At 65.0% G+C, this 57,671-nt stretch carries 48 protein-coding genes and 2 tRNA genes (1 of these 50 running past the window's edge); 24 read left to right on the top strand and 26 right to left on the bottom strand.

Annotated elements, in window-relative coordinates; translation table 11 throughout:
- Positions 1-496: 496 nt before the first annotated feature.
- Both AC1MLZ_RS03815 and AC1MLZ_RS03820 read right to left on the bottom strand, forming a co-directional pair.
- Positions 497-670, bottom strand: a complete 174-nt coding sequence (locus AC1MLZ_RS03815; protein ID WP_480961459.1) for a hypothetical protein — start codon at positions 668-670, stop codon at positions 497-499.
- A gap of 22 nt (positions 671-692) precedes the next feature.
- The gene (locus AC1MLZ_RS03820; RefSeq protein ID WP_480960530.1) at positions 693-3,554 is read right to left on the bottom strand and encodes a glycoside hydrolase family 127 protein; all 2,862 of its coding nucleotides are present in this window, start codon (positions 3,552-3,554) and stop codon (positions 693-695) included.
- 131 nt (positions 3,555-3,685) lie between these two features.
- Between AC1MLZ_RS03820 and AC1MLZ_RS03825 the strand changes: the two genes are divergently transcribed.
- Both AC1MLZ_RS03825 and AC1MLZ_RS03830 read left to right on the top strand, forming a co-directional pair.
- Entirely contained in the window at positions 3,686-6,079 is a 2,394-nt protein-coding gene (locus tag AC1MLZ_RS03825; RefSeq protein ID WP_480960531.1) for a beta-L-arabinofuranosidase domain-containing protein, read from the top strand.
- Positions 6,076-7,623: a family 43 glycosylhydrolase gene (locus tag AC1MLZ_RS03830; RefSeq protein WP_480960532.1), complete on the top strand. Its 1,548-nt coding sequence runs from the start codon at positions 6,076-6,078 to the stop codon at positions 7,621-7,623. Before AC1MLZ_RS03825 ends, AC1MLZ_RS03830 begins: the two co-directional genes overlap by 4 nt.
- A 17-nt stretch (positions 7,624-7,640) precedes the next feature.
- Here the strand turns inward: AC1MLZ_RS03830 and AC1MLZ_RS03835 are convergent, their stop codons facing one another.
- The gene (locus tag AC1MLZ_RS03835) at positions 7,641-8,570 is read right to left on the bottom strand and encodes a glycoside hydrolase (RefSeq protein ID WP_480960533.1); all 930 of its coding nucleotides are present in this window, start codon (positions 8,568-8,570) and stop codon (positions 7,641-7,643) included.
- A 107-nt stretch (positions 8,571-8,677) separates the two neighbouring features.
- Between AC1MLZ_RS03835 and AC1MLZ_RS03840 the strand changes: the two genes are divergently transcribed.
- Positions 8,678-10,192 carry a glycoside hydrolase family 27 protein gene (locus AC1MLZ_RS03840; RefSeq protein ID WP_480960534.1) on the top strand — a complete coding sequence of 505 codons (1,515 nt, stop codon included), beginning with the start codon at positions 8,678-8,680 and terminating at the stop codon, positions 10,190-10,192.
- A gap of 194 nt (positions 10,193-10,386) precedes the next feature.
- Positions 10,387-13,137 (top strand): TonB-dependent receptor, encoded by a 2,751-nt coding sequence (locus AC1MLZ_RS03845; protein ID WP_480960535.1) that lies wholly within the window; start codon positions 10,387-10,389, stop codon positions 13,135-13,137.
- Between the two features lie 75 nt (positions 13,138-13,212).
- Here AC1MLZ_RS03845 and AC1MLZ_RS03850 read toward each other — a convergent pair whose 3' ends face one another.
- From AC1MLZ_RS03850 to AC1MLZ_RS03880, 7 genes are all read right to left on the bottom strand, one after another.
- Positions 13,213-13,953: a dienelactone hydrolase family protein gene (locus tag AC1MLZ_RS03850; protein WP_480960536.1), complete on the bottom strand. Its 741-nt coding sequence runs from the start codon at positions 13,951-13,953 to the stop codon at positions 13,213-13,215.
- Positions 13,954-13,989: 36 nt separating this feature from the next.
- A complete protein-coding gene (locus tag AC1MLZ_RS03855) occupies positions 13,990-15,498 on the bottom strand; it encodes a S10 family peptidase (RefSeq protein WP_480960537.1) in 1,509 nt (502 codons plus the stop codon).
- The gene (locus AC1MLZ_RS03860) at positions 15,495-17,306 is read right to left on the bottom strand and encodes a DUF885 domain-containing protein (protein WP_480961460.1); all 1,812 of its coding nucleotides are present in this window, start codon (positions 17,304-17,306) and stop codon (positions 15,495-15,497) included. The genes AC1MLZ_RS03855 and AC1MLZ_RS03860 overlap by 4 nt, the downstream gene beginning before the upstream one ends.
- Before the next feature lie 159 nt (positions 17,307-17,465).
- Positions 17,466-18,404, bottom strand: a complete 939-nt coding sequence (locus AC1MLZ_RS03865) for a FecR family protein (protein ID WP_480960538.1) — start codon at positions 18,402-18,404, stop codon at positions 17,466-17,468.
- Positions 18,394-19,038, bottom strand: coding sequence for an RNA polymerase sigma factor (locus AC1MLZ_RS03870; RefSeq protein WP_480960539.1), 645 nt, complete (start codon positions 19,036-19,038; stop codon positions 18,394-18,396). Before AC1MLZ_RS03870 ends, AC1MLZ_RS03865 begins: the two co-directional genes overlap by 11 nt.
- 40 nt (positions 19,039-19,078) lie before the next feature.
- The gene (locus AC1MLZ_RS03875) at positions 19,079-21,466 is read right to left on the bottom strand and encodes a TonB-dependent receptor domain-containing protein (RefSeq protein ID WP_480960540.1); all 2,388 of its coding nucleotides are present in this window, start codon (positions 21,464-21,466) and stop codon (positions 19,079-19,081) included.
- 84 nt (positions 21,467-21,550) lie between these two features.
- Entirely contained in the window at positions 21,551-22,168 is a 618-nt protein-coding gene (locus AC1MLZ_RS03880) for an outer membrane protein (protein ID WP_480960541.1), read from the bottom strand.
- Positions 22,169-22,469: 301 nt separating this feature from the next.
- On the opposite strand from AC1MLZ_RS03880, the gene AC1MLZ_RS03885 reads away from it, so the two are divergent.
- Positions 22,470-23,261 carry a hypothetical protein gene (locus AC1MLZ_RS03885; protein ID WP_480960542.1) on the top strand — a complete coding sequence of 264 codons (792 nt, stop codon included), beginning with the start codon at positions 22,470-22,472 and terminating at the stop codon, positions 23,259-23,261.
- Between the two features lie 45 nt (positions 23,262-23,306).
- Positions 23,307-24,416: a glycosyltransferase gene (locus AC1MLZ_RS03890; protein WP_480960543.1), complete on the top strand. Its 1,110-nt coding sequence runs from the start codon at positions 23,307-23,309 to the stop codon at positions 24,414-24,416.
- 110 nt (positions 24,417-24,526) lie between these two features.
- Here the strand turns inward: AC1MLZ_RS03890 and AC1MLZ_RS03895 are convergent, their stop codons facing one another.
- Positions 24,527-26,818, bottom strand: a complete 2,292-nt coding sequence (locus AC1MLZ_RS03895) for an ATP-dependent helicase (RefSeq protein ID WP_480960544.1) — start codon at positions 26,816-26,818, stop codon at positions 24,527-24,529.
- A 101-nt stretch (positions 26,819-26,919) separates the two neighbouring features.
- Here AC1MLZ_RS03895 and AC1MLZ_RS03900 point away from each other — a divergent pair, with 101 nt between their 5' ends.
- From AC1MLZ_RS03900 to AC1MLZ_RS03915, 4 genes are all read left to right on the top strand, one after another.
- The gene (locus tag AC1MLZ_RS03900; RefSeq protein ID WP_480960545.1) at positions 26,920-27,315 is read left to right on the top strand and encodes a GFA family protein; all 396 of its coding nucleotides are present in this window, start codon (positions 26,920-26,922) and stop codon (positions 27,313-27,315) included.
- Between the two features lie 361 nt (positions 27,316-27,676).
- Positions 27,677-28,006, top strand: coding sequence for a UrcA family protein (locus AC1MLZ_RS03905; protein WP_480960546.1), 330 nt, complete (start codon positions 27,677-27,679; stop codon positions 28,004-28,006).
- A 109-nt stretch (positions 28,007-28,115) separates the two neighbouring features.
- A complete protein-coding gene (locus AC1MLZ_RS03910; RefSeq protein ID WP_480960547.1) occupies positions 28,116-29,762 on the top strand; it encodes an inorganic phosphate transporter in 1,647 nt (548 codons plus the stop codon).
- A gap of 178 nt (positions 29,763-29,940) precedes the next feature.
- Positions 29,941-30,804 (top strand): glycosyltransferase family protein, encoded by an 864-nt coding sequence (locus AC1MLZ_RS03915; protein ID WP_480960548.1) that lies wholly within the window; start codon positions 29,941-29,943, stop codon positions 30,802-30,804.
- Here AC1MLZ_RS03915 and AC1MLZ_RS03920 read toward each other — a convergent pair.
- Positions 30,720-31,952, bottom strand: a complete 1,233-nt coding sequence (locus tag AC1MLZ_RS03920) for a glycosyltransferase family 4 protein (RefSeq protein ID WP_480960549.1) — start codon at positions 31,950-31,952, stop codon at positions 30,720-30,722. The genes AC1MLZ_RS03915 and AC1MLZ_RS03920 overlap by 85 nt on opposite strands.
- A gap of 141 nt (positions 31,953-32,093) precedes the next feature.
- Between AC1MLZ_RS03920 and AC1MLZ_RS03925 the strand changes: the two genes are divergently transcribed.
- The 3 genes from AC1MLZ_RS03925 (at position 32,094) to AC1MLZ_RS03935 (ending at position 36,639) form a co-directional block, all read left to right on the top strand.
- A complete protein-coding gene (locus AC1MLZ_RS03925; RefSeq protein ID WP_480960550.1) occupies positions 32,094-34,175 on the top strand; it encodes an HAD-IIB family hydrolase in 2,082 nt (693 codons plus the stop codon).
- On the top strand, positions 34,172-35,038 hold the full coding sequence (locus tag AC1MLZ_RS03930; RefSeq protein ID WP_480960551.1) for a glycosyltransferase family 2 protein: 867 nt from the start codon (positions 34,172-34,174) through the stop codon (positions 35,036-35,038). The genes AC1MLZ_RS03925 and AC1MLZ_RS03930 overlap by 4 nt, the downstream gene beginning before the upstream one ends.
- A gap of 83 nt (positions 35,039-35,121) precedes the next feature.
- A complete protein-coding gene (locus AC1MLZ_RS03935) occupies positions 35,122-36,639 on the top strand; it encodes a GDSL-type esterase/lipase family protein (protein ID WP_480960552.1) in 1,518 nt (505 codons plus the stop codon).
- Positions 36,640-36,671: 32 nt separating this feature from the next.
- Here the strand turns inward: AC1MLZ_RS03935 and AC1MLZ_RS03940 are convergent.
- Together AC1MLZ_RS03940 and AC1MLZ_RS03945 are read right to left on the bottom strand one after the other, a co-directional pair.
- Positions 36,672-36,745 (bottom strand) — tRNA-Gly (locus tag AC1MLZ_RS03940).
- Positions 36,746-36,858: 113 nt separating this feature from the next.
- The gene (locus AC1MLZ_RS03945) at positions 36,859-37,365 is read right to left on the bottom strand and encodes a MarR family transcriptional regulator (protein WP_480960553.1); all 507 of its coding nucleotides are present in this window, start codon (positions 37,363-37,365) and stop codon (positions 36,859-36,861) included.
- A 41-nt stretch (positions 37,366-37,406) separates the two neighbouring features.
- Here AC1MLZ_RS03945 and AC1MLZ_RS03950 point away from each other — a divergent pair, with 41 nt between their 5' ends.
- A complete protein-coding gene (locus AC1MLZ_RS03950; RefSeq protein WP_480960554.1) occupies positions 37,407-38,516 on the top strand; it encodes a branched-chain amino acid aminotransferase in 1,110 nt (369 codons plus the stop codon).
- Positions 38,517-38,568: 52 nt separating this feature from the next.
- Positions 38,569-38,643, top strand: a tRNA-Gln gene (locus AC1MLZ_RS03955).
- Between the two features lie 15 nt (positions 38,644-38,658).
- On the opposite strand, the gene AC1MLZ_RS03960 is transcribed toward AC1MLZ_RS03955, so the two are convergent.
- From AC1MLZ_RS03960 to AC1MLZ_RS03980, 5 genes are all read right to left on the bottom strand, one after another.
- Complete coding sequence (locus AC1MLZ_RS03960; protein ID WP_480961461.1) at positions 38,659-39,462, bottom strand: pyrroline-5-carboxylate reductase family protein; 804 nt, start codon at positions 39,460-39,462, stop codon at positions 38,659-38,661.
- Between the two features lie 2 nt (positions 39,463-39,464).
- On the bottom strand, positions 39,465-39,971 hold the full coding sequence (locus tag AC1MLZ_RS03965; RefSeq protein WP_480960555.1) for a type III secretion system chaperone family protein: 507 nt from the start codon (positions 39,969-39,971) through the stop codon (positions 39,465-39,467).
- Positions 39,972-40,068: 97 nt separating this feature from the next.
- Positions 40,069-40,356, bottom strand: coding sequence for an accessory factor UbiK family protein (locus AC1MLZ_RS03970; RefSeq protein WP_480960556.1), 288 nt, complete (start codon positions 40,354-40,356; stop codon positions 40,069-40,071).
- Positions 40,357-40,395: 39 nt separating this feature from the next.
- A complete protein-coding gene (locus AC1MLZ_RS03975; protein WP_480961462.1) occupies positions 40,396-40,914 on the bottom strand; it encodes a TspO/MBR family protein in 519 nt (172 codons plus the stop codon).
- Between the two features lie 251 nt (positions 40,915-41,165).
- A complete protein-coding gene (locus AC1MLZ_RS03980; RefSeq protein ID WP_480960557.1) occupies positions 41,166-41,966 on the bottom strand; it encodes a TlyA family RNA methyltransferase in 801 nt (266 codons plus the stop codon).
- A gap of 184 nt (positions 41,967-42,150) precedes the next feature.
- Between AC1MLZ_RS03980 and AC1MLZ_RS03985 the strand changes: the two genes are divergently transcribed.
- Positions 42,151-42,822 carry an RBBP9/YdeN family alpha/beta hydrolase gene (locus AC1MLZ_RS03985; RefSeq protein ID WP_480960558.1) on the top strand — a complete coding sequence of 224 codons (672 nt, stop codon included), beginning with the start codon at positions 42,151-42,153 and terminating at the stop codon, positions 42,820-42,822.
- Between the two features lie 142 nt (positions 42,823-42,964).
- Here the strand turns inward: AC1MLZ_RS03985 and AC1MLZ_RS03990 are convergent, their stop codons facing one another.
- Both AC1MLZ_RS03990 and dxs read right to left on the bottom strand, forming a co-directional pair.
- A complete protein-coding gene (locus AC1MLZ_RS03990) occupies positions 42,965-43,132 on the bottom strand; it encodes a hypothetical protein (RefSeq protein WP_156362292.1) in 168 nt (55 codons plus the stop codon).
- Positions 43,129-45,051 carry a 1-deoxy-D-xylulose-5-phosphate synthase gene (gene dxs / locus AC1MLZ_RS03995; RefSeq protein WP_480960559.1) on the bottom strand — a complete coding sequence of 641 codons (1,923 nt, stop codon included), beginning with the start codon at positions 45,049-45,051 and terminating at the stop codon, positions 43,129-43,131. Before dxs ends, AC1MLZ_RS03990 begins: the two co-directional genes overlap by 4 nt.
- Before the next feature lie 92 nt (positions 45,052-45,143).
- Here dxs and AC1MLZ_RS04000 point away from each other — a divergent pair, with 92 nt between their 5' ends.
- Positions 45,144-45,674, top strand: a complete 531-nt coding sequence (locus AC1MLZ_RS04000; protein WP_480960560.1) for a GNAT family N-acetyltransferase — start codon at positions 45,144-45,146, stop codon at positions 45,672-45,674.
- A 125-nt stretch (positions 45,675-45,799) separates the two neighbouring features.
- Here the strand turns inward: AC1MLZ_RS04000 and AC1MLZ_RS04005 are convergent, their stop codons facing one another.
- A complete protein-coding gene (locus AC1MLZ_RS04005; RefSeq protein WP_480960561.1) occupies positions 45,800-46,267 on the bottom strand; it encodes a Fur family transcriptional regulator in 468 nt (155 codons plus the stop codon).
- A 55-nt stretch (positions 46,268-46,322) separates the two neighbouring features.
- Positions 46,323-46,706 (bottom strand): MerC domain-containing protein, encoded by a 384-nt coding sequence (locus AC1MLZ_RS04010; RefSeq protein WP_480960562.1) that lies wholly within the window; start codon positions 46,704-46,706, stop codon positions 46,323-46,325.
- 299 nt (positions 46,707-47,005) lie between these two features.
- Between AC1MLZ_RS04010 and AC1MLZ_RS04015 the strand changes: the two genes are divergently transcribed.
- The 3 genes from AC1MLZ_RS04015 (at position 47,006) to rpsI (ending at position 49,219) form a co-directional block, all read left to right on the top strand.
- Positions 47,006-48,058 carry a COX15/CtaA family protein gene (locus AC1MLZ_RS04015; RefSeq protein ID WP_480960563.1) on the top strand — a complete coding sequence of 351 codons (1,053 nt, stop codon included), beginning with the start codon at positions 47,006-47,008 and terminating at the stop codon, positions 48,056-48,058.
- 124 nt (positions 48,059-48,182) lie between these two features.
- The gene (gene rplM, locus AC1MLZ_RS04020; protein ID WP_060524218.1) at positions 48,183-48,662 is read left to right on the top strand and encodes a 50S ribosomal protein L13; all 480 of its coding nucleotides are present in this window, start codon (positions 48,183-48,185) and stop codon (positions 48,660-48,662) included.
- Complete coding sequence (rpsI, locus tag AC1MLZ_RS04025) at positions 48,662-49,219, top strand: 30S ribosomal protein S9 (RefSeq protein ID WP_480960564.1); 558 nt, start codon at positions 48,662-48,664, stop codon at positions 49,217-49,219. The genes rplM and rpsI overlap by 1 nt, the downstream gene beginning before the upstream one ends.
- 200 nt (positions 49,220-49,419) lie before the next feature.
- Here rpsI and AC1MLZ_RS04030 read toward each other — a convergent pair whose 3' ends face one another.
- Both AC1MLZ_RS04030 and AC1MLZ_RS04035 read right to left on the bottom strand, forming a co-directional pair.
- Entirely contained in the window at positions 49,420-50,415 is a 996-nt protein-coding gene (locus AC1MLZ_RS04030) for a polysaccharide deacetylase family protein (protein WP_480960565.1), read from the bottom strand.
- Positions 50,412-52,334 (bottom strand): histidine kinase dimerization/phospho-acceptor domain-containing protein, encoded by a 1,923-nt coding sequence (locus AC1MLZ_RS04035; protein WP_480960566.1) that lies wholly within the window; start codon positions 52,332-52,334, stop codon positions 50,412-50,414. Before AC1MLZ_RS04035 ends, AC1MLZ_RS04030 begins: the two co-directional genes overlap by 4 nt.
- A gap of 167 nt (positions 52,335-52,501) precedes the next feature.
- Here AC1MLZ_RS04035 and AC1MLZ_RS04040 point away from each other — a divergent pair, with 167 nt between their 5' ends.
- Positions 52,502-52,969 carry an Lrp/AsnC family transcriptional regulator gene (locus AC1MLZ_RS04040; protein ID WP_055880606.1) on the top strand — a complete coding sequence of 156 codons (468 nt, stop codon included), beginning with the start codon at positions 52,502-52,504 and terminating at the stop codon, positions 52,967-52,969.
- A 119-nt stretch (positions 52,970-53,088) separates the two neighbouring features.
- On the opposite strand, the gene AC1MLZ_RS04045 is transcribed toward AC1MLZ_RS04040, so the two are convergent.
- Positions 53,089-54,381 carry a hypothetical protein gene (locus tag AC1MLZ_RS04045; RefSeq protein ID WP_480960567.1) on the bottom strand — a complete coding sequence of 431 codons (1,293 nt, stop codon included), beginning with the start codon at positions 54,379-54,381 and terminating at the stop codon, positions 53,089-53,091.
- 163 nt (positions 54,382-54,544) lie between these two features.
- On the opposite strand from AC1MLZ_RS04045, the gene yaaA reads away from it, so the two are divergent.
- The 3 genes from yaaA to gyrA form a co-directional block, all read left to right on the top strand.
- Positions 54,545-55,294 (top strand): peroxide stress protein YaaA, encoded by a 750-nt coding sequence (yaaA, locus tag AC1MLZ_RS04050; RefSeq protein WP_480960568.1) that lies wholly within the window; start codon positions 54,545-54,547, stop codon positions 55,292-55,294.
- Positions 55,291-55,977 carry an SDR family NAD(P)-dependent oxidoreductase gene (locus tag AC1MLZ_RS04055; protein WP_480960569.1) on the top strand — a complete coding sequence of 229 codons (687 nt, stop codon included), beginning with the start codon at positions 55,291-55,293 and terminating at the stop codon, positions 55,975-55,977. The genes yaaA and AC1MLZ_RS04055 overlap by 4 nt, the downstream gene beginning before the upstream one ends.
- A 296-nt stretch (positions 55,978-56,273) precedes the next feature.
- Positions 56,274-57,671, top strand: partial view of a DNA gyrase subunit A gene (gene gyrA / locus AC1MLZ_RS04060; protein WP_480960570.1) — the 5' portion only. Its footprint extends 1,368 nt past the window's final position; only the first 1,398 of its 2,766 coding nucleotides appear in the window; the start codon lies at positions 56,274-56,276; the stop codon falls past the right edge of the window.

The following is a 57,671-nucleotide window of genomic DNA, read 5'->3' on the forward strand; positions in this document are numbered from 1 at the left end:
CTCTTCGTTAGAAGAAGCTTGCAGCATCCGGTTCTCTTTGCGACCGCGGTAGAAGCCGTTAGGCACTCCGCTGCGGTGACACCCCTCTAGGACCACCTCCCCGACCCGTCAAACACTATTTTACAGTTCCATGGCACTTTTTGGGAAAACACGCCTCAAGCGCCCAGCGGGGCCAAGTGGGGCCGTACTCGCCCTAGCGAGGATGCAACCTGGCGCGCGCTATGCCGGCGAGGTTCTGGGCGCGTCCTATATGGCGTATGCGAAGCCGACTGAAACCTGAGGCCAGTTCTGCGAACCTTGCCCGGTGCGCTTCCAACTGTGCAGAGCGGCACCGAGCCGTCGACACACGCTGGCGCTGCCCCCCGCGACAGAGCACGCGGCCGCCGGTCGAGCTCCGACAGGTCGAGCATCGCCGCGACCTCCACCACCCGCTCGGCAATCTCGCACTTGGCGACCTTCGCGACCTTCAACGGAAATGCGATGGTCTCCGCCACCGTCAGATGCGGGTAGAGCGCATGGGACTGGAACACCATCGCCAGCCCGCGGTCCGATGGCGCGCATCGGTTACGTCGCGCGCTGATCGACATCCGCCCCCGCACTCGATACGCGCCTTGAGCCCGGCACTCATCCGCAACAGCGTCGACTTGCCGCATCCCGATGGCCCGACCAGCGCGACGAACTCGCCCTCGCGCTCAAACCCTGTTCATCCACACGAGCGATCGGCCGGTCGGGCCCGAGGACGATCTCTGTGCCTGTTGGTCCGTCGACTTGACGCCGGTTTCTTCCGGCGTTGCGCCGGGTGCGTATTCGACAGAGGCTTGTCTTCCCGGAAACTCGGGTATCGAGCCGCCGTCGCGGTTCGCGCGGGCGAAATTGGGGATTGCCAGCATCGGAGATCCATCGGCCCATGTTCCGCGAACCACCGTCATCCCACCGAGCAATCCCGGACGCCATTCGGCCTTCAGCGGTGCAGGAGATAGAGCAAGGTCTAGGCGAGGCTGATCGACGCGCTCGACATTGTAGATCAGGGGGCCGTACCGGACCGCGACCTTGCTGCGTGTCGCGTCGATCCTGTCGTCCGCGGTCACGCGTTGTACGACCATCGGCAATTCGAGTTCGATACGGTCGCCGCGCCGCCATTCACGGGTGATGACGGCATAGCCCTTATCGATTTCCGGGGTCATCGGCGTGCCGTTCACAGACAGGCGCAGCAGCCCCTGAACTTCAGGCTCGGAGGTGTAGAGCGCACTCGTCTTGCGGTTCGGAACGCGAACGCGCACCGAAAATCTGCGCGCGTCCCTGGGATTGACGGTAATGGCGACCGCGCCCTTCCAGGGATAGTCGGTTTCCTGGATCATCTCGACACGCGTGCCGGCAATATCGCCCACATCGATGCGGCTGCCGACGAACAGGTTGACGTAGACGCCGTCGTCGCTCTTAACATATGTCCAGGTCGGCATCATCAGCAGCGTGCGCGGGATGTTGCCGACGCAGCACGGACAGGTGTGCCATTTGGCACGATCGGTATCGACCAGCGGGTTGGTGTAACAGAAGCTCTTGCCGTCGAGATCCGTGGCCCCGAGCAACGCGTTGTACATCGTCTCCTCGTAGAGATCCGCATATTTGGCGTCGTGGTAGGACAAGTTCAGCTTGTACTGGAAGAAGATCAGGCCGCAGCTTGAGCAGGACTCGCAGTAACTGTCGTTGCGCAGGCTGTAATTGCCGCCGAAACCTTCCGACGTGTCGCCGCTGCCGACACCACCGGTAACATAATATTTGCGGTTCACCATGTTGTCCCACAGGGACATCGTCGCACTTTGATAGTCGCGATCGCCGGTCTCGGCGGCGATGTCGGCCATGCCCGAGTAGAAATACACGGCCCGCACGGCGTGGCCCACCGCCTCATACTGCTGTTCGGGAGGAAGGTGGCTCTGGTCATATTCCGAGCCGCCTTCGCGCGAGTCGAGAAGGAAACGGGCGAGCTTGATATAGCCATCGCCACGTCCTTTCCCCTCCATGTCGTTGACGAAGCGCCCGAAGCGAATGAGCGCCTGCTCCATTTCCTGATGGCCGTCGAACCATGCAGTCTTGCCCGGACCGACATTGGCGACCCAGCAGTCGGCGAGCTTCTTGGCGGCATCGTAGAGCCGCAGGTCGCTGCCGCCGGTCAATGTGTGGTGGTTGATCGCCGATTCGATGAAATACCCAGCGACATAACCCTCGTGGTCGCCGCGATGTTCAGGAGACCAGCGCTTTGGCCACGCGCCGCGATCCGCCAGCGTATAGGCGGTGTGCAGGTAGCCGTCGGGCTCCTGCGCGGCGAGAACGATCGGGATCCAGCGTTCCAGCGTCTTGCGCATATGCGTCTGCGCGTCTGCAATCTCCCCGTCGCCCTGCGGATCCACCATCAGCGCGATGCACATCGACTCCATCGTCTGATGAACCCAGGCGTTGGAAAAGACATAGCCCTTATGCGGCGCGTGGGGTCCGCCTTGCAGCGCCTTGGCCGCCTCGATGAAATTGTCCAGGCCGCCCTGCCCGTCGGTCAGGTCGGTGCGTTCGCAATAGGCGATGCAATGAGGAATCCAGTTGATGATCAACGCCTTGGCGCGTGCGTTCCAGAGCGGGCTGTTGATCGCGTAGGGCGTGGTATACACGACATCGAGCCGTTTCGCCGGTGGCGGCGACACGACGTGGAGGTTCAGCGTCGACGCGGCATCCTTGGCGCCTGCATTCGCCGACAGCTTCAGGACATAGTCGCCGGGCCGGTTGGCGGTAGCGCGCGTCGTCGATGCGGCGGCATCCGCGAAGATCACGTCGCCCGGCCCGCTGACCTTGGTCCAGTGTAGCGCGTCACCCTTCCGACGTTGAAGCCAGTCCGCCTTGCCGGCCAGATAGGTCTGCGCACCGATCACCATCGAACGATCGATCCCCGCGACCACAGTGGGCGCAAACGCCGGCACCGGACCGGCGCTATAGACCTTCCACTGGAGGATACCGACCGACTTCTTACCGTCGCCTTCGAACTCCAGTTTCAGCCGCGTCGTGGTGATCGGCGCAAACGCGGCGCGGTTGTAGCGGTCCGTCAGGACGCCCGGACCTTGGCGAACCCGCACCGGCACGTAATCGCTGCCGTTCCAGTACAGCAACCGCGCGGACTTGGGCGCTGCGATGCCTTGGCCATCATGCCACCAATAGAGATCGATGCTGTCCGTCGAGATCGGCTGGCTCCACTCGTAGGCCACCCATTGCCGGTCTGTTCGCGGCCAGGTGCCGTACGCCCCCCTGCCCGCGTCCTGTGAACTCGAGGGCTCCGCGCCGTTGTTCAGCGCGCTGAGGCTGGTGTCCCCCGATACGTAGAGGCCACTCGGCTTCGCGGCTTTGGCGAGATTTACGATCGTGTCGGCGTGTGGGACCAGAGCGAGCCCGGTATCCGCAAAGGATACGGCGATTGCTCCGGCGGCCACCTTCAGCAGATGGCGGCGCTGGAGATCGGCAAAGCCGGACCGATACGCGCCGGTTTCATCAGAGTCCTGGTGGTTATCGACGGACATGCATGATCTCCCAATCCAAACTCATCCCGGCAACTGCGTCACGACACGCCAACCGGACACCTCTAGTATCAGATACAGTATACGAATAGCTTTTGTCTGACTATACCTGCGTCAAACGAGGGAGAATAATCATGGCGCCGATGACACGACGGGCTCTGATGCATCGCGGAAGCACGCTGGCCACTATCGCCGTCGCCGCATGGCCGGTGCGGGCGGCAACCACGCTGACCGCGGATACGCTGAACGCCTTGCCAAAGGTCAAGCCGCTCCCGCTGTCGGCCGTCCGGCTTGCTCCTTCGGACTTCGCTACGGCCGTCGACGTCAATCATCGCTACCTCCTCGGCCTGAGCGCCGACCGGCTGCTACACAATTTCCGCAAATATGCCGGTCTGACACCACGGGCGGAAATCTATGGCGGTTGGGAAAGCGACTCGCTGGCTGGTCATACGCTCGGGCATTACCTTACCGCGCTCGTCCTGATGCAGGCGCAGACGGGGGATCCCGAATGCCGCCGGCGCGCGGAGTATGTCGTCGCCGAGCTCGCCGAGGCGCAGGCGAAGCGGGGCACGGGCTATGTCGGTGCGCTCGGCCGCAAGCGAAAAGGCGAAAACGCGATCGTCGACGGCGAGGAGATCTTTCCCGAAATCATGAAGGGAGAGATCAAGTCGGGTGGGTTCGATCTCAACGGTTCGTGGTCACCTCTATATACCGTTCACAAGCTGTTTGCCGGCCTGCTCGACGTGCACGGTGCCTGGGGCAATGCGCAGGCGCTGACCGTGCTGGTCGGGCTCGCGACCTATTTCGAGCGGGTATTTGCCGCGCTCGACGACGCGCAGATGCAGGAAGTGTTGGGCTGCGAATATGGTGGCCTCAACGAGAGCTACGCAGAGTTATACGCGCGCACGGGCAACCCGCGTTGGCTGAAGGTCGCGCAAAGGATCTACGACAGGCGCGTCCTTGATCCGCTCGCCGCCCGCAAGGATAAACTCGCAGGGTTTCATGCCAATACGCAGGTGCCAAAGCTGGTCGGGCTCGCGCGGTTGTACGATCTGACCGGAGACACGCGCTACCGCACCGCCGCGGAGTTCTTCTGGGACACCGTCACCAAGCATCACAGCTACGTTATCGGCGGCAATGCCGACCGCGAATATTTCTTCGGCCCGGATCGCATTACCGGTTCGTTGAGCGAGGCGACGTGTGAGCATTGCAATACGTACAACATGCTCAAATTGACGCGGCAGCTGTTCGCCTGGTCGCCCAACGGCGCGTATTTCGATTATTACGAACGCGCGCATCTCAACCACAGTTTATCGCAACTCAACCCGCGTAACGCCGGCTTCTCCTATTTCACCCCGATGCTGTCGGGCGCAGCACGCGAATTCGCGCCGGCCGGCGAGGAAGGGTTCGTCTGCTGCGGTGGCAGTGGAATGGAGGCGCATGCCAAGCACGGCGACTCGATCTTCTGGGAAGGAGACGGGATGCTGATGGTCAACCTCTACATCCCGGCTGACGCACAATGGGCCGCGCGCAAGGCCAGAATATCCCTCGATACCCGCTATCCGCACGATCCTGTGGCGCGGTTGACCTTTACGGAACTGGGACGACGCGGTCGATTTGCCGTGGCACTGCGCGTGCCCGGCTGGGCATCCGGACGAGAGACGGTGACCGTCAACGGCACGCCCGTTTCGCCCCTGCACACGTCCGGGTATGCGGTGGTCGAGCGTCGCTGGGCAGCGGGAGACGTCATCGCGATCACGCTGCCGCTGGAGCTGCGGACGGAACAGGCACAGGGCGGCGGGTCGATCGCGATCCTGCGCGGCCCGCTGGTTCTGGCCGCCGATCTCGGCCCTGCGGAAACACCGTGGACGGGGATCGAGCCCGCGCTGGTCGGCGACGCCGTACTCGACGCGTTTACGCCGGTCGCCGGCCGTAATTCGACCTTCACCGCCCGAGGGGTCGGTCGCCCCGGCGACCTCACCTTCGTTCCGTTCTACAGCCAGTTCGATCGGCGCAGCGCGGTGTATTTTCGCCAGTTCACCCAGAGCCAGTGGCAACAGGAGGAGGTCGCGTTCAAGGCCGAGCTAGCGCGCCAGAAGGATATCGCCGCACGGTCCATCGACATCATGTATTTCGGCGAAATGCAGCCCGAGCGCGATCACAAACTGGAGAGCGAGCAGTCCTGGCCCGCCAGCTATCGCGGACGCAACGGCCGCGACGTGCGATCGGGGGGCTATATGGCCTTTACCCTCAAGACCCGGCCGGGCCCGCTGGTCCTCCAGGCCACCTATTGGGGTGAGGACAAGAACCGCGATTTCGACATCCTGGTGGATGACGTGAAGGTCGCCAGCGAACAGCGGAAGGGCGACGCGCCCAGCAAGTTCGTCGATGTCGACTATCCGCTGCCGATAGCGCTGACGCGCGGCAAATCGTCTCTCCGGGTGCGGTTCGTCCCGCATGAGGGCAAGACGGCGGGACCGGTTTTCGGCGCGCGACTGCTCGCAGCCGGTACAGGAGCAGGCAAGTGAGGGGGGCGATCGCTGCAGCAACATTGCTGGCAGGAAGCCAGTCGGTCGCCCAGACGGCGATACCCGTCACGGCACCGGGCAACCCGATCCTTGCCGACGGTCGGTATTATTCGACCGATCCCGCGCCGGTGGTGGACCACGACACGCTCTGGATCCTGGCAGGCCGCGACGAGGCGCCACCCGACGTCAACGACTTCGTCATGAACGAGTGGCAGTTGCTGTCGACCAAGGATCCCACCTCTGGCCGCTGGATGCATTATCCGGCGATTGCGCAGCCCGAAGCCGTGTTCGCCTGGGCCGAGCTAGGCCGCGCCTATGCCGGGCAGATCGTCAAGGGCGCGGACGGTCGTTTCTACCTGTACGCACCCGTCCTCCAACGACAGAGCGTGGCGGAGGACAAGTTCGCGATCGGCGTCGCCGTGGCGGACCGGATCGCAGGCCCATGGCGGGACGCACACCCGTCCGGCCCGATCATTTCCCAGACGACCCCGGTGTCGAACCACATCCAGAATATCGACCCGACGGTGATGGTCGATGATGATGGTCGTGTTTACCTGTATTGGGGCACGTTCGGCCAGTTGCGCGGGATCGAACTGGCGCGCGACATGGTAACGCCCAAAGGCGGGGAAACGGCAGTCCGTTCGCTCACCGGCTTCTTCGAAGCACCGTGGCTGATGAAGCGGCACGGCACCTATTACATGCTGTATGCCGGCAACAATGCCGGGCCTGATTCCGCCTGCACGCCCGCGGTGTATCATGCATGCATCGCGTATGGCACGGCGTCGTCGCCGCTCGGGCCCTGGACATACCGCGGTACGGTGCTCCGGCCGCTCAGCTCGACCACCAGCCACGCGGGTGCCGTCGAATTCAAGGGCCAATGGTATCTCACCTATCATACCGGCGATGCGGTCGGCGGTGGGCATTTTCGGCGTAGCGTCGCGATCGACCGCATGGACTGGGACGATACCGTGACCCCCGCCGCGATCCGTCCAGTGGTGCCGACCCGGCGCCCCCTGCCGCCGACGCCCCCGACGCGCAATCTCTCCGCCGCGGCACAGGCGCACGCCTCGAACGAACCCGTACCGGTGCAATATTGGATCAAGTCGCTCAACGACGGTATCGTCAAGGCAGCCCCCCTGCCGCCCGACTTGTGGGGCAGTTGGTCACCCGCCAATCCGGCACACCAATGGATCGAGTATCGCTGGCCCAAGCCCGTGACGCTCGACGGCAGCCGGATCCGGTTCTGGGCGGATCATCCCGCTGGCGCGGACGAGGGTGTCGCGCCGCCGACCGCGTGGCACCTGGAATATTGGGACGGCGCGTGGAAGCCGGTGCCAGGTGCCGACCGCTACGGCACCGCGCCGGATGCATGGCAGTCCGTCCGGTTTCCGGCGATCACCACGCGCTGTTTGAGGGCGGTGTTCGATGCGTCGGGCCGCGGCGATCGTCATGCGGGGATCGCCGTGCAGGAATGGGAGACGCTCGCGCCGCGCGCCGCGGCGCCGCTTCAGGCTCCTGCGACCGTCGTACCGGCCTGCGGATAAGCCGAGCGCTGGTGCCGTCAGCAGACCTCTGCGGTGGAGGTCGGCGGCGGCCCCGGCGGTACGCGCGCAGGGTGCATGTAATACACGTCGCCAGACACGCGGTGGCGTGTGCCGTACACCTCGCTCAGCACGTTGAAGAGCGCGACGTCATAGTCGGCGAGATCCTGGTCGGACAGGATCCGCCGACCATCGACGACGGCCAGCCTGTTCGAATTGAACCAGGTCTGCGTGCCTTCCGCCCAATATTCGTCCACCGTGACGGCGGCATATTCGCCCTTCCACATGCCCCGTGTCATGGCCGAGCGATACGCACGCTCGACCCGCGTATACAGGCCGGGATCGACCTGCCGGGCGGCCTCCAGGATGGCGTGCGAAAATTCATGGACGAAGATGTTCTCGCCGTAATAGCGGGTGCGCGGCGTGCCGATCAGGTTCTCCGTCGCCGCGCTGGTCAGCAGGCCGCCCATGCCGCGTGCGCGTCCGTTCCAATAGGCGGCATCGCTCATCGTGCCGATCCGTTTCGGGTACAGCTTGCGTTCGCAGATCGTCAGCCGCGGATCGTCGATCGCGGGCTTTTTCCAGTCGCGTTGCTCGGGGAGATCCACCGTCCCCTCTTCCGGCCCCATGATCGCCACCCGGAAGCCCGACGCGATCATCGCCCGGCGCAGGTCCGGACGCTCAGCCAGCATCGCAACCGCAATGTCGCGCGCGAGGAGCAACGCCGTATCCGGGACGGCCGCGGACGACGCGATCGGGATACCCGCTGCGTCGATGTAGCGCGTGTAGAACCGGTCGAGCTTCAGGTCGGCAGGCGGGGCTCCGATCGTCCGGGCGGGATAGTCGGACGTCTTTAAGGCCGGTTGGGTTTGCGAAATATCCTGCGCGTCCGCGTTGGCCACGGGGCAGGCGACGAGAAGGAACAAGGAAACCGACCAGATACGCGCCATTTGCCATCTTGCTCCTACATAATCGTATACTGTATAAGTCGATTGTATTGGGAACGTAAAGGGCGTGAATTCCGCCCGCGTGCCCAGAGCATTGGGGAGACGTGACGATGCGGATAGTGAAAAGCCTGGTCCTGGCGCTGGTGGCGCTGACGAGCAACGGCGCCTTCGCCTCCGCGGTGTCCGCAGCAGAGCGAGCATGGGTTTTCGATGACGCGCCCAGTTATCCCGGCGTCACGATGATGCAGGTATCTGGAGACCGCGGGGCGGTATCGGGATCGATCACCACCGGATGGTACGGTGCGATCCCTATGCAGGACGCGCGGTGGAGCGGTGACGTCCTGTCGTTCGACACGCGCAACCTCAACGATGCCGCTCGCCCGATGCGGCACTGGACCGCGAAGATCGACGGACACGGCGTGATGCTGGAGGGCGGGATTTGGCATGCCGATGTCAAACAGACCGGGCGTCCCGCGACGGTGACGGAGGTCGCCGCGCGAACGTTCCGCCCAGCCCCGGACCTGCCACCCATGGGCAACATAGCGCCCGATAATCTCGCAGCGACGCCGCCGATGGGCTGGTCGAGCTGGAACAAGTTCGCCGAACATATCGATGACCGGACGATCAGGGCGATGGCCGACGCGATGGTCGCAAGCGGCCTGAGCAAGGCCGGCTATCGCTACGTCAACATCGACGACGGCTGGCAGGGCAAACGCGACTCCGCCGGCATATTGCAACCCAATGCCAAGTTTCCCGACATGAAGGCGCTCGCCGACTATGTGCATGGCAAGGGGTTGAAGCTGGGGCTCTACACCTCGCCCGGGCCCAAGACCTGCGCCGGCTATGAAGGCAGCTACGGGCATGTCGAGCAGGACGCGCGCACGTTCGCGCGTTGGGGCGTCGATTATGTCAAATACGACCTGTGCTCGGGCGAATGGTTCTACGCCGACGCGGACAGCGTCAAGCGGACCTATCATCAGATGGGTGCCGCGCTGAAGGCGACGGGTCGCCCGATGATCTACTCGCTATGCGAATACGGCCGGTTCGCCGTGTCGTCCTGGGGACGCCAGGTCGGCGGACATCTGTGGCGGACGACAGGCGACATCACCGACGACTATGCCAGCATGTCCGACATCGGCTTCGTCCGAAATCCCAAATTCGCGCCGTCCGGTCCCGGTGGCTGGAACGATCCCGACATGCTCGAGGTCGGCAATGGCGGGATGAGCGACGACGAGTACCGCACGCACATGACGCTGTGGGCGATGCAGGCCGCACCGTTGATCATGGGCCACGATCTGCGTCGCACCACACCGGCCGCGATGGCGGTGCTCACGAATGCGAATGTCCTGGCCGTCGACCAGGACACGCGCGGTATCCACGGTCAGCGCATTCGGCGCGAAGGCGATGTCGAGATCTGGCGCAAGCCGCTCGTCGACGGCGCGGTGGCGCTCGCGGTGTTCAATCGCGGTAATCAGACGACGATGATCGCCACTACGGCGGCCGACGCCGGACTACCGCGACTCGGCAGCGTTCAAGACCTCTGGTCGGGCGCAAAGGTCCGACCAAACACGCGATTTTCCATCCCCCCTCACGGTGTAGTGCTATTGCGCATCGCTGTTCGCTGAACATCTTAAGAGTAACTACCAAGTCTATAAGACTACACACTAATCGCGACCGGTAGTGGCTCCTATTCCGATCTGACGATGACCGTTGACAATCACTCAGACAAAAGGAAGTATACAGTATACATAATAAAAATGGGGTGGCGATAATGACTAAGGGGTTTCGGTTCGGTCCGCTGATTGCAGCTGTTACATTGATGCCGACGACCGCATGGACGCAGTCCTTGCGGGTATCGACGCCGCCGCCCGCGGGCGCCACAGATCAGAACCGAACCGTCATCGTCACCCCAACCGGGACTTCGGATACGGCGGAAAAGACCGACATCATCGTGGTAGGTATCCGCGGATCGGTGGCGTCCGCGTCGAACAAGAAGAAGAACGCGAAGCAGATCGTCGACTCCATCGTTGCCGAGGACGCCGGCAAGTTGCCCGACAACAATGTCGTCGAAGCATTGTCGCGCGTGACCGGCGTGCAGATCACGCGCGAGCGGGGCCAGGGGCAAAGCGTCGCCATCCGCGGACTGGCGGGCGTCCAGACCACGGTCAACGGCAACGACACCAGCCTCGGCGATGGTCGCTCGCTCAATCTCGCGGATATCCCGGCCGAACTGCTGAAGTCGGTCGACGTCTACAAGACCCGCACCGCAGACCAGGTCGAAGGCAGCATCGCAGGCACCGTCAACGTCGAACTGCGCCGCCCGCTCGATCTGGCAAAGGGCTGGACGATCGCCGGCAGCGCCAAGGGCATCTACGATGATATCGCCAAGAACGTCAGCCCATATGGCAGCCTCTTGGTCGCCAACCGCCGGGATACCGGGATCGGCGAGATCGGCGTCCTGCTCAACGCATCGTGGACACGAACCAACTACAAGGAGAACTTCATCGAGAGCGAATCGCCCGATGTTCCGTCCGGTAGCAGCGCAGAGCCCAATTCGCCCCGCGCCGGGCTTCCCGCCGGCTTCGAGAATGTCGTCATTCCGTACCGTGCCTATTACGGGCTCGAGCAAGGCCGGGTGGACCGGCCATCGGTGAACCTGGCGCTGCAGTGGCGCGCAAACGACAATCTCGATTTCGTGTTCGAGGGTGGATATCTTGGCTCGCGCGGGCGCAACACGTCCGACCGCCTGTTCGTACAGACGCGCGAAAATGGATCGCGCTACAGCAACATCGTCCTGCAACCCGATGGCAAGACGGTGAAATCCATGACCGTCAACGTCCCGATCAACGCGACGACGCCGGAGGGTCTCCAGGCGGGGATGGACTCTATTTTCAGCGAGACCAGGTCGGACCTCTACACCACCAATTTCGTCATGAACTGGCACAGCGATCGTGCGCTGCTGACGACGAGCGTCCAGTATAACTGGAGCAAGGAGAGCAATGTCGTCGCCGAGCATCTGACGCGACCGTACGGCCTGACGACGGCGACGGTGGATTTCGCGTCCGACGCCTATGACAAACCGGTACCGTCGATACGGTTCGACGGCATCGACCTCGCCAATATCGCCAATTACGGCGTGCAGCGGTATCAGGACCTGATCGGGGGATCGCGCAACCGCGAGTTTTCGAGCCAGGCCGACCTGACACTCACCGCCAGCGAGACTGGATTGCTGCGGACGATCCAGACCGGCGTCCGCTTCAATCGCCGCGATCCGAGCCGTTATTATGGCTATCGCGACGGCTTTCCACGGATCAACGGGCAATTCACGCCGCTGTCGCAATTTCCCGGCGGCAACCAGGCTGAGCTGGTCGGCCCGGATCTGCCCGGCGCCCTGCAATGGTATCGTATCCCGGGGAAGGACGTGTTCGCGAACCGGCCGGCGATCCGCACCTATATCCAGGCGAACGATCCGGGCAACGCGACCCGCTTTACAAGTGAAGATCCGCCGTCGGATCGGGGCCAGACCTATGTCGGCCGCGAAAACCGGCTCTCCTATTACGCACAGCTCGGTTATGCATTCGATCTGGGCGTACCGGTCGACGGGTTGCTCGGCGTTCGGTACACCAACACCTGGGGCAGCTCCAAAAGCTATAACTTCCGTCCTGGAAACGCGGCGAACGGGTTCGCGGACATCGTCGAGTTCGCGCCGGCAAGCGGGAATTATGCCGACTTCCTGCCCAACGCGACCGCGACGATCCATTTCACGCCAAAGGCGCAGTTACGACTGTCCTATACCACCAACGTGCAGCGGCCGAGCTTCTACGATCTCCGCCCGTTCTATTATGCGGATACGCGGGCGGTGCCGCCGGTCATTGCCGCCGGCAACCCCGATCTGAAGGCCCAACGCGAACACGCCTTCGACGCCAGTGCGGAATATTATTTCGGCCGCGGCGGCCAGCTGACGCTCGCAGGCTATTACAAGAAAGCGACCGGGTTCCTCTACTACAGCCGCGAAGTGGCCGCCGATCTCGCGCAATACGGGCTTCCCGGCCAGAGCGGCTTCGTCGAGCAACAGCGCAATGCGGGCGATGGCACGTTTGCCGGACTTGAGGCGACCGCACAGACCTTTTTCGATATTCTACCCGGCTTCTGGCGCAATTTCGGGGTAAGCCTGAACGCGAGCTACATCGCCAAGGCGCGGGTCGAATACCCCTTCCCCGAAGATTTCCCCGGCGCCTACGATTCGGTGAACACGTCGAAATGGACCGCCAATGCCGCCTTGTTCTACGACACGCCAAAATTCAGCACGCGCGTCGCGTTCAATTATCGGTCTGCCTACCGTCTGTTCATCTGGGCAGATAACCCGGAATACTCGTTCTTCAACGACGATACGTACCGGCTCGATGCTGCCGTCAACTATACGCCGGTCAAGTTCATGACCCTGTCGATCGAGGGCACCAATCTGCTCGGCAACGATGTCTACCGGTATTTCGGCAAACAGAACCTGCTTCCCCTGGGGGTTCGTACCTTGGCGAAAACGGTCCAGGGCAGCGTCCGCTTCCGTTTCTGATCGTCGTTGCCGAGGAGGATGGACATCCGGCCGTTCAATCCACGAGGTGTAACCTTCGTCTCGAGGGTTACACCGTCATACCAGGGCGCGACGGTAGAACGCCAAGGTCAGCATCATCGCCTGGAGAAACAGCGCGGGATCGTACCGCGGGCCCTCGTCCCGTAAAAACGCATGCTGCGCGTTCATTTCATGCCACTCATGGTCCGCGCCGACCTCTTCCAGTCGCGCGCGGATCAGGTCTCGACCAGCATAGGGCACATGCGGGTCCTGCCGCCCCCAGACGAACATGATGGCGGCCTTCAGGTCGGCGATGCGCGCCAGGCTATCGTCGGACCGCCCCTCTCCCAGCGTGCCCGAATGAATATCGGTCGGATAGAAGCAGGCCGCGGCGGACACGCGCGGATCGAGGGCGGCGCGATAGGCCAGATGACCCCCAAGACATACGCCGAACGTCCCCAGCCTGCCATCGCACGCCGGATGCGCCAGAAGAGCAGTCAGGCCGGCCGCCGCATCGGCATCGAACGCGGCAACGGGCTTGGTGACCTTCAGCGCATTGCCCCGATCCGTGCCGGCCGGATCGTAGCTGAGGGCCGTGCCGGGCGGCTCATATTCGTGATAGACCTCCGGCACTGCCACGACATAGCCGTTTCCAGCAATCATCGCTGCCAGTCGGCGGATCGGCGCCGTCACCTGGTAGATCTCTGAAAACAGGAGGATGCCGGGGAAGCTCCCCTCGATCGCTGGCCGAAACATGTGCATTCGCATCGGACCGCTCTGGGGCACGACATCCAGTATCTCGTCGCTGCGCAAGATCATCCGCTTATCCTCATGCCGAGATGGAGCAACACGGGTTCATTTCGCCCCGCCGCCGCCATAGATCGCGCGGGCGTCGCGCTTGAACGCGGCGCCGCTGTCTTCGCGGCTGTAGAACATGTGCCCGCCCGGATAGACATTGAGCTTCACGCGCTCAGCCGTGCCGAAGCTCGGCATCTGGTCGACGATCAGCCGCGAGGCGAAGAACGGGCAGGACAGGTCGTCCCAACCGTGCACGATCATCACCGCCATCTTGGGATCGTTGGCGATCGCTTTGCGCAGATCGGTGACGGGCGTGTCGTCGGGCTTGCCGCGATCCCACGCCGCGTTCACTTCGTACGACAGCGCATGATAGCGCGCATCGGTCTTCCACCCGACGACGCGCGTGACGAAATCGACCATCGCGCTGGTCGTCGGTGCGATCAACGCGTCAAGGATCGGATCGTTCGACTGGCGCTGCGCCGACCAGGGAAACGGATCGAACGCAGTGACGTTCGAATCATAGACGCTGCCGATCGTCCCATCCGCGCGGTGGATTTCGCGCAGGAAGGTACCGGAATCAACCCGCCCGCCCATCTTCTGCACCAGCGCCGGATCGAGCCCCGTCAGCCGGCTGACGTTGGTGACGAGCCGCGACACCGCTTGTGGATCGGTTCGCCCGCGCAAGAGGTCGGTCGCGAATGCCCCTCGCGTGTAAGCCTCGACATCGACCATCGCGGCGGGTGTCAGTTGATGCTGTTGCTCGAGATGCGCCGCGGCCATCGACGGCAGGTCGATCATCCACGGCAGCGGCGACAACGCCGTCGCGCCGTCGCCCGAGGCGGGATCGAGATACGGCGAGACCATGACGATCCCGTTGACGCCGACGCCGATCTGCGACTGGAGTTCGTATGCGATCCGCGGCGCACGGTAGCCGCCATAGCTTTCGCCCATCACGTATTTCGGCGAGCGGAGCCGCCCAGCCTTCACGAGCCAGTCGTAGACGACTTTAGACAGATACTTGATGTCGGGATCGTTGGCGTAGAACGCCTTCTTCGTCTTGTCCGCGTCGACCAGGCTGCGGCTGAAGCCGGTGCCGACCGGGTCGATGAAGACGAGATCGGTGAAGTCGAGCCAGCTGTTGGGGTTGTCGGTCGTGATCGGCGCGTCTGACGGTGCATTGCCCTGTGCGCCGAACTGGACGCGCTTGGGCCCTACCGCGCCGAGATTGAGATAGACCGACGATGCGCCGGGGCCGCCGTTGAAGGCGAACGTCACCGGGCGGCTGGCGGCCCCACCTTTCGCGACATAGGACGTGTAGACGACCTGGCCGATCTCCTTGCCCTTGTCGTCGCGCACCGGGATCGTGCCGATGGTGGCGTCGTAGGCGATGCTCCGTCCGCCGATCGTCGCCGACTGGCGCACAGTCTTGTCGGCGGGCAGCGGCGGGAACTTGACCTCGTCGTCGACCTTCTTCTCGACGGTCGAGGTCTCCTTCTTGTCCTGCGCCGCGATCGGTGCAGCGACGAGGCTCACTGCGGCAAGCGCGGTAACGAGGCGTACGATCACTTGGCGGCTCCACCGCCAGCGGCGATCCAGGCGTCGATCTTGCGTTCGAGCACCGGCATCGGCAGCGATCCGGTATCGAGCACCTGCGCATGGAAATCACGCGGATCGAACTTCGCGCCGAGCGCCGCCTGCGCCTTCGCCTTGGTCCGCGAGATCGTCAGCTGGCCGATCTTGTAGGCCAGCGCCTGCCCCGGGATCGCGATATAGCGTTCGACTTCGGCGGTCGCGTCGGTCCGCGCCATCGGCGAATTGGCGAGCATGTAGTCGATCGACTGATCGCGGGTCCAACCCTTGGCATGGATGCCGCTGTCGACCACCAGCCGCATCGCGCGCAGCATCTCGTCGTTCAGCCCGCCCATGCGCTGATAGGGATCGGTCTCCATGCCGAGTTCCTTCCACAGGCTTTCGGCATACAGCGCCCAGCCCTCGACATAGGCGGTGTTGCCGCCGAACCGCATGAAGGCCGGCAGCGCGGTGTTTTCCTGCGCGAGGCTGATCTGGAAATGATGCCCCGGTACGCCTTCGTGGAGGAACAGCGTTTCCATTTCCCACATGTAGCGCGAGGGCAGGTCGTAGCTGTTGTAATAGAACACGCCCGGCCGCGCCCCGTCCGGCGTACCGCCTTCGTACGAGCCGCCGGCCGCGCCCTTTTCCTTGAACGCCGGGACCGGGCGGATTTCCAGCGCGGTCTTCGGCGTCAGCGAGAATTGCTCGGGAATGCGCTGATAGATGCGCTTCTCGATCGCCTGATAGCCGTCGCGCAACTGTGCCACCGAGCTTGGCTGGAACTGTTTGTCGGTGCGCAGGAAAGTGAAGAACGCGGGCAGATCGCCCTTGAAGCCGACCGCCTGCTTCTGTGTCTCCATCCCCTTCAGGATCCGAGCGACCTCGGACAGACCCAATTGGTGGACCTGTTCCGCGGTCATCGGCAACGTCGTGCGTTGCTGGATCAGATAGGCGTAATACGCATCGCCGCCGGGCAGCGCCGACAGCCCGACCGTATCGCGCGCGACCGGCAGATACGTCTTGGCAAGGAAGTCGCGCATCCGCTGGTGCGCGGGCGTGATGACGTCGCGGATCTGCGCCGCATACGTCGCTTTCAAGCGCGCCTGTTCGGCCGCCGGGATCGTCGCGGGGAAAGTCTTCACCGGCCCGTAGAAGGTCGAACCCTCGACGCCTTCCGCGATGAGGTTGTCGAACTCCTGGATCATGTTGGTCACGACCAGCTTCGGCTGGACGATCCGGTCCTTCATGCCCTGGCGGAACAGCCCGATCGCGCGGTCGAGCAGCACGGCATATTGCGCGTTGCGCTTCAGGTTGTTCTCATAGTCGGCGAGCGTCTTGAACGGCGCGGCGCCCTTGCCCGACGCGAAGTCGGGATAGAAGGTCTGGAACCCCTGGAAATGGTCGATCGGCAGGTCGCGCTGGACCTTGAGGATCGCGGGCGCGTAGCCGGCGAGGTCGGTCTCGTTGCGCGTCTTGAACACGTCATAGGCGATCTGGTCGGTCGCGGTCAGCTTGGTCCGGTCGATCGTCTTGAGCGCGGCGAGGTCATGCTCGATCGCCGCGCGTTCCGCCGCCAGATACGCGTCGGTCAGGTAATCGCCCAGCCGGTCCGCATAGCGCACGTCGCCGCGGAAAATCGCCTCGATCGGGTTGCGCTTCAGGCTCGCCTCGTCGCTGTCGTAGAACAACCGCTTGAGGCGGGCGTCGTCCGGGCTCTCGCCCGGTTGCGCGGCGGGCGGTGGCAGCGCCTGCCCGGATGCCGTGACGGCGGTGAGCGTGGTGGACAATAGAGCGGCAATCATCAGTTTGACGGACACCAGGCGTTCCTTTGGATGCGACGATACGGGCGTAGGATGCGACAGGTATCCTCGCAAGCGTCCGCGATCACCCATCGGGCGCGGGACGGCTCGTTCCTCCAGAATCGATGATGATCCAATCGCCGTCGTGCCATCCCGGCCGACCTATCGCCGCCCTTTCTCGAACGACCATCGCCCCGCCGTGTCGACGACCCGCACGCCCAGAAGTTCGCCGATCTCGCGCGCGTCCGGCTGCGATGTCGTCGGGGCTGCAATGATCCCGGTAAAGCGATCCTGCCGGAGACCCGTCGCAACGCCGATCTCGCGTCCATACAGCCGCGACAGGTCGTCGGCGACATCGACCAAGTGAGCGTTTCGATACACGAGCCGTCCCGTTCGCCAACTGCCAACCGACGAGGGAGCGTTCGTCGTTCGCAGGATCTCCCGGCCTTTGACGGTGAGCCCCTCGCCTGCCCCCAGTACTAGTGCGGCACCGCCCGGATCGAACACGACCTGCCCCTCTGCGACCTCGAAGCGGACGGCCCCGTTCGTCGCGATGACGTTGAACGACGTCCCGATGTCGCGGTAGGTCTTGCCGCCCGCGATCACTTCGAACGGATGCGCGGGATCGTGACGGACGCGGACGAACGCCTCGCCGCGATCGACGCTCACGCGGCGCGGTGCGATCAGGCGGACCGACGTGTCGCCGTTCAGCGCGAGCACCGTACCGTCGGGCAGGTGCGCGACCCGTTTTGCGCCGGCGGGGACCGAAAGCACCTCGATCCCGGCGCTGGTCGGCAAGCCGATCACCGCCAGGACGCTGGCGGCAAGCGCCGCCGCCGCCGCGAACAGCCAGGGTCTGCCCGACTTCGATCGCGGCATCGGCGCGTCGTCGTTCGCAGCAGCAGTTCGCGTATTCGGCGGAGGCAGGATCTGCGCCACGCCGTCCTCCAGTGCGAGCACCGCGACTGCGTAGCGTTCGGGGTTGCGCGGGTCGGCGGCGAGCCACCGGGCGTGCCCCTCCCAATCCTCGAACGCGCCATCCCGGACGCGCGCTGCCCAGGCAATGGCGTCGTCGTGAAGCGACCGATCCTCAGCGTGCATGGCGGCGTCCCCCTGTATCTTCGTCCTGCTCGATCTGGATCGAGGCGATGACCCGGTAGGCCTTTTGCAGCTGTTTCTCGATCGCACTGACCGAAATTCCGAATTCCTGCGCAAGGGCGCGGTGCGAGGTGCCTTCGATCCGGTGGCGGCGTACGATCGTCTCGGTACGCGGGCCCAAAGCCTGTAGCGCGGCGTCGAGGCGTGCCAGCCTCTCGCGCGACAGCAGGACCCGTACGGTGTCGGGCGCGTGATCGATCTCTCCCCCGCCGGGGCCGTCATGCTGATACGCATCCTCCCGCCGCCGTCGCTGACGATCCGACCGGATGTGATCGATGAACAGGTTGTGCGAGACCCGCATCAGATAGCTGACCGTCAACGGCTCCGTCTCGGGCAGCCTGGCGATGCGCAACCATGTCTCGTGCGCGAGATCCTCCGCATGGTCCGCTGCACCCAAAGCGCGCAGATACCCGATGATCTTGGCGCGGTTGGCAGCGAACAGGGCGAGATTGGGATACGCGTTCAAGGGATTTGCGGCCGTTCGATCATTCGATCCACGCGGCGCCGCACGGGGCCACCCGCCCGCCTCGCGACGTCGCGCCGGATCGAGCACGGTCTTGGTGGACGAGTTGGTCATGCTCGATAACGGAACTGGCGTGAAAGAACCTCAGCATCGGCTAAAATTCCTTCCTCAAGCCGAGCGACACGTTCCTCGGGCGTTGCGGCGTGGCCTGCTGCTCGCGGCCGATACCCGAAAGCGCGACCGTGAAGGGGTTGCCATAGGCAAAGGCGTTCGCGCGATCGTCGAGCACGTTCTGCACGGTCGCCGACAGGTGGTAGCCGGCGTGCGCGAGGCTGAAACCCAGAGCGGAATAGGTCACGCCGCCCTGGATGACGTCATGCAGATAGCCCGGACCGAGGCGCGATTTGCCGCGATATGACGCGCGCGCCTCGATTGCTCCCTGCCAGCCCGGCGCGATCGCATGGGTCCAGTCGACATTGCCATAGGCCACGACGTCCGGAATGCTGGGAAGTTCGTGTAGTTCGACGGTGACCATCCAGCGCGACACCTTGGCCTTGCTGAGCGACAGGCCCGAGCGAAAGGTCAGGCCTGTCGTCGCATGCCAGGTCGCGGACGCATCGATATTGCCGATCAGGAAGTTGCCGCTGTTCCACGTTCGGAGAAAGCCCGGCGATACGCCGCCAATGTCGTCGATGCGATCGGCCTGGATGTCGGACCACTGCATTGCGGATAGGGTGACGTCGAATCCGAAGGGATGTGCGCCGTTCGATCGATACCCGAACGCCGTATCGACCACGCGCAGGACATCGCCGGTAAACGACGTGAACGCGGTGCCGGTGACCGTCTGCGGCACGTCGTCGACGATGACTTGCGTCGTCTGGCGGCTCTGCTGGAGGCCGGGGCGTCTATATCCCTCATGATAGCCGAGCGATGCCGTGACACCGTCGCTGACCAGCCATGACAGTCGTGCTGCCGGCGAAAGCCTGACCTCGCGGAGAGGAACGATTTTAGGCGGGCCGAGCAACGGCTCGTTGTCACCGGCTTTGGCCGAAAGGCTCGAATAGGAAAGACGGGCACCCGCCGTCAGCAGCAGCGAACCCGTGCGATGGGCGAACTGCCCGAAGACCGCGGTGTCGAACAGCACGTCGCGAAACCCCGCCGGGATACGGGGATCGTCATGGCCAGCGAGACTGCGATGCCGAACCTGCTTCTGCTGGAACGCGACGGCGCCTATCAACCAGCCGCGGCCGTCCGCGTCGGAGCGGGACAGCCGCGTTTCATGGCTTATGGTCGAGAAACGACGGTCGTCGTCCAATATCGTCGGCGCACCCACGAATGCCGTGGCGTCATAATCCGCGGTGATATGGGTGCGTTGCAGCGATGTCGTCGAGACGAGATCCCTGCTTCCCAACGGACGATGAAGCTCAATATTGAGCAACGAGAAACCAGAGCGAAAAGGCTGTGCGACAGCGCTTTGCCGTGACAATCCGGGCTGGCGCGCATCGACATACTGACTATCGCGACTGTCGATCACCTGACGCACGCCGAGGACGTCGACCAGTGTCTCGCCCCGTGAAAGGCGAACGTCGGCTCGACCGCCCGTCGTGACGGTGCGGTTGATGTCGCGGAGACCGCGGAGCGTATCGTCGATATAGCCGCCGTCGATCTGTCGGTATGCGACCCCACGCACGCCGATCGCGCCACGGCGGAGCGGTGCGTTGATCGTCGCTGCGGCGAAGCTGCCCGCCGCGCCCCCCTTGGTGAGTGTCGTCGCTAGGTCGATGGTTTGCGTGAAGGCGTTCAGATCCGGTCGGGTGGGAACGATCTTCAGGATGCCCCCCATCGTCGCCGCGCCGTACAGCGTTCCCTGCGGGCCCTTGAGCAATTCGACCTGATCGACGTCGTACAGCATCAGACCGGGATCGGGCGCGTTGTAGTTCGTGCGGGTTTCGCCAAAATACTCGCCAAGCGTCGCCTGCGTCTCGCCGGAGATACTCGAATCCGCGACGCCTCGTACGAAAAGCTTGTTGCGCCCCGCCCCCAGCGCGGTCGTCGTCAGCGACGGGATCGAATCCGCCAAGCCTGACACATTGCTACGGCTCGAGGCGAAGCCAAGCGGCGTGCCGAACCGGGTGACTTCGACGGCGTTGCCGTCCGCCCACGAAGGCAAACGACGCTTGTTCGCGGTCACGACGATCTCGGCATTCTCCGCGGGATCCGCCACGACGACCGGGGCACGGCGCGGCGGTACGGCAGGCGTGCGGGCCGCGATCCTGACGAGCCGATAGATCCTGGGACCACGGGCAATGCTTTTCCAGCCAGTCCCGCGCAACATGCGATCAAGGGCCTTCGCCGCGCTCATGCGTCCTTTGACAGGGGTAGATTTCATACCGCGTGCCAGGATGTCGCCGCCGACGCTGATGCCCGTCTGCGCGCTCCACCGATCGAGCGCATCGACCAGCGGAAGCGACGGGATATCGAACGCTTCGCCATTGGCGGTCGCAGTCGCAGAGGCGCCCGAGACCCCGGACACGGCGATCACAGGAACGACGATGTACGGCCAAATCCACAATGCGAGCGCACATCCCTTGAACCTGTTCAGAACGGCGGATCCTTGATCGATCGGTTAAAAGCGGATGCCCACGCCGGTCATGACCTGATGCTGCTGGGAGCTCGGTGCGTCACCGACGTCGGCGTAGCGATATTCGGCCTTCAGGAACGCGTGATTGGAAATGGCCTGTTCTATCCCGGTTCCAACCCGGTATCCGTCGACGTTACGCCTGAACGTCATGTCTTTTTGAAGAAATGGAATCGAGGCGTTGGGGCTCGCTTTGTAAGAGTTGCGTTCTTGAGCGTTCACGTAACCGCCGAGCACGTACAGCAGGGTACCTTTGCCAACAACCATTCCTATTCGACCTCCACCAAATAGACTCCGGCCATTTCGTACGCAGCTTGTACCCTGAGGCACGCCAGCGCCGACGGTCCTGCAACTTGATCCTGACGCGTCTGTAATTTCAGCCAGAGGCCCCGCCACTACGTTGCCCGCGCGAAGGTCATACCCCGCACTCGCGCCATAAACGACGCCGTCGCCACCCCGGCCTTCTGCTTTGCCTTCGATGCGGTTCCAGCCCACCACGGCGTCGACATGAGGGCCTGTGAACGTCTGCGCGACGGCATTGCCCGAATACAAGGCGAAGGCAGCGAAGGCGGCTACCGAGAGGGCGCGATTTGCAAATCCGAACATTATGGGATCCTTGAGGATATCGGACATTTCGACGAGGTTGCCGACGATACCCGATCAGCACCCTTGTGGTGCCGAGCCCTCTAAACGGGACCACCGGACAAAACCCGCAGCAGGCCGCACACCTTATTTCGACGGCGGCGGCCGACCGGCGGGTTTCCGCAGCATTCTGTAGCACCGCCAAATCCGGTTCCCTTATCGTGCAAGAAGCCCGGTCGCCGGCAGCGCCCTGACGCGACTGGCATGAGTCATGAGCCACGTCGATGTTGTGCGAACGGCCAGACGTCGCTAGCGGCACATCGCCATGTCGATCACCGCCGCCTCGTCCTCGCCTAAGTCCTTGAACTGGCTCCGGCCTTTGCCGGGGTTACAGATACTCAAGCGTGGCGACGTGCCGATCACGCGGGTGCAGGTCTACGGCCAGCGGTGCAGCGGGACGAACCTCGTCACGCGCGCGATCGAGGCCAACATGCCCGGCGTCGAGATCACCGAGGCGTTCGGGTTCAAGCATTGGTTCGTACCGCCGCAGACGCTGTTCGTGAAGGATACCCTGGTGCTGGTCGTCGCGCGCGATGCGTTCGACTGGGCGCGCAGCCTTCACCGCCAGCCCTGGCACGCGCATCCCGACCTCAAGGCGCAGCCGTTCGACGTCTTCATCCGCAGCCAGTGGCACAGCTATTGGGACGATCATTTCGGCCATATCGAGCCGGGGCACCCGATGCAGGGCGGCGAGATGCTGCACGAACGCGATCCCGAGACGGGCGAACGCTTCGCCAATTGCATCGCCAAGCGCACCGCGAAGCTTCGCCACTGGTCGTCGCTCACCAGCCGCGCGCACAACGTGGCGTTGCTCGGCTATGATGCGTTCGCGCAAGATCCAGGCGCGTTCGTAGCCGCGCTCGGCGCGGCGACCGGAATCGCATGCCGCGAGCCGTTCGTCCCGATCACCAGCTACAAGGGGCAAGGTCATGCGCCCTATGTCCCGACGCCTTATCCTGCGCTGGATGCTAGCGATGCCGAGCATATCGCCGCGTGGCTCGATCCCGAGGCGGAAGCGGCGTTTGGACTCTCCGCACGCCATGCCGCTGTAAATTAGCGCATTTGTATCGCGTTTTTGGGCGATCACACTAGGGACCGCACCATGAGCAAGCCGATCACCTTCTTTATCCATCATCAGGGCCGCGGCCACGCGAACCGGGCGATGGCGATCATCCGCGAATTGCCGGCAACGCGCGCAGTGACGATCCTGACCGCGAAACCTTCCCTGTTCGACGGGTTCGAGCGGCCCATCACGATCGCTGCGCTGCCCGACATGATCGGCGCACCCGTGCCGACGCCCGGCCTGTTCGCGCAAGCGACGCCCGAGGTGATGCACTGCGTCCCGCTCGGCGTGGCGAAGACGCGAGCGACGATGCGGACGATCGTCGATCATCTCGACGACGTCGATCCGGCGCTGTTCGTGGTCGACGTCTCCGCCGAGATCGCCTTGCTCGCACGGATCGCCAGCGTGCCCGCAATCAGCATCCGGATGCACGGCGACCGGCTCGATCCGGGTCATCTCGGCGCGTATCAGGCAAGCGTCGGCCTGCTCGCACCGTTCGGCGAAGCGCTCGAACAGGCGGACACTCCGGACTGGGTGCGCGCCAACACCTGCTATGCCGGCGGCCTCTGCACGACCGTTGACGCCGTCCCGACGAAGGCGGAGGCGCGCGCGAAACTGGGGTTCGATCCCGATCGCGAGATCGTCGTCGTCCTGACCGGCGGCGGCGGTGCGGGAACGCCCTATGCGCCGCTGACGATGGCCGCGCGCGCCGTGCCCGACGCGCTGTGGCTGGTGCTCGGACCCGTCCACCGCGAGGGTCACGAGACCGATTTCGGCAACCTCGTCGAACTCGGCTGGGTGCCGGGCGTGACCGATCACATCGCCGCCGCCGACGTCGTCATCGCGTCCGCCGGCGACAATACCGTGCACGAGATCGCCCGCGTCGGCCGGCCTTATGTGTGCGCGCCCGAGTGGCGCTATTTCAGCGAGCAGACCCGCAAGGCCGAGCGGCTGGCCGAACTGGGCGCGGCAGTGGCGCTCCCCGCATGGCCGGGCGCACTGACGCCGTGGCGCGGCATCCTCGACGCCGCCAAGGCACTGGACCCAGCGGCACTCGCCGACCTGTACGATGCCGACGCGGCAAAGGTGGCCGCAGACTATTTGGAAGACCTGGCCGTCTCACTCTGGGCGCCAGCCACAGCCGACTAAAATTGCAATCCTCCCCCGCCAGGGGGGGGGGTGGCTGGCACTCGCCAGACGGAGGGGGAGGTACGCGATGACCGCTGTTCGTTTGGCTCCGGCATCCGTGAACGCCGCGCTCAAGGCGTCAGCGTCACGAACGTATCCATCACCCGTTTCCGACCCGCGCTTTCGAAGTCGATCTCCAGCTTGTTGCCCTCGATCTCGGCGATCGCGCCGTAGCCGAACTTCTGGTGAAACACGCGCATGCCGAGCGACAGGTCGTCGCGGCCCTTGTTGCCGAGGCTGACGGCACTGGCCCGACTTTCCACCACCCGCGCGGGTTTGGCGGAGAAGGTGCTGCCGGTGCCTGCCGCCCGTTGCCAGCCCGGCCCCCGACCCGTGCCCCGCGCGACGTCGGCGAACGGATCGGCGCGATCGGACCAGTTCGCTTGCCAGAGGCTCGCGCCGCCCGACATGGTGGTTTCCGTTTCGATGTGCTCGGCAGGAAGTTCGGCGACGAAGCGCGAGGGGATCGACGAGTTCCATTGGCCGTAGATGCGGCGGTTGGCGGCGTGGAGGATCACCGCCAAGCGCCGTGCGCGCGTGATCGCGACATAGGCCAGGCGGCGTTCCTCCTCGAGGCTCTTCACGCCGCCCTCGTCGAGCGAGCGCTGCGACGGGAACAGGCCTTCCTCCCAGCCGACCAGGAACACCGTGTCGTATTCGAGGCCCTTGGCGGCGTGGATGGTCATGATCGTGACCTGCGGGTCCTGCGCGCCGCCTTCGTTATCCATCACCAGCGAGACGTGTTCGAGGAACGCGCCGAGCGAGTCGTATTCCTCCATCGCGCGGACGAGTTCGCTGAGATTCTCCAGACGGCCGGTTGCTTCGACCGACTTTTCGGCCTGGTACATCGCGGTGTAGCCGCTCTCGTCGAGCAATTGGCGGGCGAGTTCGGCGTGCGGCAGGCTGGTCGCCATGTCGCGCCAGCGGGCGATGTCCCCGACCAGCCGCCCAAGCGACTTCTTCGCCGCGCCGGTCAGTTCGTCGGTGTCGAGGATGCGCGCGGCGGCGGTCGTCAGCGGCGTACCGGTGGCGCGCGCGAGCTGGTGGATGCGCGCGACCGCCTTGTCGCCGAGGCCGCGCTTGGGGACGTTGACGATGCGTTCGAAGGCGAGGTCGTCCGCGGGCTGGTTGACGACACGGAGGTACGCCAGCGCGTCGCGGATCTCGGCGCGTTCGTAGAAGCGGAAGCCGCCGACGATCTTGTACGGCATGCCGATCGCGATGAAGCGGTCCTCGAACTCGCGCGTCTGGTGCTGCGCGCGCACCAGGATCGCGACGTCGTCGAGGCTCTTGCCGGAGCGGCGGACGATGTCGATCTCCTCGCCGACCCGCCGCGCTTCCTCGGGGCCGTCCCAGACGCCGATGACCTTCACCTTCTCGCCAACGTCGAGTTCGGTCCAGAGTTGCTTCCCCAGCCGCCCGCCATTGTTGGCGATTACGCCCGACGCCGCGCCCAGAATATGCGGCGTACTGCGATAGTTCTGCTCCAGCCGGATGACCTTCGCCCCCGGAAAATCCCGCTCGAACTTCAGGATGTTCTCAACCTGCGCACCGCGCCACGAATAGATCGACTGATCGTCGTCACCGACGCAGGCGATGTTCTTGCGCTCCTGCGCGAGCAGCCGCAGCCAGAGATATTGCGACGAATTGGTGTCCTGATACTCGTCGACCATGATGTATTTGAAGCGCTGTTGGTACAGGCTCAACACGTCGCGGTGCGTCTTCAGGATGACGAGCATGTGGAGCAGCAGGTCGCCGAAGTCGCAGGCGTTCAGCGCGATCAGGCGGGTCTGGTATTGCTGGTACAGCTCGCCGCCGCGACCGTTGGCATAGCGTTCGCTCTCGCCCGCATCGATGTCGGCGGGGACGAGACCCTTGTTCTTCCACTGGTCGATCAGCCCGGCGAGGCTGCGCGTCGGGAAGCGCTTCTCGTCGATGTCGGCAGCGAGGATCAGCTGTTTCAGCAACCGCAACTGGTCGTCGGTATCGAGGATCGTGAAGTTCGATTGCAACCCGACCAGCTCGGCGTGGCGGCGCAGCATCTTGGCAGCGATCGCGTGGAAGGTGCCGAGCCACGGCATGCCCTCGACCGCGTCACCGACCAGCCGCCCGACGCGCTCGCGCATCTCGCGCGCGGCCTTGTTGGTGAAGGTGACGCTGAGGATCTCCGACGGCCACGCCTTTTTGGTGAAGATCAGGTGCGCCAGACGCGCGGTCAGCGCCGCGGTCTTGCCGGTGCCGGCGCCGGCGATGATCAGCACGGGGCCGTCGGTGGTCAACACTGCCTCACGCTGCGGCGGATTGAGACCGCGGAGATAGGGAGGCTCTGCTTGCGGCGCGGACGTAGGGGCGATGTGGTTCACCGGTGAACAGGTAGGGAACGGCGGCCGATCGGGCAAGCGGGTATGGCTTGCACAGGTCGACGATACGTGGAACAAGTCAGGAACATCATAAGGAGGCGAGCATGCTGGCGGGACGATGTCATTGCGGGGCGATCAGCTATGTCGCGGCGGGCGAGCCCGAGCATCATGCGCTGTGCCATTGTGGCGATTGCCGTCGCAGCGCAGGCGCGCCGATGGTCGGCTGGATCGCGTTCAAGACCGAGCAGGTGACCGTTTCGGGTGATCCGGTGACCTACGAATCGTCGGCGAGCGGACGAAGGCAGTTCTGTGGACAATGCGGAACGGGGCTGTTCTACGCCAACGCCGCCTATCTGCCGGGAATCATCGATATCCAGTCGTGCACGCTGGACGACCCCGAAGCCGCGGCGCCGGGCGCGCATATCCAGGTCGCGGAACGGTTGGCGTGGATGACCGACGTAGCCGCATTGCCAGCGTTCGATCGATATCCGGGCATGTGACCGACGCGGTCTGGATGGCGGCGTGTAGCGGGCGAGAGGCCAGACCGTGCTATTTTATATGGCTGACCGTGCGATTTGCTCGGTCCCGCAGCGCGTTTGGGTCGGCGTTCGAGGAAACGGGGGTCGTGGCCGGTCTCCTTGTCCGTTTGACGACGCCGCCGGTCGAATTGATCCTGAAACGCACACTGCCCTCGAATCGTCTCGGAAGCGACGCGCAAGCGTAACGATCGCGGCGTAGGCGTCGCGCCAGCAACGTGGTTCGTGATCGCAGAGGCCGCATTCAGAAAGGTCTTACGAGACGCAAGCCGTTGCCCGCGCGCTATCGAGCGTGCGGACCGCAGGACCATTTGAGGACATCATCATGAAGATCTCGATCAGCGTCGCTTGCGCGGCGATCGTCGGCGCTTGCCTTTTTTCCACCAGCGTTGCGGCAGACCCGTTGCGCGATCCGGTTTCCGTACGCGTCAGCCATGCCGGCCTGGACCTGACCAAGGACGCCGGGCGGACGGCATTCCGGCGCCGCGTGCAATCCGCGATCAACGCCGCATGCGCACCCCGTACCGCCGGCCTCCACGCCCTTGGCGACTCGCAGCAATGCCGACGGGAGATGACCAAGGACGCCGGCCTCCAGGTCGCGGCCTTGCTCGGACGCAACGGCGTGCAGCTGGCGAGCATCGTCGCAGCGCGATGACCCGCGAACGGGGCGGCACGGCTGCCGCCCCGTCTTCGGGCCAGCCCCCCGCGACGTCTTGACCGGGCCTGTCATAAAGTTGTCACCGTTAGGGCCGACTGCACGCGATATGGCTACCACCACACTCACCGCGGATGCGATCGCTTCGGCGCCCCGTAGCGGCCCGAAGCTCGATCATTCGCTGCATCCGTCGGGGCGATGGATATTCTTCGCGATACTGCTCGGCGGACTGGCCTATGCGGGGATCAGCATCGCCACCGATACCGCGCAGGTCGGCGAGACGTTGGCGGGCGGTGCGTTCGCATTTCTCGCGCTCGCGTTGCTGATCGCACTCGGGTTCGAGTTCGTGAACGGCTTTCACGACACCGCCAATGCAGTCGCCACCGTCATCTACACGCATTCGATGCCGGCACCGTTCGCGGTCGTGTGGTCGGGCTTCTTCAACTTTCTCGGGGTGATGCTGTCGTCGGGGGCGGTCGCCTATTCGATCGTCACGCTGTTGCCGGTCGACCTGATCCTCAACGTCGGCAGCGCGGGCGGGTTCGCGATGATCTTCGCGCTGCTGCTTGCGGCGATCCTCTGGAACCTCGCGACCTGGGCGGTCGGACTGCCCAATTCGTCGAGCCACGCATTGATCGGGTCGATCCTCGGCGTCGGGCTCGCCAACCAGTTGATCAGCGGCGGTTCGGACGGAACGTCGGGCGTCGACATGACGCAGGTGTGGAAAGTGCTCTCCGCGCTCGCGTTCAGCCCGGTGATCGGCTTCGTCGGCGCGCTGTTGCTGCTGCTCGTGATGAAGCGGTTCCTGCGCGACAAGACGCTGTACGAGGCACCCAAGGGCCAGACGCCACCGCCGCGCGGCATCCGTGCGCTGCTGATCGGCACCTGCACCGCGGTCAGCTTCGCGCACGGCAGCAATGACGGGCAGAAGGGCATGGGCCTCATCATGCTCATCCTGATCGGCTGCGCGCCGACCGCCTATGCGCTCAACCGGACCATGCCGGAAAGCGCGACCCCGGCGTTCGTCCAGGCAGCGCAGGCGGCATCGGCGGCGTATGTCGCGCATGCCGACGGCACGCCGGCGAACGTGGGTGCGGCCCGCACCGCCGTCACGCAGGCGCTGAAATCGAAGCGGGTTGCCGATCCGGTCGTCTATGGTGCGCTGGCGACGTTGTCGGACGACGTATCGAGCCGGATCGCGGGCTATGGTTCGCTCGGCAAGGTGCCGGCCGCGGCGACGCCCAACCTGCGCAACGACATGTATCTGGTGCTCGACACGACCAAGCTGATCGCCGCCGACAAGGCCGCGCAGAGCCGCTTCACCGCGCAGGAGATCACGACGCTGAATAGCTACAGCGGCAAGCTGGAACAGGGCACGCGGTACATTCCGACATGGGTGAAGGTGACGGTCGCGCTGGCGCTCGGGCTGGGCACGATGGTCGGGTGGAAGCGGATCGTCGTCACCGTCGGCGAACGGATCGGCAAGACGCACCTGACCTACGGAATGGGCGCGTCGGCCGAACTGGTGGCCGCAGCGACGATCCTGCTGGCGGTGAAGTATGGCATGCCGGTGTCGACAACGCACATCCTGTCGTCGGGCGTTGCGGGCGCGAGTGTCGCGAACGGCGCCGGGTTGCAGCGCAGGACCGTGATGAACATGGCACTCGCGTGGGTGATGACGCTGCCGGTGGCGATGCTGCTGTCGGGCGGGCTATACTGGCTCCTGCTGACGCTGGCGCATGCGCTCGGGTACTGAGCGCTCCCCCGTTATCCTGCGGTAAGGGGCAATAGGCCGGGTGGCGACGAGCGCCGTGGGGAACCGCTCGCCCGCGCGGCGGGTTGCCGGAACCATGCGATTACGATGCTCGATATGCGGAAACTGGGACTGGCGCGCGCGTGCGGACTGGTGCGAATGTAGCCATTGCCGCCTGCTGGTGCGCGACGTGAGCGAAGTCGGTGCGGTTGCAAACGAGATCGTCGCAAAGCTAGAAAGCGGGCTTGTCGATCTGGAGGGCGATCCGGCAGAGCGCTGGATGCTCGACCCGGCAGGGTTGCGGAACGCGGCATGGCGGTTCGGATTCGCGGTGGAGCCGGTCGCCGTTGCGCGGGGCGATGTCCGCTTCCCGCCGGATTACCGTCCCGGTCGAGCGCATGCGACTCCCGCGACGACCGTGCCTCACGCGACAGGGCTCGGCATCATGGCGCGCCCCGCCGATAGCGCCGACATCGTCGAGATCGCCACCCGCTACCGCGACGCCTTCCCCACAATCGTCGTGCTGCTCGACGGTACGGCAGCTGAGGCCGGTGAACTCGCCGAGCGTCTCCCGTGGATCGAGGTTGCCCATCACCCGCTCGCCGGCGATTTCGCGGGCCAACGCAACCGCCTCCAGGACGCAGTGCAGACCGATTGGGTGTTGCAGATCGATACCGACGAGCGGCCCGACGCCGCCTTGCTCGACGCGCTCGGCTGGCTGGTCGCGGCGGCGGACCGCGACGGACTGCGGTCGCTCGGCTTGCCCCGCCGCAACATGGTCGATGGCGTGCAATCGGCATCGTATCCCGACATCCAGTACCGTCTCAACCGCAGCGACATCCGCTTCGCCGGTCGCGTCCATGAACGCCCCGTCCTGCCGTTCGTCGAAAGCTCGCTGGCGCTGGCCGGTGCGCTCGAACACCGGCTCGACGGCGAGCGGGTGCGCGAGCGGACGCGGGTCTACGAGGCGATGTCGGCCGGTGCGGGCCGACCCGAGGACGAGGCGTTGCTGCTCGCGGCCTTCGATTCCGTCGCGGTGCGATAGACCGCGACCGTCTGCGCGCCGAGCGTGTCACGCGTGAACATCCCAGAGGCGCGACGACTGGCCGCCGCATACCGCGTGCGCAGCGCCGGATCCTCGATCAGCCGCTGCACCTGCGTCGCCAGATCGTCACCGGTGCAGGTCCTCGCGAGCAGCCCTGCCCCGCTCTCGCCGATGAACAGCCGCGCGCTCGGGTCCTCGGCGCAGGCGACGACCGGGCGACCGAACATCATCGCCTCCTGATACACCAGTCCGAAGCTCTCGTACCGCGACGGTGCGACGATCACGTGCGCGGCTTCCATCAGGTCGTGCAGCATGGGTTCGTTGACGCGGTGGTGGCAGGTCAGGCGCGCGCGAACCGAGGCGGGGATCGCGCCGACGTCGTTCGCGTGCACGCCGACGATCGTCAGCCGGAACTCGCGCATCCCGGAGTCGGCGCGCTTCGACAGGATGCTGAGCGCCATGATCAGCGCGTCGAAGCCCTTGCGATGCTCGTCGCGGCCGACGAACAGCAACTGGACCGGCTCGCCGACCGGGTAGGTCGCGGCCGTACCGCGCGCGACGATTTCCGGCGGCAGGCTGAGTCCGATCACCGCGTGGCGCGCACCCTCGCCGGGCGCCGCGACGCCGTACAGCGCGGCGATCTTTTCGCCGTGGAGTTGCGTGTTCGAGATCAGTGCCTTGCTGAACCGCGCGGCGATGCGTTCCGCCAGCATCGCGACCCGTCGGTCGAACCGGTCGCGCAGGCTCGTCACGGTTTCGGCAGAGGTCGCCGCCGGTGTCGAATTGCGCGTTACCAGCGGCGCAGGACCAGACAGCGCGATCGCCAGCCCCGGCGCGTACCAGTTGGTTGCCTCGACCACGGCGAACGGTGCCCGACGATGCTCGCGCGCGACTGCACGGCGGAACGCGACCGGCGCGACCAGATGCCCGACACCGGCCATTCTGCGCAGCCGAGCGGCCAGCGACCCCTCGCGCAATCCACAGCCAACGACCGAAACCCGGCCGTCGCGGCTGTCTTCGCGGCGGTCCATCGTGAACACGCAAACATCGTTGCCAGCCTCTGCCAGCGACTGCGCAATTTCACGTGCGGCGCGGGTAAGTCCGCTCTTTTCAGGGGGATAGGCCCAGGTGAGTAGAGCGATCTTCACGCCGAGTGGTCCAAGAACGACCGATGCGCTGAAGAGAACGCAATAACCTGCATCAATATACGTGGGTTAAGTATCATTGCCCCGGAACTCGGCAACCCGACCAGCGGTTCCTCAAGTGAATTGCAGATGAATGGGGGAAGGGTGTTCGTACTACATATCGCGTTGCAGGGATGTTTGCGTGGCACCGACGTCGAATACGGGATTACCGCGGATACCGGGGGTCACATCCGGTACCTGCTCGATCTGGTCGCAGCCAGCGGCCGCAATCCCGCCATCGACCGGATGGAGATCGTCACGCGCGCTTTCCGTCATGCGGTGTATGCCGAATGCTATGCCGAACCGATCGAGACGATCGACGGAACGACGCGGATCGTTCGCCTCCAGACGGCGTCGGATGCGTATCTCGTCAAGGAAGACCTCTGGACCGAGCATGATAGTCTGGTCGAGGCCCTCGTGGCCCACATCGCCACGCTGGACCGTGCGCCCGACGTCATGCACGCGCATTATGCCGATGCGGGGCTGATCGCCGCGCGGGTGTCCGCACGCACCGGCATTCCGTACGTGTTTACCGCCCATTCGCTGGGACGTGTGAAGCGTGCGGCGTTCGATCGTGACTGTGCGGAAACCGCGGGCCTCGACCGCCGCATCGCGATCGAAGAGGAAGCCATTGCCGGCGCCGCCGCGATCATCGCCTCGTCGCGCGACGAAGCCGAGGTGCAATATGCCGATTACGCGGCGTATGATCCGGGTCGGATCCGCGTATTCGCCCCGGGTAGCGACCTGAAGCAATTCGCCAATTGCCGCACCGATCCACGCGTCGATGCAACGATAAACCGCTTCTTGGACGACCCGACCAAACCCGTCATCCTGGCGATCGCGCGCCCGGTGACCAAGAAGAACCTCGCGGCGCTGGTCCACGCCTATGGCCGGTCGCCGGCGTTGCAGGCCGCCGCCAACCTGGTGATCCTGGCCGGAACGCGCGACGACAGCACCACGCTGGAGCCGGAGATTCGCGACAACATCGCCGAGCTGCTGCAGTTGATCGACCGCTACGACCTGTACGGCAAGGTGTCCTACCCCAAGCAGCATCACCCGAACGACGTCGCCGCGATCTATGCCCATGCGCGCACCCGGCGCGGCGTGTTCGTCAACCCGGCGCTCAACGAACCGTTCGGGCTGACCCTGCTCGAAGCGGCGGCGAGCGGATTGCCCGTGGTCGCCACCGATAGCGGCGGGCCCAACGACATCGTCGAGACGTGCGGCAACGGCATCCTCGTCGATCCGCGCTCACCGTCGGCGATCACCGATGCGATCGCGAAGATCCTCGACGATCCGATCCTGTGGTCGCGTTACTCCGCCGCCGGTTCGGTCGCGATCCGCGCGTATGACTGGGACCGGCACGTGCAGCTCTACGCCGGGCTGCTCGGCGAAGTCGTCGGGGCGGACCCCGCGACGGCGGTCGAGCGCGTGCCCGATCTGCTGCTCGTATCGGATATCGACGGAACGCTGATCGGTTGCGCCGACGGCGTCGGCGACTTCGCCAGATGGCACCGCGCGCAATCCGACGTCGCGTTCGCGATCGCCACCGGGCGGAGCTTCCACAGCGCGATGGCGGTGCTCGGCCAGCACGATGCGCCACAGCCGGAGATCCTCATCACCTCGGTCGGCTCCGAGATCTATTACCGGACGCTGGGCGGTGCCGTGTACGACCGCGACACCGAATGGGACGGGATCATCGCCGCCGGCTGGGACCGCGATGCGGTGGCCGCGTTGATCGGTCGCCACGCCGGGCTGACACCGCAGAGCCCGCTCGAACAACGCCGGTTCAAGCTCAGCTATTTCGCAGACGGCGACATGGCGGCGGCGGAACGCGTGCGCGCCTTGCTGGCGGAGCACGGCCATAGCTGTTCGATCATCCAGAGCCACGGCCGCTATCTCGACATCCTCCCGCATGCCGCATCGAAGGGTACCGCCGTCGAGCACGTCCGCCGCCGGCTGGGACTGGAACCTCGGCAGGTGATCGTTGCGGGCGACAGCGGCAACGATATCGAGATGCTGCGATCGTCGCGACACGCGATCATCGTCGGCAATTACTCCGATGGGCTCGGCACGCGCGCCGATCTCGCGCACGGTTATGTCGCGGTCGGCCACCACGCGCGGGGCGTGATCGAAGGCGTGGCGTATTTCCGGGGCGCCGGCATGGGGATCAGGAAGGCGTCGTGAGCGCGTCGACGGTCAGCGTCCTGACGCTCGTTCGCGGCCGCCGTGTTCATCTGGCCAACCTGATCGCGGGGCTCAACGCCTCGACGCGGAAACCCGACGAACTCGTCATCGCGTACATGCAGACTGGTGCGCATGACGACTTGCCCGAGACCGACTTCCCCGTTCGCGAAGTCTTCGTCGAGGGCGACGCCATGCCGCTTGCAGCAGCCCGCAATCGCGCCGCTGCCGCGGCGGTGGGCGAGCACCTGATCTTCCTCGACGTCGACTGCATCCCCTCCCCCACGCTGGTCGAACGCTATGTTGCCACGGCATCATGGCCCGGCGGCATCCGCCTGGGCGAAGTCCTGTACCTCCCTGCCGACGCGCTGCGGGGCGGGCTCGACTTCGCCAAGCTCGACAGCGTCGGTGTCCGACATCCCGCCAAGCCACCGATCGCGTCCGACGAGATACGTCCCACGCCCAACCACGGCGAGCTATGGGGCCTGTCGTTCGCTATCTCGGCTGTCGATTGGGCGCGTGCGGGGGGCATGGACGAGCGTTATGTCGGCTATGGCGGCGAGGAGACCGACTTCGCCGCGCGACTGGAAAATGCCGCGGTGCCGATGTGGTGGGTCGGGGGAGCGCGCGCCTATCACCAGCATCATGCCGTCCACACGCCCGCCTACCAGCATTTCGACGCGATCGTCCGCAACGCCAGATTGTTTCGAGCGACATGGGGGCGGTGGTGCATGGACTATTGGCTGGGGCAGTTTGCCGAGCACGGCCTGATCGCCTGGGACGCCGATACGATCACGGTGCTGCGCCATCCGACCGCTGTGGAGATCGCCGATACGCTGATGCCGCCGGATACGCTGTTTAGTTGAGCCACGGGTTTAGTTGAGCCACGGGTTTAGTTGAGCCACGGGTTTAGTTGAGCCAAGCCCGCGTCATCCGGCTATGTAGCCGCATGACACCATCGATATCTCGCCGCATCGCCCGCCCTGCCCGGATGCTCTGGCTGTTGGCCGTCATCGCCTGCGGTGCCTCGGCGCCACTCGGTGCACAGCCGAAGCCGGCCACGACGAGCGTGGCGGTCCCCGCCAACGGTCGTCTCGATCAAGGCTGGTGGGCAGGTCGCCATGCGGCAATCCTGGCAACGGTCGCCCAGCACCCCGATCCCGCGGTCGTCCTGATCGGCGATTCGATCACCAATAATTATGACAAGGCTGTGCTGCCGGACGAGAATTTCGCACCGACCTGGGCGACCTTCTACGCACCCCGCCACGCGCTGAACCTAGGCTTCAGCGGTGATACGACGGCGAACGTCCTGTGGCGCCTCCAGCACGGTGAAGTCGCGGGGCTTCACCCCAAGGCGGTCGTGCTGCTGATCGGGACCAACGACACGGGTAGCGCGGGACGGACCGCCGAGCAGACCCGAGCCGGTATCGATGCGGTGGTCGACGACCTGAAACAGCGCCTGCCCGACACGAGGATACTCCTGCTCGGACTGCTGCCCAGCGCGATCACGCCGGCAAAAACGGCGAGCGACGCAGCGGTGAACATCTATCTCGCCAAGCGCTACGCCGTCGATCCGCGTGTCGCGTATCTCGATATCGGCGCCATCTTCCGCAAACCCGACGGCACGTTGAACGATACGCTGTTCTACGATCCGCGCCTGCCCCAGCATGGCAAACCGCTGCATCCCGACACCAACGGCCAGCGGATGATGGCGGAGGCGATCGAACCGACTTTGGCGAAGTTGATCGGCGAGCCGCCGCGCGTGCCGCTGACGTCGATGACCGACATCGATACCGCGGTCATTCCCGTGCCACGGCTCGAGATGGATTCCTACGACTGGTATGCGCGGCACCGCGACGTGCTCGCGCTGAACGCCATGACGCCGCGGATCGTCATGATCGGCGATTCGATCACGCATTTCTGGGCGGGCCAACCGACGGCTGCGCGCGTCAGCGGTCCCGAAGCCTGGCGGCGCGCCTTCGGTACTGCGCCGGTCGCCAATCTCGGCTTTGGCTGGGATCGGACGCAGAACGTGTTGTGGCGCCTGCGTGCCGGCGAGTTCGACGGCATGGCACCGGAATGGGTGGTGCTCAATATCGGCACGAACAACCTGACCGGCACCGACAATGCCCGCGCCAGCACGCCCGCCGAAGTCGTATCCGGCATCGAGGCGATCCTGCGCGAGATCCAGGCGAAATCGCCGCGCAGTCGCGTCGCGCTGATGGCGATCTTCCCGCGCGGCGATACGCCAGCCGATCCACTCCGCCTGGCGATCGCGCAGACCAACCGGTTGCTGATGGCACGCTTCGGCCACGACCGGGCAATCCGCTACATCGATATCGGCGCGAAATTCCTGAAGCCGGACGGCAATCTCGACCGTGATCTATTACCCGACGGCACGCATCCGAACGAAGCCGGGTATCGCCTGTGGGCGGACGCGATCGTCAGCGCCGGCATCGGGCGCTGATAGAGGCGATACCGTCAATGTCCGTGAAAATGTGGAGCGGGTGAAGGGAATCGAACCCTCGTCACTTGCTTGGGAAGCAAAAGCTCTACCATTGAGCTACACCCGCGAAACGTCGATCGGTCCGCCCGGCAGACCCGATCTCGATCGAGCGCCGAGTGCCACAACCCCGGCGGCGACGTCAACGGAAATTGTCCCGCCGGGCTCACCGGCTTACCGGTCCTATCCGCGCAATCCGAACACCTGCGATCGTTCGCTCTCGGGTACCAGTCCCTCTAGCACCGCCCAGAAACCGGACACGGCCCCCTGCCCTGCATTGGCATAGGCCGCCGCCATCCGTACCCGTGCCGCCTCGAACAATTCCCGCTCCATCTTCGCGCCCTCGGCCGTCAGCCGCAGCAGGCGCTGGCGACGATCGCGCTCGCCGGGTCGCGTCTCGACCAGCTTGCGATCGGCGAGTTCGTTCAGCACGCGACCCAGCGACTGCTTGGTGATCGCCAGCAGCGACAGGAGTTCGCTCACCGTCATGTCAGGCTTGCGCGCAATGAAATACAACGCGCGGTGGTGGGCGCGCCCCAATCCCTCCTCGGCCAATCCCTGATCGATCGACCGAGTCAGGTGACTATAGCCGAAATACAGCAGTTCCATACCGCGGCGGAGTTCGGGTTCCCGAAGGAACAGGGGTGAAGCAGACGACGCTGTGGCAGACATGTTGACCGGTTTAGACATCGCCCGTAGTCGTCGGCAACCCGCCACGAGAGAGAATTTCGATGTCCGCTCCCGCATTTGCGCAATCCGCAACCTTCCGGCACGAACCGAACGCTACTCCTGTAGAGGCGAACGAGCGCGCGAAACGGCTGATCGACCCCGGTTTCGGCCGAGTTTTCACCGATCACATGGCGATGATCCGCTACAGCGATACCGAGGGTTGGCATGACGCACGCATCACCGCCCGCGCGCCGCTGACGATCGATCCGGCGTCGTCGGTGCTGCATTACGCGCAGGAGATCTTCGAGGGGATGAAGGCGTATCGGCTCGCCGACGGCGGCACCGCGCTGTTCCGTCCGGAGGCCAATGCGCGCCGGTTCCAGGATTCGGCGCGCCGCCTCGCGATGCCCGAACTGCCGACGGAGTTGTTCCTCGAATCGGTCGAGCGCCTCGTCAAGGCCGACGCGAACTGGATCCCGGACAGCGACGGCGGCGCGCTGTACCTGCGCCCGTTCATGTTCGCCTCCGAAGTATTCCTCGGCGTGAAGCCGTCGTCGGAATATCTCTACATGGTGCTCGCCTCGTCGGTCGGTGCGTATTTCAAGGGCGGTGCCCCGACCGTGTCGATCTGGGTCAGCCAGCAATATACGCGGGCGGCGCAGGGCGGCACGGGTGCGGCCAAATGCGGCGGCAACTACGCCGCCAGCCTGCTCGCGCAGTCCGAGGCGATCCGCAACGGGTGCGATCAGGTGGTGTTCCTCGATGCGGCCGAGCGCCGCTGGGTCGAGGAACTGGGCGGCATGAACATCTTCTTCGTGTTCGACGACGGCAGCATGGCGACACCGGCGCTGACCGGCACGATCCTGCCCGGCATCACGCGCGACTCGATCCTGACGCTCGCGCGGGCACAGGGCATCGAGGTTCGCGAGGAAGGCTACACGATCGACCAGTGGCGCGCCGACGCGGCCAGCGGGCGGCTGGTCGAGGCGTTCGCCTGCGGCACGGCGGCGGTGGTGACGCCCATCGGTACGGTGGCGAGCCCCGAGGGCCGTTTCACGATCGGTAGCGGTGGTCCAGGCGCGCTGACGATGCGGATGCGCGACGCGCTGGTCTCGATCCAGCGCGGCACGGCGCCCGACGACAACAACTGGCTGCATCATCTCGCCGATTGACGTTCGCAAGGGCTTTTCACGCGCCGCTGCCCCGCTATAAGGCCGCCTCTGTTGGGGCGTCGCCAAGTGGTAAGGCAGCGGCTTTTGATGCCGCCATGCGCAGGTTCGAACCCTGCCGCCCCAGCCAATATTCCATCTCAGTCTAGCGCGCGGCGGCGGCCATCTCGGCGTTGCGGCGTTCGGATGCGGCGAGCGTCTCGGTGAGCAACGCGACCAGCGCGTCGTCGCGGTCGAGGACGTTCATGCCCTCGCGGGTCGACCCGCCCGGACTGGCGACGCGGTCGGCCAGCACGGCGGGCGACACGTCCGCGTCGGCCGCCATGATTGCGGAACCCTCGAGCGTGGCGATGGCAAGCCGCGCCGCCTGGTCCGCGGGCAATCCCAGAGCGGCACCAGCCTTGGCGAGCGCATCGGCGAACCGGAACACGAAGCCCGGACCACATCCGGCCAAAGCCGTCACCGCGTCGAAATGCGCTTCGTCCGCGATCCATTCATAGTGACCGAGTGGAGCCGCGAACGCTTCCGCCGCTGCGATCGCCGCCTCGGGTGCGCTCACTGTGTAGAGCGACGTCACGCCCTTGCCGATCGCGACCGGGAGGTTGGGCATCGCACGGACGATGGTATCCGCCGAGAACCGCTCGGTCAGCGCGGCGTGGTCGACACCCGCCAGGATCGACAACAACAGCGTCGGAGCCCCCCGCATCGGTGCGAGCAAGGCCTGCGCCGCATCGATCTGTTGCGGCTTCAGCGCGAGCATCAGCGTGGCGGGCGCCTCGTCGTCCGGCAAGGCGGTCAAGGAGCGGACACCCTCGGGCGCGCCCTTCCCGCTTCGCGTGATCACCGTCACGGTCGCAGGGTCGAGCCCGGCCGCGATCCACCGGTGCAGCATCGCGCCGCCCATGTTGCCGCAGCCGATCAGCCACAGCGCACCGTCAGGGAATCCCATGCTCAAGCCTCGCCGTGCGTTTCGATCAGGGCCGCGGCGATCGCATCCTTGGGGCTCTTGCCGCCCCACAGCACGAACTGGAACACGGGATAGAAGCGCTCGCACTCCTCGATCGCCGATTCGACCAACAGTTCGGCGGCGTCCAACGACATCGTCCCGTCGTCGCCGCCATCGACCATCGCCGCATGGCGAAACAGCAGTACGCCGCTGGACGACCAGAGTTCGAAGTGCCCGATCCAGAGCTGTTCGTTCACCAGCGCCATCGTCTCATACACCGCCTGGCGCCGTTCGTCGGGCACCTTGATGTCGGGAAAAGCGAGGAATTGCAGGACGCTATCGTCCTCGCGCCACAGTGCGCGCAACTCGTACGTCGTCCAGCTGCCCTTGACGGTCGCGACGATCTCGTCGTCGTGACGCTCATGCTCCCAGCCATGCGCAGCGTAATAGCTCTCGAGCATGTCGATCGGGGCGGCATCTTCGTGGTCGTGGTCGGCGTGTTCGAGCATCATAGGGTCCTGGCGGTCCTTATCGCACGACAAAGGGTGCCGAGGCAAAAACGCCCCGACAACCCCATCGGCCCCAATTCTGCGGAAAACTGTGGAAAAGTCAGTCGACCGACGCCCCGGCCGGCGCATCTACTGTCGATTGTGCAGCGAATTTGGCCTCAAGCGCATCGAGCCGAGCCTTCAATACATCGTTCTCGTCGCGCGCGGCGGCGGCCATCGCCTTGACCGCATCGAACTCTTCACGGCTGACGAAGTCGAGCCCGCCGAGCCATTCACGCGCACGTTCCCGCGCACCGGAACCGGCTTCGCGCCCGACGCCTGCAAGCGTACCGGCAGCGCCGTTCAAGACCTTGACGATATCGTCGAACACGCGGTTTTCGGACTGCATTGCTTCAAAATCCCAAAGACTGTGGCAGTGACTGCTGCGTCACAGCATTTGGGACGTGCGCGGCGCGGGTGCAAGGGTTTCGGCATCCGGGTTCAACTGCCCGATGCTGAACGCCAGCACGCCGGCAAAGCTGATCCACACCATATACGGCACCATCAGCCACGCCGCGGCGGGGCGGATGCGCGCGAATACGAAGGTCGCGGCGATCGACAGCGCAAGCATCGCGACGATCACCAGTACCGACAGCCCGATCTTGTGCGCGCCAAAGAATATCGGCGTCCAGGCAAGATTGAGCACGAACTGGCCGACGAACAGCGCAACGGCAAGCCCTCGCAACCGTGCACCGCGCGCGTTGAGGATCATCGCGAGCGCTAGCCCGATCATGATGTACAGCGAGGTCCACACGACCGGGAATGCCCAACCGGGCGGGTTCAGCGCAGGCTTTGCAAGCGCCATGTACCAGGCATTCTCGCTGCCGACGCTGACCGATCGACCGGACAAGAAGCCCAGCAACAGGATGAGGGGCACGGTCACGACCGCCCAGCGGAGGAACGACATCCTCAACTGGCCCTTCGAAGCGATACCGCCCACACAAATCCTTCCGTCTCTACGCGGGCTCGTCCTGCCGCGCATTTTGCGATCGGTAAACCGTGCTTGCGGAAGAATCGTTCCGCTAGTGGTTCATTCCGGCACGGCAGGGCGATTACGATCCGAGCGTGGAAGCGCCTCACGCCACTCCCGTCATCCTGACGAAAGTCAGGACCTAGGGTACCGAGCGCGCCCTGCGTGGCTCTGGGCCCCGACGTTCGTCAGGATGACAGCGGTGTTTGGGGATCGCCTGACACGGCCGATGCGGGCTGTTCCGAAGTTGGACTCTCGCCGTGCAAGGCGGCAATCAGGAACTCCACATTGCCTTCAGGCCCCGTGATCGGGCTCTCGACCACCCCGACCACGCTCCACCCCTGGCCCGTCAACCACGCCGCAACCTCGTCGCAGACGCGCTGGTGAATCGCGGTATCGCGGACGACGCCGCCCTTCCCCACTTCGCCGCGGCCTGCTTCGAATTGCGGCTTCACAAGCGCCATCAGCCTTGCGGCGGGCTTGGCAAAGGACATCGGCCGTTCGAGCACCTTCGCCAAGCCGATGAAGCTCGCGTCGCACACGATCAGGTCGATGGGCTCGGGGATATGCGCAGGCGTGAGGATGCGCGCACTGGTCTGTTCGTGAACGATGACGCGCTCGTCCTGCCGGAGCGACCAGGCCAGCTGGTTGGTCCCGCTGTCGACCGCGTAGACCTTAGCCACGCCGTTCTTCAGCATGACGTCGGTAAAGCCGCCGGTCGACGAACCGACGTCGATCGCCACCGCGCCGGTCACGTCCCAGCCGAAATGCGCCAGGCCGTGTGCCAGCTTGATCCCGCCGCGCGAAACCCAGGGGTGGTCGCGTCCGCGCACATCGAGCATCACGTCGTCCGCGAGCGTCTGCCCAGGCTTTTCGACCTTCTTCGTACCCGCGAACACGAGGCCCGCCATGATAAGCGCCTGCGCGCGCGTCCGCGACTCGACGAGGCCTCTGTCGACCAGCATTTGGTCCGCGCGTATTTTTGCCATCGGCCCGCTATCGCCGCCCGATCCGATTGCCGCAAGCTGCCTTCCTTTCGCCGCAATCCTATTGCCTATCGGTTTAGTAGGATTACGTTGAGGGCATGGGATCGTAGCCGGATGGCGTGCCTAGAGCGTCCTTCGGCCACGCTCCCGACCTCGAAGAACGAGGTTTTGGAGAAGGAGAAGCGCTGTGGGTTCTTTCGCACCGTATGATTCCGTCCAGCCGACGATCCTGACCGTACCCGGCCTTGGTGGATCGGGTCCTTCGCATTGGCAGACGCTATGGGAAGATGCCCGGCCCGACACGATCCGTGTCGAGCTTGGCATGTGGAACACGCCGCACCGCAACGCCTGGGTCACGCGGTTGGACGAAGCGATCCGGCTGGCACAGGCGCCGGTGATCCTCGCCGCGCACAGCCTCGGGTGTCTCGCCGTTGCGTGGTGGGCCGAACTTAGCCCACAACCTTATGGCTGGCCGGTAGCGGGCGCGCTTCTCGTGGCGCCGGCGGACGTCGATCGTGGCGGCGCGCAGGCCGAACTGAAGGGCTTCTCACCGACCCCGCGCACGCCGTTGCCGTTTCCTTCGATCGTGGTGGCGAGCAGCGACGACCCCTGGGTCACGCCGGAACGCGCGCACAGCATGGCGGCGGATTGGGGCAGTCACTTCGTCGACGCCGGCCCGCAGGGGCATCTGAATGCCGCGAGCGGGATCGGCTGGTGGCGCGAGGGGCAGGATCTGCTGGAGCGGGTCATCGCGGCAAGTGGTGATGGGCGCGGGCAGGCCCTGCCGCCAAGCAAAGCGCGCTCGATTCTCGCGGTGAGTGCGACGGATGCCGCACAGACGCATTACTTGGGCGGGTAGCCGTACGCGTATAAAGGTACACTACCCCGGCGAAGGCCGGGGCCCAGTTGGAAAACGTCGCTAACGGAGCGCAATTCCCAGTTACTGCGACCTTTCCAACTGGGCCCCGGCCTTCGCCGGGGTGGTGTGTAGGCCTGGCAATTTACGAAATCCGCGAACCGTCCTCATCGAACAGCTCGGGATTCGCCGCCTGCTCGGCCTTCGCCGCAGCCAGCCCACCCCGCATCCGCCGCCACATCGCGATGTTCAACGACACCATCACGATCACCGCCAGAACGATGATCACGAGGCCCTTGGTCGGTCCGGTCATGCCCGCGCTTCGGCAACCCCGCCCGAATTGTGGCGGAGCGCCTTGAGGACGGTGTCGACCAGCGCAGTCGCATCGAGACCGGCTTCGGCATATTGGACTTCAGGCTTGTCCTGATCTTGGTACACGTCGGGCAAACGCAACGTACGCAGCTTGAGACCGCCGTCGATGAGCCCCTCGTCCGACGCCATCGTCAGCACGTGGGCGCCGAAGCCGCCGACCGAATTCTCCTCGATCGTCACCGCGACCTCGTGCGTGGTGAGCAGCTTGCGGATCAGGTCGACGTCGAGCGGCTTGGCGAAGCGAAGATCGGCGACCGTGGTGCTCAGGCCCTTGGCTTCGAGGACCTCGGCAGCCTTGAGCGCTTCCTCGAGACGCGTGCCGAGCGACAGGATCGCGACGGTCTTGCCCTCACGCACGACACGGCCCTTGCCGATCTCCAGCAGTTGCGGAGTCTCCGGGAGCGCGACGCCGGTGCCGTTGCCGCGCGGGTATCGCACTGCGATCGGCCCGGTGTCGTACTGCGCCGCCGTGTGCGTCATGTGGACGAGTTCGGCCTCGTCCGCCGCCGCCATCACGACGAAGTTCGGCAGCGTTGCCAGATAGGTAACGTCGAACGACCCGGCATGAGTCGCGCCGTCCGCACCGACCAGGCCCGCGCGGTCGATCGCGAAACGGACCGGCAGGTTCTGGATCGCGACGTCGTGCACGACCTGATCGTACGCGCGCTGGAGGAACGTCGAATAGATCGCGCAGAACGGCCGCATCCCCTGCGCGGCGAGACCGGCCGCGAAGGTCACGCCGTGCTGTTCGGCGATGCCGACGTCGAAGAACCGGTCGGGATAGGCCTTGGCGAACGCGTCGAGCCCGGTGCCCGACGGCATTGCCGCCGTAATCGCGCAGATCCGCGGGTCCTTCGCAGCCTCGGCGACGAGCTGCGCGCCGAAGACGTTCTGGTATTGCGGCGGGCCAGGGGGCGCCTTGGTCTGCACGCCGGAGATCACGTCGAACTTCTGGACGCCGTGATACTTGTCCGCGGCGGCCTCGGCGGGGGCGTAGCCCTTGCCCTTCTTGGTGACGACGTGGACGAGAATCGGACCTTCCTCGGCATCGCGGACATTCTCGAGCACGGGGATCAGGTGTTCGAGGTTATGGCCGTCGATCGGGCCGACATAATAGAAGCCGAGTTCCTCGAACAGCGTGCCGCCCATCGTCATCCCGCGCGCGAATTCGTCGGTTTTGCGCATGCCGCTGGCGATTGGCCGTGGCAGCCGCCTGGCGAGCTTGCGCGCCAGATCGCGGAAGCCGAGAAACTCGCGGCTCGACACGATCCGACTGAGATATGCCGACAATCCGCCCACTGGGGGCGCGATCGACATGTCGTTGTCGTTGAGGATCACGACGAGGCGGTTGCCCGCCTGCGCGGCGTTGTTCATCGCCTCATACGCCATGCCCGCCGACATCGCCCCGTCGCCGATCACGGCGATCCCCTTGCCGGGGGTGCCCGCGATCTTGTTGGCGACGGCAAAGCCGAGCGCGGCCGAGATCGAGGTCGAGGAATGCGCAGCACCGAACGGGTCGTATTCGCTCTCGCTACGCTTGGTGAATCCGCTGAGGCCCCCGCCCTGCCGCAGCGTGCGAATCCGATCGCGGCGCCCGGTCAGGATCTTGTGCGGATAGCATTGGTGACCGACATCCCACACCAGTCGGTCGCGCGGCGTGTCGAAGACATAGTGGATCGCGGTGGTCAACTCGACCACGCCGAGGCCCGAACCGAGATGGCCGCCGGTGGTGCCGACCGCGGAAATCGTCTCGGTACGCAGTTCGTCAGCAAGTTGGCGGAGCTGGTCCGGGCGCAGCTTGCGGAGGTCGGCGGGCGTCGAAACGGTGTCGAGCAGCGGTGTCGAAGGAAGGTCGGCCATCACACGGGCTTAATGCAGCGCGCGTATCGTGTCGATTGTTACCGTGTCATGGCGTAGCATTCGCACTGAAATCGCTCGGAAAGTGCACAATTATGAACTTTACACACCGCGTTGCCGATGAGGCAGATATCCCGGCGATCGCCGCGCTGATGGCACGCGCGATCGGCGCGTTGCAGAGGGACTTCCTGACGCCGGCGCAGGTCGAGGCAAGCCGCGCAGTGATGGGACTCGACACGCAACTGATCGCGGACGGAACGTATCTGCTGGTGGAGCTGGACGGGCGGCTGGCGGGATGTGGTGGATGGAGTCGGCGAGCGACGCTGTATGGTGGCGATCACAGCACGGCGTTGCGCGATGCGGCGTTGCTGGACCCGACGCGCGATGCGGCGCGGATCCGCGCGATGTATACCGATCCGGATTTTACGCGGCGGGGTGTCGGGCGGCTGGTGTTGTCGGTTTGCGAGACCGCAGCGCGTGAGGCCGGGTTTGCTCGGGCGGAAATGATGGCAACGCTGGCGGGGGAACCGCTCTACCGGGCGTGCGGGTATATGCCGATCGAGCGGATCGAGACGCCAGGGCTTGTCCCTGTGCCGATGATCCGGATGGGGAAGGATCTGGGGTAGAACCTTACCCCACACGTCCCGTCACCCCGGACCTGTTCCGGGGGCACGGTGCCGCAAAATTACGTCTATCGAGTGTGCGGAACGGTGGATGCCGGAACGAGCCCGGCATGACGGAGGGAAGGAGGCTACTTTACTTCGCACTCCGCGCAACGACCGCGAACTTCGATCACCGGGCGGACCGGGGAGAAGCCTGCCGCCTCCGCCGCACTGCGGACGCCCTTGGTAATCGTGTCGTTGTCGAGATGCGTGGTCTGGCCGCACGAGTCGCAGACCAGGAAGATGCAGTCGTGGAGGCAATCAGGGTGCGCGTTGGCGACATAGGCGTTGGCGCTCTCGACCCGCCGCGCGAGGTTCGCGCCGACGAACAGGTCGAGGATGCGATACACGCTGTTCGCGGCGACCCGGCGGCCTTCGGATTTCGAAACGGCTTCCGCAATATCGTAGGCGGAGGCGGGTTTATCAAAACTTGCGAGTGCAGCGAACACGCTCGCGCGCATCGACGTCCATTGCTCGCCAGCCTTTTCGAGCGTCGTCTGCGCTGCGACGGTGAGATCGGCGCCTTGCGGTTCGGTATGATTGTGAGCGTGCGCCATGCTGGATGAAGTAGGATGCCGGAAGGGTTCCAGCAACCCGCTCAGATCTCCCGAGTCACGTGGCAGCGCGCCGGTTGAGATCGTGGCCGAACGCGAGCAGGCCGACGCCGACGATCGTCCACAAGGTCTCGCCGCCGCCGCTGTCGTGCGGCAGCGTCATCGCGCCCGCCATGATGCCGAGCCCGAGCGCGCCCATCGCGGCGGGCATCATATAGCCGTGATTAAGCACGCCGCGACCAAGCGCGAGCGCACCGAGACCGATCGCGATCGTCAGGCCGACTTCGTGGAAGATCGGATCGAGCAGGAACCCGCTCGCGGTCGACATCAACGCGACCAGCACCGACGTCGCGAGGCAGTGCACCATGCACAGGCCGGAAAGCCCGATCGCATAGCGATCGAGACCGGCGAAGCGGTGGGTATGGCTGGCCGAAGGCGTCATCGTTCGTTGGATATAGACGGGCGGTTGAAAGGATACAACATTACATTGCCAATTTTCTTGGGTGCTGGTGTGGGTTTTCGTCGCCGTCTCGCGAGACCATGACCATGTAACGTCGCGCCATCCTCCTTGTTTCCCCGCGAAGGCGGGGACCCAGTCTGGGCTCCCGCCTTCGCGGGAGAACAATGAAGTAGAGTGCAGCGGCTACTGGAGTCTTGGCCCTCGATCGGCTCCAGCAACATGAAGCAATGGCGCAGCACGAAGCGATGGCGCCGCGCCCGTCAGGGGAGTAATACGCGGCCATGCTTCAACCTAGCGCCGCCTTTCTCACCAGAGCCCGTCCCCGCTCCGTCGCCCTGTGGCTGTATACGGTCGCGGGGCTGATCGTCGCGATGGTCGTCATCGGCGGGATCACACGGCTGACCGAGTCGGGGCTGTCGATCACGCAGTGGAAGCCGATCAGCGGGATCATCCCGCCGCTCAACGACGCCCAGTGGCAGGCCGAGTTTGCCGCCTACAAGCGCATCCCCGAATATGCCGCGTTCAACGCCGACATGACCGTGTCCGGGTTCAAGGCGATCTTCTTCTGGGAATATCTACACCGGCTGTGGGGTCGACTGATCGGCCTCGCCTTCGCGGCGCCGCTGATCTGGTTCGCGGTGCGCAAGCGGATCCCGGTCGGCTATGGCTGGCGCTTGTCGGCGCTGCTGGCACTCGGCGCGTTCCAGGGTGCGATCGGCTGGTGGATGGTCGCCTCGGGCCTGTCGGTGCGGACCGACGTCAGCCACATCCGTCTGGCCGTGCATCTGCTGACCGCGCTGACGATCCTTGCCGGGATCGTCTGGACCGCACTCGACCTGATGGCGCTGCACCGCAATCCGCTCGCCGCCCCTGCCCGCCTCGCACCCGTAGCGATTCTCGCGCTGGCGCTGCTGTTCGTGCAGCTCGTCTATGGCGCGTTTACCGCAGGACTTGACGCGGGCTATGCGTTTGCGAGCTGGCCGCTGATGGGTGACGGCCTGTTCCCCGCCGACGTGCCGATGGTGAACCCCGCCTGGAGCAACGCGGTCGACAACCCGATCGTCGTCCAGTTCATCCATCGCTGGTTCGCGTTCGCCGCCGCCGCCGGGCTGATCTGGCTGGCGATCAAGGCGACCAAGACCGGCAGCAGCGCGGGGTTCTTCGTCGTCGGGCTCGTCACGCTGCAGATCATGCTTGGCATCGCCACGCTGATGACCGGTGTGCAGATCGACGTCGCGGTCGCGCACCAGGGCAACGCGGCACTCCTCCTGATCGCCGCCATGTTTGCCGCTCATGCCGTCGGCAGCGCACCCCGCCTGAAGCAGCGGGTATAATAATACCCGTCAGGAAACCGGCGGAAAGCTTGACTTGAAGCCCCCCTTTCAGCATTAAGCCGGCATTCGCGCTGCGGGATCTTCCCTTGGTGCGCTTGCATTCAATCTGGAAGGTCTAACGCCCATGAAGGCGCTCATGAAGACCACCAAGTCGGCAAAGCCGGCCGAGGTGGAGAAGCAGTGGCATATCGTCGACGCGGAAGGTCTCGTCGTCGGTCGTGCCGCATCGATCATCGCCAACGTCCTGCGCGGCAAGCACAAGGTGTCGTTCACCCCGCATGTCGATTGCGGTGACAACGTCGTCGTGATCAACGCCGACAAGATCCGCTTCACCGGCAACAAGGCCGCGAAGAAGATCTATTACAAGCACACCGGTTACGCCGGGGGCATCAAGGGCATCACGGCTGCCAAGGTCCTCGACGGCCGCTTCCCGGAGCGCGTTCTCGAAAAGGCTGTAGAGCGCATGATCCCGCGCGGCCCGCTGGGTCGTGAGCAGATGCGCAACCTGCGTATCTTCAAGGGCACCGAGCATCCGCACGAGGCACAGAACCCTGCCGTGCTCGACATCGGCAGCATGAACCGCAAGAACAAGGTGGGCGCATAATGTCCGACAACCGCCAGTCGCTCGCCGATCTCGCGAGCCTGACCAACCAGCCCGCGCCGGCTGCCCCTGCCGAGCAGGCTCTGCCGACCAGCGAAGGCGAAATCGCAGCACCGGTCTCGAACGAGCCCGTCCGCGAGCCGATGCCTTTGCGCGAGCAGATCCTCGACAAGCAGGGCCGCGCTTATGCGACCGGCCGTCGTAAGGACGCCGTCGCACGCGTCTGGGTCAAGCCCGGTACCGGCAAGATCACGATCAACGGTCGTGACCAGGAAGTGTATTTCGCACGTCCGACGCTGCGTCTCGTCATCAATCAGGTGTTCGGCATCACCGAGCGCGAAGGTCAGTACGACGTCGTCTGCACCGTCAAGGGCGGTGGCCTTTCGGGCCAGGCCGGCGCGGTCAAGCACGGCATCAGCCAGGCCCTGACCCGCTTCGAGCCAGTGCTGCGCGCAACGGTCAAGTCGGCAGGCTTCCTGACCCGCGATAGCCGCGTCGTCGAGCGCAAGAAGTACGGCAAGGCGAAGGCCCGTCGTAGCTTCCAGTTCTCGAAGCGCTAATTTCGCTTTCAGTATCTGCGTATCAGAAGGGCGGTCCGGCAACGGGCCGCCCTTTCTGGTTTTGGGGCGCGAGTGTACCGCGCTGATGCCAAGCTCCCGTTCTCCTGCGAACGCAGGAGCCCAGGATAACAGAATGCGCCGATCTTGACCCTGGCCTCCTGCGTGCGCAGGAGAACGGAAGTTCGGCGAACGACGAACGCCTATTCTAGCGCGGTGATGATCTCGCTCAACGAGGCATTGCGGATTCCGCGGCGGTCGAGCGCGTCGAGCATCGCCGTCCACCAGGCATGGAAGCGCCTCAGATCGGCGGCATCGCGAACATAGGGCGTGTGCCCGGGGGCTAGCGAGGGCGAGTGGAACGAGAAGTTGAGCAACCGAAGCCCCTCGCCGACCGCAACCGCGACGGCTTCGAGCGCGGCTTCGATCGGCATGTCCTCCGGGGTCAACGCGATCCGTGACAGAAGGCCAGCGCGCGCGAACAGTCCCCTGCCCTTCGGCACACGTCCGAGCACACGATATAGTCCCGGACCGCCCTGCCGTGCGTAGCCGGTGAAGACAGTAGTCAGCGGCAGTTCGACGATATCTCCCTGACGGTACGCATGTGCGTCGGCCCTCGTGAAATCGGGGCCGCCATCCGCGCGGTAATCATAGCCGGGTCGGATCGAGCTATCGATCCGGTAGCCAAGCTCAGCGAGTAACGAGAAAGTCCGTGGACCAATGCCGTAGCGGCCAGCGCGATACGCGCGTGGCGCGCTGCCGAACGCGGCCGTTATCGTCTTGGTCAGCGTGTCGAGTTTGGCGGCTTCCAGCGCGCGCGGGAGGTTACCGGCGTAGCTCGCCTCCGGCGTCGCATCCTCCTCGAACGGTGGATTGACCCAGGCGTGCAGCTGCGTGCCGATCTCGGATCGCCCATCCTCGACGACCCGCTTCAGGATCGCGACCGCGGCCGGGTCGGTAGCGATCGGGTGGTCTACCATGCAGGCCAAAGCGACGCCGCGCCCGGCGAAGCGTTCATGTGCGTCGGGAAAGGCCGCCATCGCGGTCGTCGCGCGGTTGCGCGTGTCCAGTGGCGCGCGCCAGTCGAACTCTTCCTCGACGTCGACGAAGACGGTGAAGCGCGTACCGAAATCGTCCGGCCACGCCACGCGTTGCGAAGGCTCAGGCCGCGGCGGTCGACACGCGCGGTCGGCGATCACCGGTTTTCGTCGGCGGTCCGCTCCACCGCGCGGGCGTGCGCCGCGGGAAGCTGAAGCGTGAGGCGATCCGGGCCGATCGTCAGCGCGCCGCCCAACTCGACCGCGAGGTTCTGCGCGAGACGAAGCGCAAAGCCGGTACCGAGCAGAGGGGCGCCGTCGCCGTCACCGCCCTGCTCGGCATCGATGCTGAGCAGGACGTCGGTAGCATGCGCGGCAAGCGCTGCGGGGCGGTCGAATTCGATCGTCACGGTATCCCCGACCGGCCGCACGACCAGCCCGAGCCGTTCGCCCTGCCGGCTCGCCGATACGAGCGCGGCGAGCAGGCGACCGATCAATCGTTCGACCGCGCGGTCATCACCGAGAACATCGCAGTCGCCCGCCGGCATCGCGAGCGCGAGGCTCGCACCGCGCAAGGTGGCGAGTGGTTGCAGGTCCAGCATCACCCGGTCCAGCATCGGGCGGACCGATACCATCGTCGGCCGCAGATCGAGAGCATGGCCTTCGATCCGCGCTGCGGTGTCGAGATCGTCGATCGCGGCGAGCAGATCGCCTGCCTGCGCGCGGATCGTGGTCGCACGGTCACGATAGGTCGGCGAGACGGGGCCGAGCAACTGCGTCTCGATCAGTTCGGCAAACCCCGCGATCGCATTGGTCGGTGTGCGCAACTCATGAACGAGCTGGCGCAGCGAATCGGATATCGGCGAGGTGCCGGCACGCGCCGGTTCCGCGATCTCGTCGCGACGCGGGCGGCGGGCGGTACCGCGAAAGCCGGTGAAGCGCCCCGAATCATGATCGAACGCCGGTACGCCGGACACGCGCCACGATCCGAACGCATCGGACAAACCGCCGACTTCGAGCCGGGCATCGCCGAACCGCGACCGGCGCCGGAACGCCCCCGCTGCAACGCCGTCGAGCTGCGCCTCGCCCTGCTTGGCCGCATGCGCGAGCGACACGCCGATCAGCGCGGACCGCGCGACGCCGTCGACCATGCGGATGATCCCGCGTGCATCGGTTTCGTACCGGAAGCTCTCGATCTCGGCTGGCGTCGCCGGGGGCATCGCATCTTCGACGGTACGGTCGCGGTTGAAGGCCTCGATTCGCGCGACCAGGTCCGAGATCTCGAAACGGTCCGCGGGGGCGGCATCCACCGGCGCAGGGGCCGGCGGTTCGGTCTCCGCCAGCTTGGCATGGCGCAGCGCTTCGGCCACGAACGGCAGGCCGCGTGCGACTGCACCCAGTGCCATGAACGGCGTCTCGCTGAGCGGTGCACTCGGCAAAACGACAGCGGACGGGACTGGTTCGGCGTCAGTCGTCTCGGCAATAGCGAGTTCGGGTGCCGTATCGGTAGCCAGCATTTCAGCGACGATACGCTCGGCGGCGGACGGCTCGATCACATCGCCTGCGATCGTCACGTCGACGATCGGCTCCGACGATACCGCGGCCTCGTCGATATCGGCATCGGGCCTGGGTAGAACGAAGTCGGTCGAACCGAAGCTCTGCAATCCTCGCTGAACCCCAGCCGACAGATCGCGGCGATGACGCAGGACGGACCGGCCAGCTGGGGTCAGCCGCGGGAGAAGTGCCAGCCATTCGTCGGTCGCCAGCGTGGCCGTCCGCAACACCGGCGCGGCGATCGCGAGAACGTCCTCGGCGAAGAAGCCGACCAGTCGCGCATCGGGTTTGGCAAAGGCGAGCGCCCGGGCGCTGGCGGCACGAACATCGACCGGAACGGCCTGGCGAAGCAACCGCAACCGCGCGATCGCGGGCTCGTCGACCACGGCACGGCCGCGTCCCATCAGGTCGACCAACTGCCGCCATGCCGATTGCGCACCGAAATCGGTGGCCATGTCGGCGGCAAGGATCGTCTTCAGGCTATCGTCGAACCGCACATCGTTCCCCGGCTTCAGCGGGCCTAGCACGCTCTCCGTACCGATTCCTTAACGCGCGCGGCCATGCGAAGGAACAACCCATTTTGGTAGGCAACCAGCTTCGTCGCATTGTGGGACAATTGCGTTTCGCCGCAACAATCTTATCGCTATGAGGAATGAATCGCTCGGTTTGCGATGCCTATCAGGAGTTGCGTGAAATGAGTTTTGACCGGATCGATCGGCAGATCCTGTCGCTGTTGCAGGCCGACGGTCGCATGACCAACGTCGACCTGGCCGACCAGGTGGGCCTTACCGCACCGCCCTGCCTCCGCCGCGTCCGCGCGCTCGAGGAGGCCGGTGCGATCCGTGGCTATCATGCGGATCTCGACGCGAGCCGGCTGGGCTTCCCGATCACGGTGTTCGCGATGGTATCGCTGCGCAGCCAGGCAGAGCACGACCTTGCCGCGTTCGAGCATCACATCGCCGACATTCCAGAAATCCGGGAATGTCACATGCTCAACGGCGAAATCGACTTCATCCTGAAGATAGTCGCGGCCGACCTGAAGAGCTTTCAGGAAATCCTGACGACGCATCTGACGCCGGCACCGAACGTGGCCAGCGTGAAGACGTCGCTGACGATCCGGACGGCCAAGGCGCTGTCGGGAATACCGGTGGTAGTGGACTAGGCGGGGCGCCGACGACCCACAATATTCGTCATCCCCGCGCAGGCGGGGATCCATAGACCCAAACGAAAACGGGGCGGCATCGCTGCCGCCCCGTTTCCGCAAGTCCAGGCTTCGATGGCTTATGCAGCCGGTGCGGCAGCCCAGGTCGTCCACAGACCGGCAACATCCGCCTTCGGTGCAGTCTTGACCGCCGAGAACGCCGTTGCAGCGCCGGCCTTGTCGCCCGAGCGCGCCAGCGCGATGCCGAGATGCAGGTTGACGTCGTCCGCATCGACACCGCCCTTGGTCAACGCCAGACGGTACAATTCGACCGCCTTGGCATAGTTGTTCTGACCGAGATACGCGTCGGCCGTACCAGCGGCGAGCTTGCCGTTGGCTGCGGTCGCCGCACGCTTTTCGAGGCCTGCAAGCGGACCGTCGGCGGCGATGTTCTTCGTCGCGTCCGCCAGCAGGCTCTTGGCCATTCCGTTCGATGCCGGGATCTTGCCCTGCGCCATACCTTCCTTGATCACGGCCTGCGCTTCGCTCGGCAGGCCACGACGGTTCACGCTATCGGCGTACTGCAGATAGTCGGTCTGGTCGGCGAGCGAGTTGGTCGCACGCATCAGGCGGAAAATGTCGATCTTCTGCGTCTCGTCGAGCGTGATCAGCGCGTTCTGCTGGATGCCCGAAAGTACCAGCGTATCACGCCAGTTCTTCGCCGACGGATAGGCAGTGACCCACTTCTTCAGCCACGCCATCGTATCGGCGTTGCGCTTCGCCGCGTACGATTTGGCGACGGCGTAGCGATAGTATTCTTCCGGAGCCTTCTGGCCCGACGACGTCATCTGCGCGATTGCGGCGTCGAGATCGGCGGTGCCGCCGGCGACGTCGCCGCTATCCATCTTCGCCTTGACGATCTGCAGCGGCAGGTTCGGATCGGTATAGCCGAATTCCTTTGCCTTCGCGAAATACTGCAGCGCGACCGGATACTGCTTGCCGTTGAACGCGAGCGCACCGCGACGATAGGCGTAGCGGCCTCGATCGGCGGCCGGCGTCGCCGCGTTGGCGATCAGCGCGTCGAGCGGCTTGGCGAGCGTCGTCTCGTTAACCGGCGCGTTCGGGTTGGCAGTCTGGGCAGCGACGATCTTCTCGGTCTCGAGCTGATACCGCAGCGCCGCACCGATATACTTCTCGTAATCGGTCTTGGCGGCGACATCGATCTGGTCGATCGCGGTCTGCGCGCCAGCGTAATCCTTGGCGGTCAGTGCGGTCTGCGCGGCGATCCCGGGCTTCTGCACTTCGGGGCTCAGCTTCATCGCTGGCGCCGCATCGGCCTTCTTGTCCTTGGCGAAGGCGGGCGTGGTGAGCGCCATGCTGCTTACGCCAGTGGCGAATGCCGCAACCAGTGCAAGCTTGGAAATGGTCTTCATGCGGAAACTCTCCCTCTGCGTCGGCCCGCTTACGTAAGTGGCGCGCGACGCCGCTATATGATCCGTCATGCATACGTTCAAGCGAGCGGCTTGGATCCCGCGGATGTAATATTGCGCGTGAACGTTGATTGAACGTGCCCCCCGACGCCGCTAGATCGCGCGCATGATCGCTGTCCTATCGCCCGCCAAGACGCTCGATTACGAGAGCGCGCTGCCCAAGCTCGACCCGACCGCGCCGCGGTTTGCTGACGAGGCGAAAACGCTGGCGCATGCCGCCGCACACCTGACGCAGAAGAAGCTGTCGGAACTGATGCACATCTCGCCCGCGCTGGCGAAGCTGAACGCGGACCGGTTTCGCGATTTCGACACGCTGCCCGAGCGGCCGGCGATGTTCGCGTTTGCCGGCGACGTCTATACCGGGCTGGAGGCGAAGACGCTCGACGAGGCGGCGGTGGATTATGCGCAGGATCATGTGCGGATGCTGTCGGGACTGTACGGCCTGCTGCGGCCGCTCGACCTGATGCGGCCCTACCGGCTGGAAATGGGCACGCGCTGGGCGCCGCGGAAGACGAAGCTGACGGATTGGTGGGGCGACCGGATCGCCAAGCTGCTCGCCGAGGACGTCGAGGCGGAGGGATCGGGGATGATCCTGAACCTTGCCAGCCAGGAATATTGGGCGGCGGCGGACGGCAGGCTGCCAAAGTTTATCCGCGTCGTCGCGATCGATTTCCGCGAGGGCGAGGCGCAGAAGTTCGTCAGCTTCCATGCGAAGAAGGCCCGCGGGATGGTCGCGCGGTGGCTGGTCGAGCACCGGGTCGACACGGTCGAGGGGATCAAGGGGTTCGACAGCGACGGCTATGCGTATGACGCGGCGGGCAGCAGCGACGCGCAGTTCCGGTTCGTGCGCAAGTGAGCAGCGCGGTCGTCATCGGCACCTCTGGCGGGATCGGCAAGGCGCTGGAAGAGGCGCTGATCGAAGAGGGTGCATTCGATAGGGTCTACGGGTTCGCGCGGTCGGAGAGCGGCGATCGGCATCTCGATCTGGAGGACGAGGCGAGCATTGCCGCGGCGGCTTTGCGCGTCGGGTCGCCGACGTTGGTGATCGTCGCGACCGGGTTGCTGCACGAGGGCGAGCACGGGCCCGAGAAGGCGATGCGCGAGCTCGATCCGGTGTGGATGGCGCGTAACTTCGCCATCAACGCGATCGGGCCGGCGCTGGTGGCGAAACACTTCCTGCCGACGATGCCCAAGGCGGGGCGGATCGTGTTCGCGGTGCTCTCGGCGCGGGTTGGTAGCATCGGCGATAACAAGCTCGGCGGCTGGTACGGCTATCGCGCGTCGAAGGCGGCGCTGAACCAGCTGGTGAAGACGATTTCGATCGAGGACAAGCGGCGCAATTCGAGCGGCATCGTGGTGGGCCTGCATCCCGGCACCGTCGACACCGGCCTGTCGCGGCCGTTCCAGGGCAACGTCACCCCCGGCAACCTCTTCAAAGCCGACCGCGCGGCGGTGCAGCTGCTCGACGTGATCGACGGCCTGCGCGCGCCCGATAGCGGCAAGCTGTTCGCGTGGGACGGTGTCGAAGTTACGCCGTAAGGTGTCTATCCCCTGCGAACGCAGGAGGACGGAAGTGCAGGTAATCTACATCTCATCCGTCACCCCGGACTTGTTCCGGGGTCCACCGTTCCGCACATTTTAAGCCTTCGCGATCGCGGAACCGTGGATGCCGGAACGAGCCCGGCATGACGAAGTATGTCCGATCCACGCACCGCCCGCAAATAACCATGGAAACCCCCGCCCCTCGCGTGCGTACGCGTGCGCGGGGGTGGTAAGGCGCCTGCCCCTCGGCTAAGGTGTGTCATCATACCGATACAAGCCGAAAGCGTTCAGATTTGACCGACGAGACCATACTCGCCGAACCCCAGGGCGGCGAGCCCGCCGGCATCGCCACGATCTCCATCGTCGACGAGATGAAGTCGAGCTATCTCGACTATGCGATGAGCGTCATCGTCGCGCGCGCGCTGCCCGACGTCCGCGACGGCCTGAAGCCCGTCCACCGCCGCATCCTGTACGGCGCGCACGAAAGCGGCTTCGTCGCCGGCAAGCCGTACCGCAAGTCCGCGCGCATCGTCGGTGACGTGATGGGTAAATACCATCCGCACGGCGACAGCTCGATCTACGATGCGTTGGCCCGCATGACGCAGGACTGGTCGATGCGCGTGCCGCTGATCGACGGTCAGGGCAACTTCGGCTCGATGGATCCCGATCCACCCGCGGCAATGCGCTACACCGAGGCGCGTCTCGGCAAGGTGGCGAACGCGCTGCTCGGCGATCTCGACAAGGATACGGTCGACTTCGTCGCCAACTATGACGGCTCCGAGCGCGAGCCTACCGTGCTGCCGGCACGCTATCCGAACCTGCTGGTCAACGGCGCGGGCGGCATCGCGGTCGGCATGGCGACCAACATTCCGCCGCACAATCTCGGCGAAGTGATCGACGCGTGCCTCGCCTACATGGACAATGGCGCGATCACGACCGAGGAACTGTTCGAGATCGTCCCCGGTCCCGACTTCCCGACCGGTGCGATCATCCTCGGCCGTGCGGGCGCCAAGTCGGCGTACGAAACCGGCCGCGGTTCGATCATCGTCCGCTCGCGTCACATCGTCGAGGAGGGCAAGGGCGATCGTCGCTCGATCGTGCTGACCGAAATCCCGTTCCAGACCGGCAAGAACGGCCTGGTCGAGAAGATCGCCGAAGCCGCCAAGGACAAGCGCATCGAAGGCGTCAGCGACATTCGCGACGAATCGAGCCGGATGGGCGTGCGCATCGTCATCGACCTGAAGCGTGACGCGACCCCCGACGTGGTGCTCAACCAGCTCTGGCGGCACACGCCGGCGCAGTCGAGCTTCCCCGCCAACATGCTGGCGATCCGCGGCGGCCGCCCCGAGCTGCTGAACCTGCGCGACATCATCGGCGCGTTCATCACGTTCCGCGAGCAGGTCATCACCCGCCGCTCGAAGTTCGAACTGGCGAAGGCCCGCGAGCGCGCGCATCTGTTGCTCGGCCTCGTCATCGCGGTCACCAACCTCGACGAGGTCGTCCGCATCATCCGCGGTTCGTCGAGCCCGGCCGAAGCACGCGGCAAGCTGCTCGCGCGCGAATGGCCGGTCGAGGAGATCGCGCCGTACATCGCACTGGTCGAGGCGGTCGAGGACAAGCAGCAGGAGGGCATCTACAAGCTGTCCGAGCCGCAGGTCCGCGCGATCCTCGATCTCCGCCTGCACCGTCTC

It is taken from the genome of Sphingomonas sp. PEI4, from assembly GCF_056679955.1.

Coding starts and splice junctions, on each gene's coding strand:
- AC1MLZ_RS04010 (WP_480960562.1), bottom strand. CDS start 46,706: ATGACGCCTTCGGCCAGCCATACCCACCGCTTCGCCGGTCTCGATCGC.
- AC1MLZ_RS03850 (WP_480960536.1), bottom strand. CDS start 13,953: ATGATCTTGCGCAGCGACGAGATACTGGATGTCGTGCCCCAGAGCGGT.
- AC1MLZ_RS03870 (WP_480960539.1), bottom strand. CDS start 19,038: ATGACCAACTCGTCCACCAAGACCGTGCTCGATCCGGCGCGACGTCGC.
- AC1MLZ_RS03905 (WP_480960546.1), top strand. CDS start 27,677: ATGAAGATCTCGATCAGCGTCGCTTGCGCGGCGATCGTCGGCGCTTGC.
- AC1MLZ_RS03825 (WP_480960531.1), top strand. CDS start 3,686: ATGGCGCCGATGACACGACGGGCTCTGATGCATCGCGGAAGCACGCTG.
- AC1MLZ_RS03840 (WP_480960534.1), top strand. CDS start 8,678: ATGCGGATAGTGAAAAGCCTGGTCCTGGCGCTGGTGGCGCTGACGAGC.
- rplM (WP_060524218.1), top strand. CDS start 48,183: ATGAAGGCGCTCATGAAGACCACCAAGTCGGCAAAGCCGGCCGAGGTG.
- AC1MLZ_RS03900 (WP_480960545.1), top strand. CDS start 26,920: ATGCTGGCGGGACGATGTCATTGCGGGGCGATCAGCTATGTCGCGGCG.
- AC1MLZ_RS03820 (WP_480960530.1), bottom strand. CDS start 3,554: ATGTCCGTCGATAACCACCAGGACTCTGATGAAACCGGCGCGTATCGG.
- AC1MLZ_RS03835 (WP_480960533.1), bottom strand. CDS start 8,570: ATGGCGCGTATCTGGTCGGTTTCCTTGTTCCTTCTCGTCGCCTGCCCC.
- AC1MLZ_RS03980 (WP_480960557.1), bottom strand. CDS start 41,966: ATGGCAAAAATACGCGCGGACCAAATGCTGGTCGACAGAGGCCTCGTC.
- AC1MLZ_RS03990 (WP_156362292.1), bottom strand. CDS start 43,132: ATGACCGGACCGACCAAGGGCCTCGTGATCATCGTTCTGGCGGTGATC.
- AC1MLZ_RS03935 (WP_480960552.1), top strand. CDS start 35,122: ATGACACCATCGATATCTCGCCGCATCGCCCGCCCTGCCCGGATGCTC.
- AC1MLZ_RS04005 (WP_480960561.1), bottom strand. CDS start 46,267: ATGGCGCACGCTCACAATCATACCGAACCGCAAGGCGCCGATCTCACC.
- AC1MLZ_RS03960 (WP_480961461.1), bottom strand. CDS start 39,462: ATGGGATTCCCTGACGGTGCGCTGTGGCTGATCGGCTGCGGCAACATG.
- AC1MLZ_RS04000 (WP_480960560.1), top strand. CDS start 45,144: ATGAACTTTACACACCGCGTTGCCGATGAGGCAGATATCCCGGCGATC.
- AC1MLZ_RS03865 (WP_480960538.1), bottom strand. CDS start 18,404: ATGCACGCTGAGGATCGGTCGCTTCACGACGACGCCATTGCCTGGGCA.
- AC1MLZ_RS03890 (WP_480960543.1), top strand. CDS start 23,307: ATGAGCAAGCCGATCACCTTCTTTATCCATCATCAGGGCCGCGGCCAC.
- yaaA (WP_480960568.1), top strand. CDS start 54,545: ATGATCGCTGTCCTATCGCCCGCCAAGACGCTCGATTACGAGAGCGCG.
- AC1MLZ_RS03845 (WP_480960535.1), top strand. CDS start 10,387: ATGCCGACGACCGCATGGACGCAGTCCTTGCGGGTATCGACGCCGCCG.
- rpsI (WP_480960564.1), top strand. CDS start 48,662: ATGTCCGACAACCGCCAGTCGCTCGCCGATCTCGCGAGCCTGACCAAC.
- AC1MLZ_RS03885 (WP_480960542.1), top strand. CDS start 22,470: ATGTCGATCACCGCCGCCTCGTCCTCGCCTAAGTCCTTGAACTGGCTC.
- AC1MLZ_RS03965 (WP_480960555.1), bottom strand. CDS start 39,971: ATGATGCTCGAACACGCCGACCACGACCACGAAGATGCCGCCCCGATC.
- AC1MLZ_RS03860 (WP_480961460.1), bottom strand. CDS start 17,306: ATGATTGCCGCTCTATTGTCCACCACGCTCACCGCCGTCACGGCATCC.
- AC1MLZ_RS03975 (WP_480961462.1), bottom strand. CDS start 40,914: ATGTCGTTCCTCCGCTGGGCGGTCGTGACCGTGCCCCTCATCCTGTTG.
- AC1MLZ_RS03910 (WP_480960547.1), top strand. CDS start 28,116: ATGGCTACCACCACACTCACCGCGGATGCGATCGCTTCGGCGCCCCGT.
- AC1MLZ_RS03945 (WP_480960553.1), bottom strand. CDS start 37,365: ATGTCTAAACCGGTCAACATGTCTGCCACAGCGTCGTCTGCTTCACCC.
- AC1MLZ_RS03970 (WP_480960556.1), bottom strand. CDS start 40,356: ATGCAGTCCGAAAACCGCGTGTTCGACGATATCGTCAAGGTCTTGAAC.
- AC1MLZ_RS04040 (WP_055880606.1), top strand. CDS start 52,502: ATGAGTTTTGACCGGATCGATCGGCAGATCCTGTCGCTGTTGCAGGCC.
- AC1MLZ_RS04015 (WP_480960563.1), top strand. CDS start 47,006: ATGCTTCAACCTAGCGCCGCCTTTCTCACCAGAGCCCGTCCCCGCTCC.
- AC1MLZ_RS04045 (WP_480960567.1), bottom strand. CDS start 54,381: ATGAAGACCATTTCCAAGCTTGCACTGGTTGCGGCATTCGCCACTGGC.
- AC1MLZ_RS03880 (WP_480960541.1), bottom strand. CDS start 22,168: ATGTTCGGATTTGCAAATCGCGCCCTCTCGGTAGCCGCCTTCGCTGCC.
- dxs (WP_480960559.1), bottom strand. CDS start 45,051: ATGGCCGACCTTCCTTCGACACCGCTGCTCGACACCGTTTCGACGCCC.
- AC1MLZ_RS03950 (WP_480960554.1), top strand. CDS start 37,407: ATGTCCGCTCCCGCATTTGCGCAATCCGCAACCTTCCGGCACGAACCG.